We start from the raw sequence: 57671 nt of genomic DNA on the forward strand, positions 1-57671 counted from the left end.
CGCAAGGCCAGTTCTATATGGGCGCGATCGCCGCTGCGTTCATGGCCGAACAGCTTAACGGCTCGCCAGCGCTGATCCTCATTCCGCTTTGCTTTCTTGCGGGCATGACGGGTGGTGCCCTCTGGGCTCTATGGCCGGGGCTCCTGCGTCTTAAATCAGGGGCAGATGAAGTAATAACCACGCTGATGGGAAATTTTATCGCTGGACTGTTTTTGCTCTATGTCACAGCAGGACCACTGAAAGATCCATCCGGCACTGGTCAGCAATCATCAAGTCGTCCATTGGCGAGCGCCTATCGCATCAGCGATTCTTTAGGTCTATCGCCCACAATTATCGCCATCGCTATTATCGTGGGCTTGGTCATGTGGTTCCTCGTTAATCGCACAGCCTTTGGTGTGCTGTCGGGCCTTGCGGGCCGCAATCCAACCATGGTGCGATGGCAAGGCGCACGCACATGGCGTATCGGACTTGCTAGCTTCCTTCTGAGCGGCGCACTCGCAGGTCTGGCCGGAACCATCGAGTTCATGGGCCCCAACGGTCGATTGACGGGTGGCTTCCTGCCGGGTCACGGATTTACGGCCATTTTGATCGCCCTTGTCGCAAACTTTTCAGTTGTGGGAACAGCTTTCGTATCGCTGTTCTTTGGTGGACTAGCATCGGCGGCGCTTTACTTGCCAATCATGGCTGGCCTGCCGTCGTCAGCAATCGATATTATCAACGCATCCATTGCTCTTTTCATCACGGCAAAATCCACTGTGGTGGACCGGATCGCAAAACTCGGAGGACGGATATGGAAGATTTCCTAATAGCAATCCTGCGTTCAGGCACCCCACTTATCTATGTTACCCTCGCGGGCGTGATCGCACAGCGGACCGGTATCTGGCATCTAGGCCTTGAAGGGCTAATGATCGTGGGGGCCTGCGCGACCATTCTGGGTATAGTGCTCACACAATCGATCTGGCTTGCACTTCTAAGCGCCATAATCGTCTGTGTAATCGGTTCAATTCTGTTTTGGTTTGTTGTCGAGAAACTAAAGGCCAATCAGATCATTGCTGGGCTTGGACTTACCGGCCTAGGGCTCGGCGGCACTGCGCTTGCGGTCCAATCCATTTTCGGAACGCAGGCCGCAATCAGTGCACCCTTTGGACTTCCACGTATCGGAACCGCCTTCGGGGCATTCGGATCCCTGTCGATCCTCGTTCTGTTCATGCCTTTTGCTGTACTCGCCGTCTGGCTCGTCCTCAGACGCACCCGCTTTGGATTACGGTTAGGTGCCGCTGGTGAACATCCATTCGCCGCACGCAGCGTCGGGGTGAACCCGGCTGCTATGCGCCTCGCAGCACTCATCATTGGCGGGGTGCTATGCGCATTGGCGGGGGCAGAGCTTGCAGCAGGAAGCCTGCAGATCTTTGCTCAAAACATGACGGCAGGCCGTGGCTTCATGGGTTTCGCGGCCGTCATTTTTGGAGCAGGCCATCCCATTGGAGCAAGTCTCGCGGCAGCATTCTTCGCAGTCGTTGGTGCCCTTGGTATCCGTGCACAGCTTGCCTTTGGCAATCGTGTCCCCCACGACCTGCTGCTCGCACTTCCGTATATCGCCACAGTTCTCGGTGTCTGGCTCAGCACGCACTTGCGAGGGGGCACGAAAGCCGCAAGCGGATTCAGCGAACTGCGAGATCAGTAAGAATACCGGGACAAGTCCATGACTATCAAACTCAAGCAGACATTAATCAGAAACGCCACCATCATCACGATGTGCGCGCAACATGGGAGCCGTCCTTTCGAAGGCGATATTCTGATCGAGAGGGGGAAAATTGCACGCATCGGTCAGAACCTGACAGTTGCACCCGATGCGTCCATCATTGAAGGCAAGAACCGCCTTGTCATGCCGGGACTTATCAACGCGCATACCCATTCCAGTGAAACCTTCTTCCGTGGACGCTACGAAGGCATGCCACTCGAAATCTGGTTGCTATATGCCTATCCGCTGCTAATGGGACCGGTCATTGATGAAAGACTGCTTTATCTTCGCAGTCTGCTTCTCGCGATAGAGTCATTACGCAACGGTGTGACCACGCTTTGCGACGATTTCTTCGACCCTCCAGCTCATGATCTATCAAGACTTTCAATTGTTTTCCAAGCCTACGAGCATGCAGGCATCCGCGCAAATATTTCGAGCGCTGCGATGAATATTCATACGCTTGACGCCCTTCCTTATGCGCGTGCAGTGATGTCACCTGCTCTGCAAAAGCAGCTAGATTTCGGCCCTTCCATGTCCGCCGATGCCTATATTGACTACTGCCACGCCGCCTTTTCAACTTTGCACGGAAAGGCAGGCCGCCTCAATTTTATGCTCGCACCTTCTGCACCGCAACGCTGTTCTGCAGACTTGCTTCAGGCGTGCCATGAGCTCTCGTTGAAGATGCACGTTCCCTTGCACACCCATGTGTTGGAAACCAAAACTCAAGCCGTCACCGGATACGAACTATATGGCAAAAGCCTCGTTGCATATATGTCCGAGTTAGGCGTGCTCACGCGCAACACAACTGTCGCACATTCAGTTTGGGTGAACCCTCACGACATCGAATTGATGGGCTCTGCGAAATGCTCAGTCGCCCATAATGCGATATCAAATCAGAAGCTAGGCGCTGGCATCGCCCCAATCCGTCAGCTTATGGATGCAGGTGTCACGATCGCACTGGGAACCGACGGCGTTTCTTCCAACGACACCGCGCGCATTTTCGATGTTATGCGGGTCGCGGGGCTCATACACAGCGTATCCGGCCCCGATTATCAACAGTGGATTTCTGCCGACGAGATACTTAAGATGGCGACAATCGACGGAGCCCGCAGCGCGATGCTTGAAGACGTTACAGGATCCCTAGCCGCCGGTAAGGCTGCGGACTTATTAATACTCGACCTCACGAAGTTAAGCTTTCTACCAATCAACGATATCGCAAAGCACCTTGTTTACGCTGAGAACGGCTCGTCGATAGAGACTGTGATGGTAGCGGGAGAAATCGTCGTTCAAAGAGGGAAGATGTGCTCAATTGATGAAGACGATATTCTGGCTGAAATTCGTGAACTCGTTCCTGCGCACCTTTCACAACATTCCGCGCTGGAACAACGCAACGCCGTATTTCATTCGACTATGGCCGAAATTCATCGCCGTGCGACTTCAAAGGACATTGGCATCAACCGTTACATAGGGGCGACCAACACGATGATGCCTTAGAATGCCAGGCAAACCTTCGTAGACTGACTTCTGCCACCTGCAATTCAAAGGAATATAAGTCATCTTCGCGCAGATTGACTGACCGCAAGACGGCGTCACATCGACACCTTGCGATTGATCACGTCATCTGCGAGGTCGAGTTTATCTTGAGAGCGAAAAGACCAGTGGATAGCGACTCTTTAAGATTGGGATCGATGCGGTCAGAACTGGCTTTAAGAAAGGCGATCTTTCGCCGATATGTTTGATCGAGACCACTCGGAAGTGAACACTGAATTTTCTGGGTTGATCGATGTAGGCCTCGGATGATCGAACGCCAAACGGTCGGCGGGCGCACCCCTTTTTCTCCAGACTGACGGACGACCTACAGTGCGTATGATTATTAATCTGATTTATAGTATTGCCTCAAGAATCTTGTAGAGCCATAAGAATGGGCAGAAGAAGCCGCCTGAAACTGCTAGGGGCTTTAAATGGCATAAGGAGATTTCATGCGCTCGATTATCATGGCAGCTATGATGCTAGCAGTAACAGGCGCCGCGAAAGCCGCCGAGAAGCCGATTGACACCTACTACGCCCGGCTGAGCGAGCGCGATCATTATAGCTCTTCCGGACAGCGCCTTACCAAAGTTGCCGGCATCATTAGACAGGACCGAGCAAACGTTCACCAATTTGGCAAAGTCGATGCGGAGGACGAAAAAGACAAGTTCTTCAGCAGCAAGGAGAACCGCGCCAAGCTTGAGAATATGTTAGCAAACGTCCGAATCTCGCCAATCGATCAGGCAACCATTATCAATGCAACGCCTGTGATTTTCGTTGAAGTCTATCCGACTTACGTTGTTGTAACAATGAAGTAGCAACGCGTTGCAGGGCGGGTATTGTCAACCCGCCCTAAGCAGGATTCGAGTTTTCGTCACCTTATCAATACGTTCTCTTGTATAAAGCATCGGAACCGGGCTGGCATCATGCCAGTGCGACAGAAGATCTTTATAATGCTCCGAGGTGGGTACGCCTGATTGACCGGGATTATTTACGAAGAGACTGTTGTCCCATTTTCCTACATCAATGATCATCCGGACAGACGGCCCCGCGACAACCGAGAAATCTTGCAAACGATAGGTCGCATAATTTAGCGTTGAACTGCTACCACCCAATGGTACCGGAGATATCGACCAGTCGCTGTCGGTCAATGACTGCAAGGGATGGTGGAGGTGCAACTTATGAATATCGCCCCATGCCCATTGCGAAACATCCCTCCCCATCAAAGATACGCATTCCGACCAAGCATCGCTCAGGCTTTGTTGAATGGCCGCAAGATGGCCAGATGTTGTTTTGGCATGTTCCAGCCATGCAACAATGCTCGGTGAATCAAATGGCATAAGCAGAGGCACAACATCCGCGGCTGCCCCCTCAGCTTCTGCAACCAGTGGACCAAGATACTTGCTCAACCATATTTCAAAAAGCGCTGCCGGTGCAGATTTTGCCGCGAGGTCCGCATCCCAATCGCGAAGAAGCAGTACAGCCTGATTATCACTCTCCGGGAAAAGTATCCTAAGGCTTTCTGATATCCGCGCTGCAATGGGCGAGAAAGTGGAGGCTTGCATGCGTGCGCAGTCTTCTAGTGATATCGGCGCATTGCTCAACAACGTTTCATGCAAGGTGTCGTGACGACTGCTGTCCAGCCATTCGTAACCGATGACCGGATTCGAGGCGGCCCACTTATCTGGTACATTCATGGCATTCGCAGTAGCAATAAAGCCGCGTTGCGGGTTGATTTCCACAGGACCAGACTGCGGTGCCAGATAGCTTTTCCATTCAAATCGCCCATCCCCTGGGACAGGTAAAAGCCCGTCCCAATTCTCACGAACAGGTGTGGCTCCCGAAGGCTTCCAGGCAATGGTGTTGGTTGTATCTGCATAGATGTGATTGACCGATGGGCAGCCCCATCCTTCTAACGCACCAGCATACTCGGAATAGGTCTTTGCCCGCATGACGGAAAGGCTGGCCATATAGGGTGCCATTCCTGCATCCATCCAAACCGTGCGAAGGCCAAAAGCGCGTTTATTTGCTTTATCCTCATAAAGAACTGGACCGTGCCGGGTGAATTTCATTTCGACCGTTTGATCGGAATATCCTTTGACAGGAATGTTCTCAGTGATCACCGTGAACCTCTCCCAACCGCCGCGATATGCATATTGGTCGGGATCGCTTTTATTGGTCTCATAGACGTAGATATCCTCCTGATCGGCACCAAATATGGTTAGACCAAAAGCTGCAGTACCGTTATGCCCCATGGAAATTCCGGGAACCATAGGCTCGCCTGCGCCTATCACATCAAGCCCCGGCATTGTCAGATGAATCAGGTAGCGGATTGATGGCAGACCATGTGTTCTATGGGGATCAAGCGCCAGTATGGGTCGACCTGTTGTAGTTTTATGCGCCGCGATTGCCCAATTATTCGAGCCCTCTTCAAACGAGGCGCGAGCGATTTCTCCGGACGCCGAGACCACAGTCCAAAGACTTGCTTCATCCAGTGTTGCAGCCAATCGCTCTTTTGAGAATGTGGCAGGACTGACGGCGAGCTGGAAGTCGCGCAAAACCCTGTCGGTCATGATGCTTGGGTCAAAGCCATCAACAGGCCTTGGCAGCACGTCGTGCGACAATTTCTTGCGCAGTTGATCGAGCTTTGCACCCAGTTCCACGCCGGCCTTTGCCATGACTTTTGAGCGCAAAAGCTCTGATGATGCATTGCGCGTCAGCGAATGGGTGCGGACGCGCACAACATCTTCTGCACACCAACGATCAGGCTTGTGACCGAGTAAAGCAAATTCGGGTGGAAGTGACGTCTCGCCTGCTTCGCAGGCATCGATATATGAATTAATGCCTTCAGCAAAGGCCCTGCATATCTGTTCGGAGTCTGAACCATAAGCCTTCCACTCCGCCACCATGTCACCACGATAGAGCAGCAGGCGTGCGGCCCTGTCTTGCTCAAGATAACCGGGGCCGAAATCACGAGCCATTAGGCCAAGCCCGCGCTTGCGTGCAATATCGATCTGCCAAAGTCGGTCACGCGCGGCATTAAAACCCTGCGCAAAAAACAAATCATGCAGGTTCTCGGCTCTGATGTGAGCGATCCCCCATCGATCCACATTGATCATGACGTCATCCAGCAGGCCCACAACGTGGGCTGCCGTTAATCTTGTAGTATCGGCCATGGCCGCACCTCTGGCTGTTATTCCAGTGAGAGAAATAGGCCTGCGTGAAGGCGGGCACGTTCGACCAGACTGTCTACGAAAATATGCTCACCCAAAGTATGCAGCCCCTCACCCCGCACACCGATGGAATCGAGCGTTGGCACACCGAGTGCACCGGTGAAATTGCCATCCGAGCCGCCACCGGAGCTTTGTGCGGTCATGGTGAACCCTATTTCCTTGGCGATATTATTTGCAAAATTAAAGAGCTTCATGTCCTGTGCCTGACCCGGCTCCCAGACTGGACGTGTGACGCCCCGAGTGACTATCAATTCAACTCCGTCTTTGTCTCCGCCAAGCGCCATGATCCGTGCAACGCCGTCTTCCAGATCCTTCTGCGTTTTAGCCATGCTAAGTGCTTCGGCTTTGCAGCCTGAGGAGACACAATTGACCCATTGCCCGGCGTGGATAACACCAACTGAGAACGTGCAATCATCTGTCGTCAGTGCTTCTACCTCGATAATTTTCTCGGCCATGCGCCGGATTGCCGATCGGCCTTCTTTGAGCAGCCAACCAGCATGACTTGGCTTGCCCACTGTCTCAAGATCGTATCGTGCAATTGCATAACGGCCGACAACTGCACCACCATCACGCAGTGCTGGCTCGGGCACCAACACATATTTGTTCTTGAGCGCTTCCTGCTCAATCAAATCCCGCGTCGAAGGCGTGCCCACTTCTTCATCGGGTGTTAGAAGAAACGTGACGGGGAGTTTCGTTGCAAGTCCGCTCCGCGCGATTTCACGCATGGCTTCAAGAGCGACGAAGTTTCCGCCCTTCATATCCTGAATGCCGGGGCCGAAAAGTTTCCCATCCTCGCGGCGATAAGGATTGACGTTAATCACCCCGAGTGGATGAACCGTATCAAGATGGCCAGAAACCAGAATTCCAGGTTTGCCTTGATCTTTATGCGCAAAGCGAGCACGCAGGGAGCCGCCAAATCCCATTCGCCCCGGAATGAATTCGATAGTCGCGCCTGCTGCTGCAAAATCATAAGCGGCAACCTCGACCATTCGGTTGACTGCGCTTGCATCGAAAGTCGGGCTTTCCGTCTCAATCCAGGGGCGCAGGCGCGCAATCATATCATCGAGGTTAAATGGCAACTGATGCATAGTCATGCTGCTAAGTCCTTGTTCACTGGCAGGCGGGTCTCTACGATCCGGGCATAAATCGAGGCTCCGATTGGCAGCGCTTCCGGTTCAAGCACGAAAGCAGGGTTATGTAACGCAGCTTTGCCGCCATGCATCACATTGATGTATGCGCCCGGAACACGAGCGAGCATGTCTGCAAAATCTTCACTGCCCATGAAAGCCGGGCAATCATCGCTCACATTATCTTCCCCCAGGACATCGCGCGCTGCCGCCATATAAGCATCGGATAGTTCAGGATCATTGCGAAGGACATCAAAGACATTGCGAAGATTGACATCGACTGTGATGCCGTACCCCGCAGCCACGCCTGCACAGATTTCCCGAATACGGCTTTCCGCCAGATCGCAGACATGCTGTTCAAAATAACGGATTGTGCCGGTAATTGTTGCCACTTCCGGTACGATATTATAGGCGCTGCCTGTATGAAACTGCGTACAGGATACAACGCAGGCGTCGGTTGCCGGAATGTTGCGCGATACAATTGTCTGTAGCTGCCCGACCAGATCCGCACCAATCACCAACACATCGCGGGCATTGTGCGGCTGCGCTGCATGGCTTCCCTTGCCGGTTAGCTTAATATCGAAGAAGCTCGCGCCCGCCATCGCGGCACCCTTGCGGATTAATGCCTTGCCAAGTGTGCCCATAGGCTGATTGTGCATTCCGTAGATTTCATCGCAGGGAAAACGTTCAAAAAGCCCTTCAGCGATCATGCCGCGTGCTCCACCCAACCCCTCCTCGGCGGGCTGGAAAACAAAGACCGCAGTTCCTTCGAAATTGCGTGTTTCTGCAAGATACTGGGCAGCACCAAGCAGCATGGTTGTATGCCCGTCATGCCCGCAAGCATGCATCCGTCCAGGATTTTGCGATGAATAAATCACACCAGAAATCTCATCGATCGGCAGCGCATCCATATCTGCGCGCAAACCCACACGCCGATTGCCCTTATTGCGTCCTTCCAAAATGCCAACGACGCCGGTTTTGGCAATTCCGGTGTGAACTTCGTCAAAACCCCACTTCTCCAGAAGTCCTGCCACGACACCTGAAGCGTGCTGTTCTTCAAAACCAATTTCGGGATGACGATGCAAATCTTCAAAAACCGCACGCATCTCGCCGGCTTTCTCTTCAATAAACGGTATGATGGGCATGATTTCATTCCTGTTTGAAACAATCAGTAAAATCGGGGCCGCGGACGGCGGCCCTCCGATCAGGCTGCGGATCGTCCCGCAGCAAAATCCCAGAAGCGACCTGGCGCCGCCTCTATTAATGAACGTGTATATTCATGCGAGGGGTTGCCAAGCACATCGGACGCAATCCCCTGCTCAACAACCTGTCCGCGCTTCATCACCAGCACTTCATCGCAGATCTGTGCCGCGACACGCAGATCGTGCGTTATAAAAATGATGGCAATCCCTGTATCGCGCTGCAACACTGACAGTAATGCGAGGACCTGAGCCTGTACCGAAACGTCAAGTGCGGACACAGCCTCATCAGCTACAAGAATATCCGGCTTCAGAGCAACCGCCCGCGCAATGGCAATGCGTTGGCGCTGGCCACCGGAAAACTGATGCGGATAGCGTTTGAGTGAATCCTCGGGAAGCGACACGATCCTCAAGAGACGCTTGGCTTCCGCAATAGCCTCTTCATATTGAACACCGTAATTGACTGGCCCTTCTGTTAGGCTTTGCTCAATTGTCCAACGTGGGTTCAATGAGCGAAAGGGGTCTTGAAACACGACCTGAAGCTTTTTGCGGAACGGCTTCATTTCACGTTTTCCCAGATGGGCTATATCGCGTCCATCCACGACGATTTCCCCTTCGGTCGGCTCGATAAGACGCATGATTGATCGAGCAACAGTGGTTTTACCAGAACCCGACTCACCAACAATTCCAAGCGTCCTTCCAGGCTGAAGGGCGAAATTCACTTCATAAGAGGCTTTAACTCCCGGCTTTGTGCTAAACAGTCCGCCGCTTTTGTAGGTCATCCCGAGGTCACGCACGCGGATCACCGCTTGCTGCTCTTGCGGTACACGCGCCGATCGCGGAATGAGGCTCGGAACCGAGCTAAGCAAGTCCTTGGTATATTGTTGCTTTGGCGATGTCAGAACCTCACGGATGCTCCCTCGCTCCATGATCTCACCGCCGCGCATGACACAGACACGGTCAGCGATTTCGGCGACTACACCCATATCATGTGTGATGAACAACACCGCCGTGCCGTGCTTTTCCTGCAATTCTGCGATCAGAGACAGGATTTGTTTTTGCGTGGTTACATCGAGTGCAGTGGTTGGCTCATCGGCAATCAGTACGATTGGCTCCAGAATGAGTGCCATAGCAATCATGATGCGTTGCCGCTGACCACCTGAAAGCTGGTGTGGGTAACTTTGGTAAATCCGCTCAACGTCCGGCAGATGCACTTGCTCCATGATGTTGATGACTTTGGCACGCTTGGCCTCAGCTGAAAGATTGGTATGTATGTCCAGAACTTCCGTGATCTGCGCGCCCACCCGCATGACCGGATTAAGCGCTGTCATCGGCTCCTGGAAGATCATCGAGATTCGCGTCGCACGCATCTTCTTCATGTCAGAAGCTGGGAGTGTCAGCAAATCAGTACCATCGAGCAGGATTTTTCCGTCTCTAACCAGTAGGGCATCTTTAGGCAAAAGCCCCATCGCGGTCAGGGAAGTCACCGATTTTCCTGATCCGGATTCGCCCACGAGACAGACGGTTTCGCCTTTGCGAATGTCAAAGTTTACACCGCGTAATACTGGTGTACCACCGGGAAGCGCCACTACAAGATTTTCGACATTGAGAACGACCGGTGCGTGTGTGAAATCACGATTGCGCAGTTCCATATCAGCCCTCCCGCTTTTTCAGTCGTGGATCGAGCGTATCGCGCGCTGCGTCACCCAAAAGATTGATCGACAAAACACAGAGTGTCAGTAGAACACCCGGCCAAAGCACGATCGATGGTTTGATGCGGAAGAATTGTCGCCCTTCAGCCATGATATTGCCCCAGGTGGGAATCTCGGTGCTGATGCCAGCCCCAAGAAACGAGAGGATTGCTTCAGTAAGGATTGCGGAAGCCACAATATATGTGCCCTGCACAATCAATGGCGCCATTGTATTTGGCAGAAGATGCCGGAACAGAATTTTTGGTGTGCTCGAGCCAAGAGCAAGCGCCGCTTCGACATATGGTTCTTCACGCGCTGTCAGAATGACAGATCGTACCAGACGTACAACGCGGGGAATTTCTGGAATAGTGATCGCTATGATGACAGAACCAATGGATGGACCGTTGAGCGCTACCAGAGCAATCGCAATCAGGATCGATGGCATGGCCATCAGGGCATCCATCATTCGCATGATGATTGCGTCCGCCGTACGGAAGAAGCCGGCAATAAGGCCGATAATAACTCCGATCCCAATGGAACTTGCAGCTGCGAGAAGGCCAATTAGCAGTGAAATACGCCCGCCGAGAATCATGCGTGAAAACAGATCGCGACCATAATTGTCAGTCCCAAGCAAATATTCATCAGAAGGCGGCTTAAGCCGCATCATGGGGTTCATAGCAAGCGGATCGTGTGGGGCGATCCATGGAGAAATGAGAGTGAGAAGGATGATTGCGGCGAGAAGAAACGCAGCAATAAGTGGCCCGATACCTACGCGTGTAACGCGCGGCAACGAGAACAGGCGGAGTAGCCAGTACATGCCTGCCGATGTCTGTTCTGAGCGCATTAGTAACGGATCCTTGGGTCGAACAGCGTATAGGAAAGGTCGATCAAAAGGTTGACGAAGACATAGAGTGCGCTTGTGAGCAGAATCATCGCCTGAATAACCGGATAATCGCGCGCCAGTACTGCATCGACAGTCAGGCGACCAATACCCGGAATGTTGAAGATGCTCTCCGTCACGACCACTCCAGAAATCAGCAACGCAAAGCCTGTGCCAACAATTGTCACGACTGGAACGGCTGCATTTTTGAGTGCATGTACAAACAGTAAGCGACGGTCACTTACGCCTTTTGCACGTGCGGTGCGTATGTAGTCTTCGCCAAGCACATCAAGCATCGCCGCGCGGGTCATGCGCGCAATCAGCGCTATATAAATTGAAGCAAGAGTGAGAGCAGGCAGGATTGCGCGCTCCAGAAAGCCCCCCAAACCTGAAGAAATCGGCCTGAAACCTTGAACTGGAAGCCAACCAAGATTGACCGAGAAAATCAACAGAAGCACATATCCGACAAGGAAGACCGGAACGGAAAAGCCAAGAACGGAAAAGCTCATGACAAGATAATCTGCCCATGAGCGATGACGCCAAGCAGCGACCACACCCATTGGAATAGCCACTAGAACTGCAATGATGATAGTCAGTATCGCAATCGATATGGTGGGGCCGATGCGCTGCGAAACCATATCAAGAACGGGCACGCCGGAAATCAACGAAACGCCGAGATCACCTTGCATAATGTTACCCATCCACGTGAAATACTGGGTGAGAATGGGCTCATTGAGGCCCATTGCCTCGCGGATGCGTTCAAGCTGTTCGGTAGTGGCTGCGTCACCAGCCAGAATTGCCGCCGGATCGCCCGGTGTCAGTCGAAGTAGAAGGAAGACAAACACTGATACCAGCAACAGTACCGGCACGAGTGCAAAAATACGTTTTAATAGATAGACAGCCATGTGCGCGTCCCGCTTGAGGTGGAACCGACACAGAGCCGGCCCCACGTTGAACTGGGAGCTACCGCGCCAAACGCGATAGCTGCGGGCGGATTATTCTTCAGTCTTCTTCACGTTCCAGAAGACCGGAACGGGCGAACCGAGCATATCAACGACATTGCTTCTGCGGGCTTGAGGAGGATTATATTCTCCGAGCGGGATGTACAGCACCGTGTCATAGGTATGAGCTTGGATCTTCTCGACCACCGCCTTCTGTTCTTCAGGCGTTTTGGCTGCAATATACTCCTTCTTCAGCGCTTCGATCTGGTCGTCCTGCGGCCAGCCGAACCAACCTTGTTCGCCACGACCGTTAAGCATCACAGAATTGATCGGCGTTGCAATCTCGGGGATTTGCCAGTTGGTAAAGAAGATATTCCAGCCACCCTTCGCAGGTTCGTCCTTGGATGCACGGCGCCCGACGAGCGTCTGCCAATCCATCGGCTGCATGTCCACTGTGAAACCCGCTGCGCGCAACTGCTGAGCGGCAACCACCGGCTGCGGTGATAGACTGGTAACGTCAGTTGGCTGCATCAGAACAACCGGTTTGCCGTCATAGCCTGCTTTCTTGAGCAACTCTTTTGCTTCTTCGACATTGCCTTTCGCGACGAGACTCTCAGAGCCTACATCAGTGGCGTTTGGCGTGCCGCACCCAAAAATGGCGCCGCAAACCTTGTAATAATTGGGGTCTGCCATCAGGGCAGCCAGTACTGGTTCTTGCGACATGGCTAGAAAGGCCGCACGACGAACATCCGGATTGTCAAACGGCGGATGCTTGAAATTGAGACGGCCCATAGTCTGATAGCCAAGCGGATCGCGCTGTTCCAGCACGACAGTGTCGTCGCCTTCAAACAGCGGCACTAGATCGACTGGAACCTGTTCGATATAATCGATTTCGCCACTCGTCAGCGCATTCACAGCGGTCTGGGCATCAGTCATCGTGACCCAGCGCACCTTGTCGACATTGACGACTTTGCCACCCGCCATCCAGCTCGCCGGTTCGCCGCGTGGTACATAATCTTCATTCTTGATATAGCTCACGCCCACACCCGGCTGGAACTCAGCGGGCACAAACTTGAATGGACCCGAACCGATATGTTCGGTGATGGCTGTATCAGCGGGGGTTGCGGCAATCCGGGCAGGCATAATGAAAGGCGGCAACGCTGCCTGCTTGGCGAGTGTGTCTAGAAAGGGGGGGAACGGTTCTTTGAGTGCCCAGACAATCGTCTTGTCGTCGTCTGCCTTCAACGAATCCGTGATGTCCATAATAAGTTGGCCACCTGCATCACGCTTCGCCCAGCGCTCAAGGGAAGCCACCGCATCAGCAGCAGTTACAGCCGCACCATCATGGAATTTGAGGCCATCGCGCAACTTGAAAGTGTAAGTCTTGCCGTCGTCCGACACAGTCCAGTCCGCCATCTGCGGCTGCGGCTTGAAGTTCTCATCGACGGCAATCAGCACGTCATAAATCATGTAAGCATGATCGCGTGTGATATGAGCAGTTGTTATGATCGGGTCTAGGATACGAAGATCCGAATGCATTACGGCAGTCAGCGTTGTTTCTGCCCAGGCATTTCCCGCACTCAGGGAAATCAACGAAGCTGCTATGCCATATTTCAATTTACGGAGGATAGGCCCAGGTTGTGGTGATTTGAAAAACTGCATCTACTTGGTTCCTCTGAAGGTTGTTTTATTGTTTTATTTGAATGTATCTCCCAGTGGTTCAAGCCGGATGCCTGAACGTAAATTCTTCCATGTCAATTGTGCTGGGCTAAGCGGCATTGCGCCGGGAGCGGTGCAGACAAGAAGTTTTTCGGCAATTGGCGCGAAATCTGCCCTGAAATGCACAGAGCTTTTATTCACGAGAATAGCTTCCTGCTCAGGCTCAATGCCAACCATGCGATAAAGCGCACGATCTGCCATCTGCGCCAGATTTGTGGTTACAACGACACGTGTTCCACCGAGCCGCAGGCAGGCGGATGGCCCCATATCAAGCCAGGTTCCGCCATAATAGGGACCTGTTGCATGAGCCTTGCCATCAGACAGCCTTTCAACGAAGAACTTTGCTTTATAAGGTTCATCGCCCGCGATACCAGACTTGCCGCCAAGTGCGATCTCAACTTCCACGCCTTCGCCAGCCTGATGCGCAATTTTTGCGGCTTCTGCGTCATGCATACAACCGATGGCAGCTCGTTTCGCACCACTGGACACCAGTGCACGCAACATTCCGGTCGTATCTGAACTGCCACCTGCGCCAGGGTTATCCTGTGTATCAGCAATTATGATCGGGCGGCTTGCATCGCGAGAAAGTTCAATGGCTTTCGCAACGCCTTCTTCGGGCTGGTAGGCAGTGCCTGCAAAGGCAGGCTCTGCCGCAGTGAGCGCTGCCAAGATATTATCGGCGCAGGCTTCCACCGCGCGGCTGTTCCAACCATAAGCAAAAACAGAAGGACCGCATTCAGCAAAATCGGCGGCAGGAAAACCCATGAAAAGTGAGGCCGTGAGCACATCTTCTGGTATATCGACCGTCATACCATAAAGGCCCTTGGCGGGTTGTTCATCGGTACATTGCCATGCAATCGGAATAAGGTAGTCACCTTGCCGCATCGCCTTGTGCCAGCCGTCAGGCCGGTCCATGAGCTCCTGCAGAGCTTCTGCCGCGCGGTATCCGGTTTCTGCCATATCAATATGCGGATAGGTTCGGAAACCCACCATAACATCCGCGTGATCGAACATGCGCTTCGTAATATTTCCATGCAAATCAAGGGCTACCGATAGCGGCGCCTCATGGCGGACGGTCCGAACGCGCTGCAAGAGCTCGCCTTCTCCATCATCGATATGTTCAGCGACCATCGCACCATGCAAGTCGATAAAAATGCCATCAAGCGGACCGCAATCCCTTAATCCCGTAACAATTTCGGAAACGATTGTTTCATAGGCCTCCTGTGTAACAGGCGCAGAAGGAATAGCGCCTGCCCACAGGATCGGCACAACCTCCCAGCCCGCTTGTTGAGCAAATTTCAGCGCGCCTGCTATCCCAAGATTGACGTTTTGCGCATTTGTAAAGATCGCGTCACCGCGCGAAAGCGGGATATATCCGCCGCCCTGAACGAACGCCCCCAATGTTGCCGGAGTGGCAGCAAAAGTGTTCGTTTCATGCAAAAAGCCAGCTACAGCCACGCGTTTTGACACGAGCGTACTCCCATTTCCTGATTTGCCCCCTCGGGCTGAACTGTGTATCTGTGAGCGATACATCTATATTGATTTTTTATGATAGGGATCAATTTTGATCCTTGTCAATGCTTGAATCTGGATTAAAGCTTTTTCTCATGAACACATATCGAGACCTGCGTGGCATATCCACTTTCGATCCTGATGAAGCCGACGCTTTTTCGGATGATCCATTATTCTTGCGTTCCGTCGCACGCACGGTCGCGGTAATGTCGGCGTTTCAAACGGCTCGACATCCCCTCTCGCTCACCCAGGTGGCCAATGCTGCAGGGATTGATCGCAGCGCCGCCCAACGTATTGTCCATACTCTTTTGAAGCTCAACATGCTGGCGCGAGATCCCGACGACCGCGGATATCTACCGGGGTTGCGCGTACTTGATATGACCCATGATCTCTTGCGGCTCAACCCAATGTTGCAGCGTGCAAATCCTGTCATGCTCGAACTCCGGCGACGAGTGAGTGAGCGTGTTGACCTCTCGTTATTCGATGACGTCCGCGTCATCTACGCCTTGCGCATGCCTTCCAAACACGAGGTGTTCAGCGCGACAATTGTTGGAAACGCTGTGCCGACTTACTGTACAGCAGGTGGCGTGGCCATTCTCTCGCGACTGCCAGACGAAACCATTGCCGATATCGTCAGCCGCTCTGATCTTACTCCGTTCACACCGCATACCGTTCGTGACCTGGAAGGAGTGATGAACCATGTTCGCGCCACGCGAGAACGAGGGCATTCTCTGCTTTGCAGCCAACTCCTGAATAATGAGGTGGTAATCGGCGCCCCGATAATGGACTGGCGAGGCACACCAGTGGGGGCAATTCACGTAGCAGGCAGCTTACAGGAATGGACTGCCCAGGGCTTCAGCGACAGTTTTGGACCTTTGATCCAGAACGCGGCCCAAACAGTTTCGGAAAGATCCTCTCCCTCCGGCAATAGAAAGATTGACACCGTTTAACAAATCTATCCAACAAAAATGCCGGGCTTTTAACCCGGCACTTCAATCAATTCGTCTTCTTCTAGTCTTCTTTAATCATGCTATCTTTGCTGGTATCACGCATCCGCAGATAAACAACCAACGAAATACCAATCATGACGGTGACATACCAGTAAAAGCCGCGTTCCCATCCCCCATTCTTAAAGCTCAGCGCGACGTATTCAGCAGTACCGCCAAATAATGTGTTAGCAAGAGCATAAGGCAGTGCCACGCCAAGTGCACGGATATGAGCCGGAAACAGCTCCGCTTTTACCACCGCATTGATAGAGGTATAGCCCGTCACAATTATCAGAGCACCCATGACCAGCAAACCGGCAATGATCGGATCGCGCGTCTGCTCGAGTGTCGAGAAGATAGGGTAGGTGAACAACACTCCGGCCGCACCAAATCCAACCATGAGCGGCTTACGGCCAATCTTGTCGGAGAGAGCACCTGCTACCGGCTGCAGACACATAAAGATGAACAGCGTGATTGCGTTTATCTGACTGGCAACTTCGCGGCTGAAACCAGAAGTATTGACGAGAAACTTCTGCATGTAAATCGAGTACGCATAAAAGGCGAGCGTACCGCCGGCAGTCAAAAGCATGACCAGTGCGGTTTCCTTCGGATGATGCTTGATCAGCGTCCAGAACCCCGACTTTGGGACATCCTTTGTCTTTGCATTCTTGAAGCTTTCCGTTTCAGCAAGGCCACGACGCAGCCAGAATACCACCACGGCAAGCAGCGCACCGATGAAGAATGGAATTCGCCAGCCCCAGGATTCAAGAGCGGGAGTTTCCATCGTGCTCTGAAGCACGATCAACAACAAAATTGCCAGAAGCTGGCCAGAAATCAGTGTGACATATTGGAAAGAAGAGAAGAAACCGCGACGGCTTTTACCAGCCATTTCTGACAGATAAGTCGCGCTCGCTCCATACTCACCGCCAACGGACAGGCCCTGCATCAAACGTGCAAGCACCAGAAGAGCTGGAGCGAAGAGTCCAATGGTTTCATAGCCAGGGGTCACTGCAATAATGAGAGAACCCGCACACATCAGTGTGACTGATAGAGCCAAGCCTGCCTTACGACCCTTGCGGTCTGCATAAATTCCCATGATCCACGCACCAATTGGGCGCATGATAAATCCGACGGCAAAAACGGCTGCAGCACTCAGAAGTTGCGCCGTCTGGCTATCCGATGGAAAGAAATGAGGGGCAAAATACAGAGTAAAAGCTGCATAAACATACCAGTCGAACCATTCGACAAGATTACCGGTCGACCCACCGATTATGGATTTCAGTCGACTGTTGGTGCTTGGCGCATCGCTCCGTTCGGAGGTGATTGAGACCATGCGGTTACTCCTTCAAATCTTTATTTTTAAGCTTCACCCGAGGCTTGAGCGCGAGGCCGCGCTTGCTACGGATGACTTGACCACGTTCAGGGTTATCGGCCGCCTCACATCCTTGATGCGCCTTGCAACGGAAGCTCCCCCTGAAAACCTGTGCCGAAGGGTGGGCGTCTAATGCCGTGAACCATGATCTGCCTCGCCATCACTTGGTCGCGCAAACCAAAAAATGCGCATCTGAGTTTTCAGAAAACTTCGCGTTGAAAAGATCATATTCTTGGCACTGCACGGATTAGCTCCTCCCTACGAAACTCCCAATTTCGAAGTAGCGCTAAAATGCGGGACAAGATTTGTAACTTCCATAGCCACTGACTAAAAAGTTTAGTTTATTGAATTAACTCAATGAATCGCAATTCTGACACAATTCGACAATTGCTTCTGTGCAAATTTTTGCGTGACTTTATTAGGATTAGTGCATAATCCTGCACAAATGAGGATATCGTTGAACGCGACCAGAATCCTTCTCGTTGCTTTAGCAGTGCTTTTGGCAACGATATTCTGGACAGCAGCAAAATTTTGGACCGAGACGGATGCGCTTGATCGTTTGAGCGAGGATGCGACCCTTGTTGCGCGGCAACAGACGAGACTGATCGACAGCGAACTTGCCAAGTTTCGCCTGCTGCCAGTGGTGCTCAAAGAATATAGCGATTTGCACGATGTTTTGGATGGCGGCTCATCGGACGCAACAGCACGATTGAACGATAAGCTCGAGTTCCTAGCAGAACAGATCGGCTCGCCGATCATCTATGTGATCACGCGCGACGGCATGGTAATAGCCTCCTCCAACGCAAACACACCTGAAAGCTTCGTTGGTCGAAATTACGGATATAGACCATATTTTCAGGGTGCACTGTCGGCGGGTGCAGCGGAATACTATGCGATTGGTGATCTTAGCGGACGTTTCGGCCTGTTTCTCGCCAGACGGATCGGCGACGAAGCTAATCCAGTCGGCGTTGTGGTCGTTAAGTTTGAATTCCATCGGCTGGTGAAAACCTGGTCTAACGATCCGGGTCAGACATTCGTTATCGATCCGCGCGGCATCATTCTCGCCTCGACCGATAAGGCAGAGGATTTGCGCTCGTTCCAGCCTATCTCAACCGAAGAACGCACCAAAATCAGCCAGAGCGGACAGTTTAGCGTCGCAGACCTTCAGCCAAGTCACTACGCATTCGAACCTGAAAACATGATACGTGGTCCATCTGGTTCAAAGTTCATCACCGTTGATGAACCAATAGCTGAGACCGAACTGAAACTCATGCATATCGAAGCAGTCGCGCCATCCCTGCGCGCTGCCCACGATCATGCGCGCCTTATCACCGTTTCAGCGCTTCTGATTGCCATGACGCTCTTTGGCGCAATCTACTGGCGCATCACCCGTGCGGCGCGCTTGGCTGCGGATCGGGCGGCGCTGGAAACAGCTGTTAGTGAGCGCACTTTAGAACTCAGCGCGGAAATGGTTCGGCGCGAACGCGCTGATAAGCGCTTTCGTGAAGCGCGCGAAGAACTTGCGCAAGCCAACAGGCTCGCATCGCTGGGTTCGATTACCGCAGGTCTCGTCCATGAGATCAACCAGCCAGTGGCTACCATTCAGACACTTGCAGAAAACGCACAGCATCATCTTGGCAAAGGCAAACTCGAGAAAGTCGCAGCCAATCTTTCTACAACCGTTGAGCTGACGGCGCGCATCGGCTCCATCACGCAAGAAATGCGGCGCTTTGCGCGAAGCGGACATCGTGAGCTCGCCCCTACTGGGCTAGATGAGTTGTTGGAAGGCACGCTGCTCATCATGGGAGATCGGTTTCGAAATGCAGGCGTGACACTTGAAACGCCGAATGGATGCGATTTCCAAGTCTTTGCAAATCGCGTTCGTCTCGAACAGGTTCTAGTCAATTTGTTTCAGAACGCTCTTGATGCGGTAGCAATGCAACCAAAACCGCGCATTGCCTTGTTCATCTTCGGGGAAGACCAGCAAGTAACACTTACTGTCGCCGATAACGGCCCGGGCATCGATCCGGCATTGGGCGATGAAGTGTTCAGTCCGTTTGTGACCGGCAAGCCTGAAGGGTTGGGACTTGGTCTGGGCATTGCACGCGATATTATGACAGAACTTGAAGGCACGCTGCGTATTGTGCCTTCACCATTAGGAGGTGCCGCCTTCGCAGCTACTGTAAAGCGGGCAAAGCAAGCATGACAGACATAGAACCACTCCGCGTAATTCTGATCGATGATGACATGGCCTTTCGCACCGCATTGGCGGATTCCTTTGAAATAGCCGGGATGGACATCCAAACCTTTGCTGATGGCCAATCGGCCCTCGCCAATTTGAACGCCGATTTTCCGGGCATTGTCATCACCGATATCAGGATGCCGAAAATAGATGGCCATGCGGTGCTGGAAGCGCTGTTGGCGCGTGATCCCGAGCTACCGGTCATTTTGATGACCGGGCACGGAGACATCGGCACGGCCGTGGCTGCCCTCAAAAAAGGGGCATTTGATTTCATCGCCAAACCTTTTGCCGCCGATCACATGATCTCGAGCGTCCGGCGTGCCCTTGAAATGCGTCGACTCGCCCTGGAAAACCGACGACTGCGAAAGGCTGCGGCAGAAGCCGAACAAGACTTCCCGCTTTTCGGCGAAACCCCGGTAATGGTTAGGCTACGCGAGACAATCCGCCAGCTTGCGAGTGTTGATGTCGATGTATTGATTGAGGGTGAAACAGGAACCGGTAAAGAACTTGTAGCACGCCTCCTCCACCGCTGGAGTTCACGTCACGCACGCGGCTTCGTTGCGATCGACTGCGCGGCGCTGCCAGACGCCATCGCAGATGACGTACTATTTGGTAATCGCATTCAGCGCGGGAGGATCGTTGACGCTGATCGTGGCACACTGTTCCTCGATGAAATCGACAGCATGTCCGCATCCGTGCAGGGCAAGCTTCTGCGTGTGGTTGAGGAACGGGAACTGCCCAGTGCAACGGGTGAACCCAGAGCTGTCAATCTGCGGATAGTTGCGGCTGCAAAGAGCGACCTGGAAGTTTCGGTTAGAGCTGGCCTTTTCCGGTCGGACCTTCTTTACCGCCTGGAAACAGTTAGGCTGCGTATTCCGCCCTTGCGAGAACGCCGTAAGGATATAGGTCTGCTTTTCTCCTATTTTCTTGATGAGGCTGCAGCCCAATTCGGCCAGCCTCGCCCAATTATAGACGCAACAATTGAAACGCGACTGAATTCAGATGATTGGCCAGGTAATGTGCGTGAGCTGCGCAATTTTGCCAAACAAGTTGTTCTTGGATTGGGAAAAAGTCCGCTAAAAGAAGCGGGCCAAGTGCCGCTTTCTGAACAGATGGATGAATTTGAAGCGAAGGTACTGCGCGAAACACTAGAGCGGTTGAACGGTGATGTTAGTGGGGCTGCAAATATCCTACAGCTCCCGCGCCGCAGTCTTTATGCCCGTTTGCAGAAGTTGGGTATCGATGCATCATCATTCAGAAAGAAGGACGCTCTTTAGGCACGTTCTTACTTCAAAATTGCCCAACTCATCGCTTTACCTGGCAAATCGAGCACCGTCGCGCTCTTCCGTCTGAACTTTGTCGAGAATTTCAATTGACGCACCTGGAACCTGGAGGCCAGGATGATCGATCAACGTCCGAAAGTGTCGCGAGCTCGTCTTCTGCGACACTTTCGATTTCAATAGGAAATCTTTTCCATTTCCGGCAGGATCGTAAAGAGATCGCCCACAAGGCCATAATCAGCCACCTGGAAGATCGGTGCTTCTTCATCCTTGTTGATCGCAACAATCACGCGGCTGTCTTTCATACCAGCCAGATGCTGGATCGCGCCGGAAATACCGACTGCGATGTAAAGTTCCGGTGCAACCACCTTACCGGTCTGGCCAACCTGCCAGTCGTTTGGTGCATAACCCGCATCAACTGCTGCACGGCTGGCGCCAACGGCAGCACCAAGCTTGTCGGCAACAGGAAGGATCACTTCCTCAAACTTCTCCGACGAACCAAGCGCACGACCGCCCGAGATGATGATCTTGGCAGAAGTCAGTTCCGGACGATCACCACCCGAAAGCTTGTTTTCAACAAAGCTCGACAGTGCCGGATCAGCAGCCGCATTGATGCTTTCAACTAGAGCCGAACCGCCCTCACCCGTTGCCGAGAAAGAAGCCGTACGAACCGTGATGACCTTCTTGGCATCGGTCGACTGCACGGTCTGGATCGCATTGCCCGCATAGATCGGACGCTTGAAGGTGTCAGCGGACACAACTTCCATGATTTCCGACAGCTGCATCACATCAAGAAGTGCTGCAACGCGCGGCAGCACGTTCTTGGCCGAAGTGGTGGCTGGTGCAATGATCGTGTCGTAGTTTCCTGCGAGTTCAACGATGGCTGCAGCCAGTGGCTCGGCCAGACGGTTTTCCAGCGCATCGCTTTCAGCCAACAGAACTTTGCGAACGCCAGAAAGCTTGGCAGCTGCATCGGCGGCTGCTTTCGCGCCCTTGCCAGCAACCAGAATATCGACATCGCCACCGATCTGGGCAGCTGCTGTCAGTGCCTTTGCAGTCTGATCGGAAAGGCTTGCATTGTCGTGTTCGGCAATAAGAAGAATAGCCATGTGTTTGTCCCTTCCGATCTCTTACAATACGCCGTCGGCTTTAAGCTTCTCGACCAGCTCGGAAACCGAACCAACCTTCACGCCAGCCTTGCGGCCACCCGGCTCTTCGGTCTTCAGAACCTTGAGGCGCGACGCAATATCAGCACCGAAATCAGCAGGCGACTTCTCATCAAGCGGCTTCTTCTTGGCCTTCATGATGTTTGGCAGCGATGCATAGCGCGGCTGGTTCAAACGAAGATCAACTGTGACAATGGCTGGAAGCTTCACATCAATGGTCTGCAGACCGCCATCGACTTCGCGCGTTACCTTGGCCGAGCCGTCAGCAAGCTCCACCTTCGAGGCAAAAGTTGCCTGGCTCCAGTTGAGCAGTGCCGAAAGCATCTGGCCGGTCTGATTGGCATCGTCGTCAATCGCCTGCTTGCCGAGGAACACGAGGTCAGGCTGTTCAGCATCGACCACGCCCTTCAGAACCTTGGCAACACCAAGCGGCTCGACGGTTTCGTCAGTCTTCACCAGAATTGCCCGGTCAGCACCCATGGCAAGTGCGGTGCGCAACGTTTCCTGCGCCTGTGCCGGACCCACCGAAACCACGACGATTTCCGTGACCTTGCCTGCTTCCTTCAAACGGATCGCTTCTTCAACCGCGATCTCGTCAAAAGGGTTCATCGACATCTTGACGTTTGCAAGCTCAACGCCCGAACCATCTCCCTTTACACGGATCTTTACGTTGTAATCTACAACCCGCTTTACTGCGACAACTGCCTTCATATGGCAAACCTTTCATTCGTTTTAAGAAGCGGCACGTGCAGCGTTTCCAAATCAAACACGCGCGCGCCTGGCTTCCGGATCGTAAGGAGATTCTTCAATCACACAGGCTTTTCGCATTTCACCCAAAACGGGGATTTCAAGTTCCGTTCCCGGAACGCCAAGTTCGACTGGCAGCAGCGCCAGCGCGATATCATGTTTGAAAGTATAAGAATAACCACCTGATGTGACACGACCGACCAGCTTTCCGTTGTGATAGACACCCTCGCAAGACAGCGTGCTCGCACCATCAGTTTGAATCGAGAGTGTTACGGAGCGCTGTTTGATGCCATGTTCCTTCTGTGTGACCAGCGCTTGCTTGCCGATGAAGTCGTCCTTTTCAAGACGTATGAAACGCTCCAATCCGCTTTCCCAAGCGCTCAATTCAGGGTTCATATCGCGATACATAGCGCGGTAGGATTTATCAAGGCGCAGCGATTCCAGCGCATGCAGCCCGACAAGACGCAGACCATGTTCTTGGCCGGCCGCAAGCAAAGCTTCCAGAAGATTCCGCTGATATGCTAGTGGATGATAGAGCTCCCAACCCAGTTCGCCTTCATAGTTTACGCGCAACAAGCGGACATCACTTGCAAGGCCGACCGTACCATTCTTGATACCAAACCACGGGAAGGCTTCGTTTGAAAGATCGATCTCGGTCAATGTCTGCAATACTTCCCGCGCTTTCGGACCCACGATCGTAAAGCAACCACGATCATTGGTCACATTACGCAGGCTCACGCTGCCATCTTTCGGCAGAAGCTTGGACAGATCATCGAAATTCCAGCGCTCGGCACGGGGTGTCGAGATCATGTAAAAGCTGTCGTCTGCCAAACGTGCGACAACATATTCCGCCTGAACACCGCCGTTTTTCGTCAAATGGTGAGCAAGATTAACGCGCCCGATTTTCGGCAGCCGGTTGGCAAGAATGCGATCGAGCCACGCTTCAGCACCCGGACCGCTGACTTCAAATTTAGTCATTGGCGTCATTTCGACAAGGCCAACCGCGTTGCGTACAGCCTCGACTTCCTCGCCAACATAATTGCCTTTTTCAGTCCAGCGCCAGCTATACTGATCCTTGGCTTCCACTCCCTTCGGAGCAAACCAGTTAGGCATTTCCCAACCGTTGAGACAGCCCCATACCGCACCAAGTTCAGTTAAACGGTCATAGGATGGAGCAGTTTTCTGTGGGCGTGCTGCAGGCATATCCTGTCCAGGATAGTGCTGATCCGCATGGGTGCCCCATGCTTCACGAACCTTCTCACGCGTCCAGTTCTTGTTCGCGTAATCTCCAAAACGACGCGGATCAAGTTCACTTGTGTCGATGCTGTTGCTGCCTTCGACAATTCGTTCAGACAAGTAATATCCTATTGCGCCGCCCCACAGAATTCCACCTGGCACGCCCTCAGCGAGCCACACATTATCCAGCCCCCACGCCGGGCCCACCAGTGGCAACTCGTCGGCTGTCATCTGAAATGGCCCGCGTACATTTGCTTTGATACCAACACGACCAAGCGTTGGAACGAGTTCCATCGCTCGCTCCCAATTCCATGAGACTGAATCGAAGTCTTCTTCCAGAAGATCTGCACCAAACCACTCAGGTACACCGTTTTCAGCAAAAAGCTTCAGGTGCTCGGTCTTTTCATAAGGACCGAACATCAGTCCATCGCCCTCTTCACGCAAATAGCCTTCAAAGCCTTCATCGCGAAGTATTGGCATCTCAGGCAAACCCTTACGCTTACGCTCGATCACTTCCGGCACGGAGTCGGTGATCCAATACTGGTGAACAATCGGAATTGCGGGGATGTCTAGTCCCAGCATAGCACCGGTCTGCCTTGCATAATTTCCGGTAGCTGAGATTACATGCTCGCAGATGATCTCACCATTATTGGTCTTCACCTTCCACTCGCCGCTCGGCAGACGCTCGAATCCATTGACTTGCGTATTGAGGTAAATCTTGGCGCCGTTGTCACGCGCTCCCTTGGCAAGCGCCATGGTGACATCAGCAGGAGCGATGTGTCCGTCATCTGGATGATAGAGCGCACCAAGCATATCATGGTTGTTTTCTAGCAATGGCCATAACTCTCGGGCGCGAGCAGGAGAAACGAGTTCGGCTCGCACACCCTGCACGTCAGCGACACTCATATAGCTCTTGTACTCATCGAGCCGGTCACGGGTGTTAGCAATGCGAAGCTGGCCGCATTTATGCCAGCCAACGTGCTGACCAGTTTCCGCTTCCAGACCTTCATAAATCTCAATCGACTTGTTGATCATACGGCCAATATTGATATTGCGCGCGTAGGAAGGAATTAGACCTGCGGCATGCCACGTTGAACCGGCGGTGAGTTGGGTTCGTTCCAAAAGAACAACATCCGACCAGCCCCTCTTTGCGAGGCCATAAAGAATTGATGCGCCAACGCACCCTCCGCCAATGACAACTGCACGTGCATGAGTCTGCATTTCAAGTTCCCTTCCATGACATGTTTTTTGAGGAACTCCGACACCCGAACGAATTGGCGTGGTCGTTCCGTTTGTGCGTCACATTACAGAGGGATTTTGGCGCTGTGAGCTTGATAAAAAATCCGGCTAGGTATAACTTCAGATTATGCACAGACTTAGATCGCTCATTCCATCTGCCAACTATCTCTTCGTGTTTGAAGCAGCTGCTCGGCGTCTAAGTTTCACAGCTGCAGCTGATGAGTTGAATGTTAGTCAACCTGCGGTTAGCAAGACGATCAAACTGTTGGAGGAAGCGACAGGGTTGAAGCTCTTTAGGCGAGATCGTAGCCGTTTGGAGCTGACAGCTGAAGGACAACGGCTCTATCGTGAAACACAGGAAGCATTCGACCATTTGCATATGGTCATTTCATCCATGCGCAAGAAGCACTCACGCGACATCATTCGCGTTTCATTTTCGGCATCCTTTGTACAACACTGGTTGCTGCCGCGTTTGAAAGACTTCAAGGAAAAGCATCCCGATGTGGCTCTACGCATTGAAGAAAGCAGCCGCGACAATCAGGATTTGCTTGAGGAAGACATCGATATCTCGGCGCGTCTTGGTAAAGGCAAGTGGCCGGGTATTCTTGCATGGCCTCTCGTTACTGAAGAAGTCTGGCCGGTCTGCAGTCCTTCATATCTGAAAGAACACGGTCCAATTCACCAAGCGGCAGACTTGCTCAAACACACTTTATTGCACTTTGAAGAGCGCCATCGTTCGCGTCTGGGTTGGCGTGAATGGATGGAACGTTCTGGCGTGCAGAATGCGCGCATCGAGCAGGATTTTGTCTTTACCGATGCACTCAGCTCAATCGAAGCGGCAGTGCTTGGACAAGGTGTGGCACTCGGCTGGAAACATCTCGTGCGTGATAACATTGTGGCCGGCCGGTTGGTTTGTGCTGCCAATATATCCCACCGCTCTGGTGACACAGTTTATCTCATCATGCCTGCACAGCGGCCGCCAAAACGAGGTGCAGAATTGTTCCGCGACTGGTTACTGGAACAGGGCGCAGACGCGGAGCTCGAGCTTTAACGAGCGCTCTATTGAGCAAAAACGACCGTTTTGTGCCCATTAAGCATAACGCGGTTTTCGATATGCATCTTTACCGCGCGGGCGAGAACACGACTTTCTATATCGCGACCCGTTGCAACGAAATCTTCAGCACTCATCGAATGGGTAACACGCTCTGTTTCCTGCTCAATGATTGGACCTTCATCAAGGTCAGGTGTCACGTAGTGGGCGGTCGCACCGATCAGTTTCACACCACGCTCAAATGCCTGATGATATGGCTTTGCACCTTTGAACGACGGCAAAAAAGAATGGTGAATGTTAATAATCTTCCCGAACAGACGATTTGACAATTGATCAGAAAGCACCTGCATATAACGAGCAAGCACAACCAGATCGGCTTGTGTCTCGCGAACCAGATCAATTAAACGCGCTTCCTGCTCGGCTTTATTGCCTTTATCTACGGCCCAGCAATAGTAAGGAATTCCCGCACTCTCAGCGGTCAGCCGGCTGTCTTCATGATTGGATACCACAGCGACGATCTCGGCATTCAACCAACCTACGCGGATTTGATAAAGCAGATGTAGCATTGCATGATCGAACTTCGAAACCATCAGTACAATCTTCGGCCTGCGGCTTGCATCTGCGACGTTAAACTTCATACCGAAACGTTCACCGGCGGGTTTTAAAGCATGCACTATCGCTTCACGCGGCATATCAAAGGCAGCGCTGAAGGCGATGCGCATGAAGAAGCGGTTGGTGAGCTTGTCGCGAAACTGGTTGCTTTCCACAATGTTGCCACCGATTGCGGCAAGTTCTGTGGTGATCGTTGCAACGATGCCAGGCTTGTCGTCACAATCAAGTGTCAAAACAAAGAGCGCAGGTTCGATGCTGGCGACAGGCTGCACTTTGGCGGGCATATCGTTCATGATGTTCCTTTGAAAGTCTTAGGAATTGCTGGAGGACTTACCGAAAGTATAGTCACCGATCTTTGGAATGAATTTCGTAGGCCAATAACCCTGTGGCTTATCCCCGACCGAAGTACCTGTGTTTAGGATCCCCGCTTGATAATCCCGAGTGAACAGAGAATATGGATAGGGCGGTGGTAGCTTGCTCGCTTCATCCAGTTTGAAGCGAAGTTCCTCGGAGATCATAAAATCAAGTGATCTGAGATTGTCATCAAGCTGCGACAGCTTGCTTGCACCGATTATGGCAGCACCAATACCCTGCTGTGTGACCACCCAGTTCAGCGCTACTTGCGCCATAGACTTACCAAGGGCTTCAGACACTTCGGCAAGAGCCGACACGACATGCATATTACGCTCGGTGAAAAGGCCGAGCCCATCCGCGTTGTCTCGATTGAGACGCCCCTCCCCACCACCAAGATATTTTCCGGATAAAAGCCCCATGGCGAGCGGACTCCATGCAGTTATTCCTAATCCAAGATTCTGCCCTAACGGTACGAATTCATGCTCTATGTTACGTTCGACCAGCGAATACGGCAATTGCAGGCTAATCGGTGGCGACAATGCATGCGCTTCTGCCCAAGTCTGGGCACGAGCAGCATACCAGGCCGGAACATCTGAAAGCCCGCAATAGCGAATTTTTCCAGCACGGATCAGGTCATCAAAGCACCGCATGACCTCTTCAACAGGTGTCATTCCATCCCAAGTATGCACCATGTAGAGATCAATATAGTCTGTTTTCAAACGCCTCAGCGATTGATCAACTGCACGCATCATATTCTTGCGGCTGTTACCTCCCGTATTGGGATTACCAGCGTGAATATTATTCGAATATTTGGTTGCGATCACCACTTGGTCACGACAAGTAGTCTCCTCAATGAACTTGCCAACGAGCATTTCGCTCAGACCTGCGCCATAAGAGTCTGCTGTATCAATGAAGTTACCCCCAAGCTCCAAATAGCGATCAAAGATCGCACGCGCATCAGCCTCATTCGTACCCCACGAGCCACTGATCCCCCTAATTCCACCATTGCCGAATGTCATTGTGCCAAGCGCAAGACGACTGACACGCAGACCCGATCGGCCAAGCAGGAAATAATGATCAAGCGACATCGGTAACTCCTATTCACACGTTTACATGAGGCCCTGATAGGGGCGGCAAGCTACGGTCTGCTGGACATAATTGATCATTGAGATGAAGTCGAAAACTGGCCTTCCCGTGATTTTTTGAACTGCATGGGCGTAAGGCGGGAGATCGCTACATTCGAGCAGAATAGAGCGAACGTCAGGGTTATCGCGAACCAGTTTTTTGGCCACTTCGCACACTTCGCGTTCAATGGCTGCGGAATCGAGCGTTCCTTTTTCTTCAAGCACCGCCTCACGAAACTCCGTTTGTTCCTCCATCCCTGCCAACACAATCGGGATGGTCTCCGGAATGCCGCTCGCAGCAAAATGGCGCGGTGTCATTCGCTGCGCATTTGCGGTAATTACTCCTACCGTTCCACGTGCCACTGCATGCATGAATGGTATCTGCATCAGACTAGACAAAAACACCGGGATATCCACAGCGTCCGCAACCTCTTTCTGAAAGTAGGCCATGAACCCGCAGGCACCAGTTATGGCTTTCACACCACGACCCTGCAGTTCAAGCGCAGCCTCCACGAACGCTTCCCGCAGTGCCGGATCACGCTGGTTCAGCAACCTATCAATCGAAGCACCACGCACTTCTTGATAGCGAACCGGATATTTATAAGTAGTCGCATTGCCGACATTACCAGGCACGCAGGGATAGGCGGCATCCAAAATAAGGATGCCGACCTGTTCCCCATACCACGACTGGCTGTTCCGGCTGACCGCGTAAACAGTCATCGTTACAGTCTCCGATATGAAATGTGGTTGAAGTGAATGTCAGCGACTATTCGAGGAGCTTTGGTGCGCCGGTATCTCCCGCACTTTCCTCCAGGCCGTAGGACTGCAGAATTTTCGCAATTGTGCCATCTTTGTGCATTTCCTCGATATTTGCGTCTAACGCAGCGCCGAAATCCGTAGCGTTCTTCGCATATGGTAAGCTTGCCTGGGCCGCTTCCTTGGTAGCTCGAATACGATCGTCTGGTAACGCGACTTCGACCTTAATATCTTTAAGGTTGCCATTCTTGGCTGCATAAGCACCTGTCGAATAGCCGTCGATACCAACGTCAATACGACCTGATGCGAGATCCTGATGCATGTTCACCGAATTCGGATAAAGGCGCAGCTTCGCGCCGAGTAACTTTTTGGCATCCGTTACCCATAGATAGCCTTGTACAGTGCCAACATTTTTCCCCACAAGTTCCTCGACGGTCTTTATACCATCTTTGGAGTAAAGCCCCATCTGATCCTTATAGAGAGGATAGGAAAGATTCATTACCTTGGCGCGCTCGGCGGTCCGATACCAGTCACCGGTGGTGATATCGGCTTGGCCAGATAGGACATATTGAATGGCTGCGGCCGGGTCGACTGCAACGGGTTTTACAGTCAGGCATTCTCGCTTGGCAAATTCTGTGGCAATGTCACCGTCGAGACCTTTCATCATCCCGCTTTCATCCATAAAGGAATGTGGTGCATAAGTTGTAACTGCGACTGTCAATGTGCCCGGTGTGATGGTCTTGAATTCGTGCTTCGGCTTGCAATCCTGTGCCAAGGCCGTGGCGGACATCCCTAATAGAATGGCAAAACCGATAATGCCCTTGTGAATGATCCCGTTCTTCATATGCAACTCCCCTTTTTTTGTTGTGAATTTATCGCGCGGCATAGGCGGATGACCGCCTTTCAACGTATGAAACGATCCATGCAGCCGGTACGCAGATGGTTGCATAGAGCAGACCCGCTAACATCAACGCGGGCATATAGCGGAAGGTGTTGGCGCCGATCTCGTAGGCATTGCTCACCAGTTCTGGCAACGCAATTGTAAAACAAAGCGACGTGCTCTGAAAAATCAGAATGGCAAAGCCGAGCAGCGCTGGCAGCGCGACCCTCAATGCCTGAGGCAACAACACAAATCGCAGCTCATCAATCATACTGAAACCCATTGCCTCAGCAGCCTCTCGTTGACCTTGGTGGATCGATTGCAGGCTGGCGCGAATGATTTCACTCGTGTAAGCGCCGGTATTCCAGGCAAGGGCAATTACGGCCGCAGAGAAAGATGTCATCGTCAATCCCGTGGATGGCAAGCCAAAATACATGAATTGCAACAGCACGAGCGCCGGTGCCCCTCGCCCGATTTCGACGAGAAACAAGCTGACATATCGAGCCGCGCGTGACCTCGCACCGACACCTAGCGCCAGGCCCAGGCCAAGCGGAATGCCGATTGCGAGGCTTAAAGCTGAAACCTGCAGGCTGATCTTAAGTCCGCCTAAAAGGGCTGGCATCCATTCGTAAAATTCGTCAAGGGTGGGAAACATTACCGCGCCACCTTTGCTCTCAGATAGCTATCCGCAGAGCGTGACAGCCACGCAACCGGAAGGCTCAGGAAGATATAAAACAACCCGACCAGCGCAAATACTTCAATTCCCTTGAACGTGAGCTGTGAAACTTGATTGCCGCGGAAAGCCAAATCGGCAACGCCAATCGTCGAAGCAACGGCTGTTTCCTTCATAAGCCCTATGAGATAGCTCGCAGCCGAAGGAAGTGCGACGCGAAACGCTTGCGGGGCAACCACATCGATCAACGTATATCTGGAACCAAAATTAAGAGCGGTCGCCGCTTCCCACTGTCCGTGATGCAACGAGGCCAGAGCGCCACGATAGATCTCCGCCATATTTGCGGATGCAATCAACCCAAGACCAATCATTGCCGCAACAAAAGGATTGATCGGCATAATGCCCATACCAATACCAAAGAATATAATGAACAGCCACAGGATTGGTGGAAGCGCGCGAACGATTTGAATGATGAAAGCTGCAATCCAACGTGTTGGTGCGAAGCGCGCGCTGCGTGCTGCCAACAACGGCACGCCAAGTATGCATCCTATTGTGAACGAACCCAGCGTCAGGGCAATGGTCCACGGCAGGCCACTCAGGATGAGAAGAACGTTGTCTGCTGTCATCTGTCGTGCACCGCACGAAGAAACCGCTTCGTGCGCTCCTCTTGCGGATTGCGCATCACTTCCTTTGACGCACCCTTTTCGATGATTTTGCCATCAGCCATAATCATTACTGTGTCTGACACGTTTTCTGCGAAACCCATCTCGTGCGTTACGACCAGCATTGTCATGCCGGTTTCCGCCAGTTCACGCATCACAGCGAGTACTTCAAGACCAAGTTCCGGATCCAGCGCGGATGTTGGCTCATCAAAAAGCATCACCTGCGGATCAAGTGCAAGAGAACGCGCAATAGCGATGCGCTGTTGCTGCCCTCCGGAACATCTACTTGGATATTGCGTGGCCTTATCTGCAAGCCCGACCCGCTCCAGTAATTGAAGCGCTCTCTGCTCTGCTTCAGCTCGGCTACGGCCCAGAACACGCTCTTGCGGCAGGCTGACGTTCCGTAGAACGCTCATATGTGGAAATAAATTAAACGACTGAAAGACCATGCCAACAGTGTTGCGCAATTCTTTCAATTGTGCCTTTCGCGGTTCCTGAGTTGCGTCGAGCTTGAGATTGCCAACAGTGAGCAAACCTCCATCGGGTCTTTCAAGGTAATTGATACAACGTAGCAGCGTGCTTTTGCCGGAGCCACTAGGTCCGATGATAGCCAGCACCTCTCCCTGCGCGACATCCAAATCGATATTCTCCAGTACACGATGCGCGCCAAAATGCTTGCTAAGGCCTTCGAGGCGAATGAGTTTTGGCGTGGCGGCAGGAATACCCACCGTTTCAGATACCAGTGTCGGGCGCATCGCGTTCAATAAGCAGACTCCCCATTTTTATCGTTCATCACGATCATTCCCATCATTCCGCGACATGCAGTTCTGATCGCCTGCAGAAGGCAGCGGATCGCGATTGTTCAGACAGCTCTTTGATATTGTTTATGCTGTCAGTGTTCCCTTGATTGATTACGATAGTTCCGGACCGATAGATTACAAATACAAAAAATATCTGCTCGTCCATAACCTGAAGTAATACCTCGGCGGGAATGGTTAAAGTGCACTTCCAAGACGCAGGCCGTCATAAATTGCTGCGTGGGTGTTACGCGTGGAAACTGCGTCACCGATGCGATAAAGCTCAAACGAACTGGCGGCGTTTCTGACCAAATTCTGAGAACGACCATCAATCAGTGCTTCATAATCCACAGCGCCCAGGTTTCGGGACAAAGGCTTGAGCTCAAAATAGAGATCATCCAATGGTCGGATGCCATCATTGACGATGATCTGATCATATTCTCGCTCAAAGCTGACCCCGCCATAGTCACTGCCAATCTGCGCGATCAGCCTGTTTCCATCGCGACGGATCGCTTCTAATCGATAGGTCACAGTAAACGTCACATCCTTCTTTTGCAGGCTTCGCATGTAAGGCACGAGGTTCATACCCATAACTTCTGGCGCAAAAGTGCGATCAGCTGTCATCATCTCAACCTTCCCGCCATTATCCGCTACAAATTCAGCGGCCTGCAGTCCGGAATGATCGCCCGCCTCGTCAAACAACAGCACATTTGAGCCAACTCGCAGATCACCTGAGATTATATCCCACGGCGAAGTCGCGTGTTCATTCCCTTCGCGTAGGATATGCACATCTGGCATCCCGCCGGTAGCGACAATCACAACATCAGGCACCTCACCCAGCACCGCATCTGCCTCAGCCCAAGTATTGAAGCGGAAATCGACACCAAGCTTCTCACACTGCGCCATACGCCAATCGATAATGCCCATCATCTCGCGCCGGCGCGGGCTTTGAGCCGTCAACCGAACTTGCCCTCCGGCCTGGTTTGCTGCCTCAAATACGGTCACTCTATGGCCACGCTCCGCGCTGATGCGGGATGCTTCCAGTCCTGCCGGGCCTGCACCGACGACTACAATCTGGCGGCTTTGCTCTGCTCGCTTCACCAGATGCGGCATCGTCAGTTCACGTCCTGTGGAAGGATTGTGAATGCAATACGCGGCGCCACCTTGATAAATCCGATCCAAACAATAGTTTGCACCCACACAGGGGCGAATGTCGACTTCTCGCTTCTCCATAATTTTGCGTACAATATGTGGGTCAGTCATATGCGCCCGCGTCATACCCACCATATCAAGCTTACCCGATGCAATCGCATGGCGCGCTGTGGCAACATCCTGAATTCTAGCCGCGTGGAACGTCGCCATGTTGGTGTCAGCGCGAATTTCTCCGGCGAAATCAAGATGGGGCGCACTGGGCATCCCTTGGATGGGGATAACATCAGTCAATCCGGCATCTGTTTCAATATTTCCTCGAATGACATTGAGAAAATCGACAAGACCGCTTTCCTTGAGTTTCCGTGAAATCTCGAGACCATCGGTGCGCGTCAACCCACCGGCAAGAACTTCATCGGCGACATAGCGGATGCCGACAAGAAAATCGGAACCAACACGCTCGCGGATTGCAGCCAATACCTGCAACGAAAAGCGCATGCGATTTTCAAGCGAGCCTCCATAATCGCCGTCGAGCTCATTGGTTCGTGGCGACCAGAATTGATCCAGCAGATGACCATAGGCTTCAACCTCCAACCCATCGAGTCCTGCAGCCTTCATGCGTTCCGCAGCATCGGCATAGTTGCCAATTATACGCTCGATATCCCAATCCTCGGCTTTTTTGGGATAAGCTCGATGTGCAGGTTCGTGCTTGCCAGATGCAGAGACCGAAGGCAACCAGTCGCCCTTGTCCCACCGGGTTCGACGACCAAGATGTGTAAGCTGGATCATCACCGCGGCCCCATGTTCGTGACACTCGTCGGTAAGGTCTCGTAACCAAGGCACCACCTCATCCTTATAGGCAAGTACGTTGTTAAATGCCGGCGGACTGTCTTTTGAGACGGAAGCTGAGCCAGCTGTCATCGTCAATGCGACACCAGCTTTGGCACGTTCAACATGATAGGCCCGGTAAGCTGCCTTCGGCATGCCGTCTTCGGCGTATGCGGGTTCGTGCGAGGTAAGCATAATGCGATTGCGAAGCGTCAGATGCTTAATCTGAAGCGGCAAGAGCAGCGGATCGACCGACATAGCGTTTGTTCCCGTGTATGATTTTTTTACTGAGCTAAATCTAAATGTACACAGCTGTCAATTTAATATTCATCAATGTACAGAACCCTTGCCAAACTGCAGCGGTCTGTTAAAAATTCAACAATGGAACAAGCTAAATTAAATGAGACTGGCTGGCGCGGTTCGCCGGATTTATGGCTGCGGGCAGCTTATGACGCGTTGATCGAAAGTGGCGTCGATGCGGTTAGAATTCTACCGCTTGCAAAGACACTCGATATTTCACGGACGAGTTTTTATTGGTTTTTTAAAGATCGAGAAGAATTGCTGGATGCCCTCATTGTACGCTGGCGCGACAAAAATACCGGCGCGCTCTTGCACCGAGCAAATGCTTATGCCGAAACAATACAAGAAGCCGTATTGAATGTCTTTGATTGCTGGTTAAGCCCCGATCTCTTTGACCCCGAATTTGAATTCGCGATCCGCAGTTGGGCTCTTCAATCCGTTCAGGTTGAAGAGGAAGTGCATGCCGCGGATCGAATACGCCTCGATGGGCTCTCGCGTATGTTTGAGCGTTTCGGGTGTGACAGGGCCTCGGCTGATGTACGCGCCCGTACCGTTTACCTCGTTCAGATCGGTTACATCTCGATGCGGACCAAGGAGGAGAAGCTGTTGCGCCTCGCGCGTATTCCGCACTATGTCGAAACCTTCACCGGTCAACCACCACAGCAAAAAGAGCTTGACCGTTTTGTCTCAAGACATGGGCCGATGCGCAACGAGCCCTGAGCGCAAGCGCCAATTTCGTAGCTAACAGCAAACACAAATTGAACCGGCAACGATCATAGGGGAAATCTTTGATCGACCGCCCGTTGACACACGCACGGTGAAGGACTAACAATTGTTCATCACCTGAACTTTATTACACGAGGCGACTTTGGTGGCAGTGTTTGACAGTGAGGACGATCTCGCGATCCGGGCAGCATGGCTGCATTACGCAGGCGGCATGACGCAGTCTGAAGTCGCGGATCGGCTTAATTTGCCCCGTGTCAAAACCCACCGCCTGATTGCCCGGGCAGTTCAGGCGGGCGCCGTAAACATCTCGATCGAAGGCGAGATCGGCGAGTGCATTCGCCTCGAAAATAGTCTCAAGGATACATACGGACTTGACGTCTGCGAGGTTGCGCCTGATCTCAACGAAGAAGGGATGCCATTAAAGGCGCTTGGCATCCGCGGAGCAGACTTTCTCTATCGACTGATTGGATCACAACAATATCGGCTTCTGGGCATCGGTCATGGTCGCACTTTGGCAGCTGCAGCGTCCCATTTGCGACGACTGGAAACAACCGGCATCCGGTTTGTATCGCTGATCGGGGGGCTTGCGCGCAATTATGCAGCCAATCCGCACGACGTCATTCATAAACTCGCCGAGAAAACATCGGCACCAGCATACATGCTGCCTGTACCTTTTGCGGCCAACACACCCGAAGACCGCGAAGTTCTGCTGTCTCAGCGTGGCGTCGCTGGTGTCTTTGAACTTTCGGCGGCATCTGAAGTTAAGATCGTCGGTATAGGCAACGTAGAGGCTGACGCACAGCTCGTTGCGGCCGACATGATCGACCGCGAGGAAATCTCCAGTATCAAAGCCATGGGAGCAAGGGCCGAGGTGCTGGGATACTTCTTCGACACAGAGGGCAGCCACGTCGAAACACCGCTCACAGCGCGTTCGATCACGCTCGACCTAGATGTGCTGAGGAAAAGCCGCCTGATCGCAATCGCAGGGGGGCGGGAGAAGGTCAGCGCGATCCGCGCTGTATTAAAATCCGGCCTGCTTTCAGGCCTGATCGTTGACGAAGTAACTGCAAGGAATCTTTTGTCATTCGCCCCTTGAGGAGGGGGCTTTTTGGGAGGAACGAAATTGTACGATAAAGAAAAAGACCTGATCGCAGCGTTTCAACGTGGGCAGATGAGCCGTCGCAGCCTGATCAAAGGGCTCGGCATTCTGGGGATGAGTGTTTCGTCCGCATCGGTTCTTCTGAACTTGAGTGCGACACGCGCCCTCGCCGCTGACTTCGACTGGAAAAAGCACCAAGGCAAGACCGTAAAGCTCCTGCTGAACAAGCATCCCTATACGGATGCGATGATCGCCAATCTCAAGGCGTTCAAAGAGTTGACCGGCATGGAAGTCAAATACGACGTCTTTCCGGAAGATGTTTATTTCGACAAAGTGACTGCCGCCCTTTCATCAGGCTCCTCCGAATATGATGCGTTCATGTCGGGTGCCTACATGACATGGACCTATGGTCCTGCTGGCTGGATCGAAGATCTCAAACCCTATATCGCAGACGCAAGCCAGACCAATCCGAACTATAACTGGGACGATTTCCTGAAGCCCGTCGTTGACAGTTGCGCATGGAACGGCCAACCGGGCGGAAAGCTCGGATCGGAAGACGCCAAACAATGGTGTATTCCAATGGCCTACGAAATGAATAACCTCACTTACAATAAGCGAATTTTCGACGCCAACAAATTAACAGTTCCGACCACGCTGGACGAGTTGATCGAAACTGGCAAGAAAGCCAAAGGTGCACTCTCCGGTGGATATGGTGTCGGCGTTCGCGGCTCGCGAAGCTGGGCAACAATCCACGCAGGCTTCCTTTCCGGTTATGCGAATTTCGGTCAGAAAGACTTGACCGTAGCCGATGACGGCATGCTGTCGGCAGCCATGAACACTGACGTTTCCAAGGATTACCACAAGAAGTGGGTACAGATGATCCAGGAAGCCGGCGCGCCTGACTGGTCGACACATACATGGTATCAGGTAGGCACCGATCTGGGCGCGGGCAAGTCGGCCCTTATCTATGATGCAGACTGCCTAGGTTACTTCATGAACGGTCCCGGCAATGCCGAAATGGGCAACCTTGCCTATGCAGCCTTCAAACCTAATCCAGAAGCCTCTGGTCCAACGCCGAATGTCTGGATCTGGTCGCTCTGCATGTCGAGTTTTTCCAAGCAGAAGGATGCAACCTGGTTCTTCTTGCAGTGGGCAACCGGTCCTGAACATGACCTGTTCGGTGCACGTGAGATGGATCTGACTAACCCAGTCCGAAAGTCAGTCTGGGCAGATCAGACCTATCGCGACAAAATTGCCGCAAAGTATCCGGGCTATGTCGAAATGTTCGACGCCTCAGCAGACGGTGCATCCATCAAGTTCACGGCGCAGCCCCTGTTCTTTGACCTGACCACAGAATGGGCCGCGATGTTGCAAAAGATGGTGGCGAAGGAAGTGCCGGTAGATGAAGGCCTCGATCAATTGGCGGAAAGCGTGAACCGCCAGCTGAAAGAAGCCGGCCTGGGCTGACAATGATGCAACGAGGGCGGTGATTAATGTCGCTGCCCTCATCATTCCCATTCGTATTCCGCCTGCCTGTGAGGTAACGGGAGATTTATCCCGCGGGCGGAGCTTTGCCGAGGATACCGCCTCATGAGTGATATGACCCGTGCACCCGTGGTTCGCCGCCGTCGTGTCAGCCGCCGCATGCTCCCCTATCTGCTGAGCCTGCCGGCACTGCTGACATGTATTGGCATTCTCATCCCCTTTCTGACGGCGGTAGCATATTCGCTTCAGCGATACCGACTTTCACAGCCATGGGCACGCAAATGGAACTGGGGCGAGAATTATCTCAACTTCATGACCGATGCCGCTTTCTGGAACACCCTGAAAGTCTCAGCTACCTATGCCTTCTCGACCGTGATCTGCGAACTTCTGCTGGGCCTTGGCATCGCACTTTTGCTCCAACGGCGCACAATGATCAACAATGCCATATCAATCATGCTTTTGATGCCGTTGATGACGGCGCCTGCGCTTGCTGCGTTGATGTGGAAACTGATGACCAATCCCGGTTTCGGTATTATGTCATGGCTAGCTTCGCAGGTCGGACTTGAGAATTTCCGCTGGGCGTCTGATCCCGCAACGGCGATGTTGACCGTCGTGATTGTGGACATCTGGGTTTATACGCCCTTCATCATGATCCTCTTGCTGGCAGGTCTCCGCTCACTGCCACAACAACCCTTTGAAGCCGCCACGCTCGATGGAGTTCCTCGGCTGTTCGTTTTCTGGCGTATCACGCTGCCAATGCTGACGCCATTTTTGCTCACTGCGACGCTGTTCCGCGTCATCGAAAGCATCCAGCAATTCGATATCATCTACGCCATGACCCAGGGCGGACCGGGCAACCGGCTGACCGTCTTCCAGGTCGAGGCCTATCTCAATTTCTTCCAATCCACCAATGTCGGGCGTTCTGCAGCGCTCATGATTATCCTTTGGGCAATCACCTATACGCTGTCGAACATCTTCATCAAGCAATGGCTGCGCCTGCGCGAAAAAGCCCATGCCGAAGCGTAAGAGGATATGACGATGCAACATGTTCACCCTCTCGAACGCATCCTGCGTGTCATTGCTTTGACCCTGGTGGTGCTGTTCTTCATGTTCCCGATTGTCTGGATATTCCTGATGAGTTTTCAGACCAACGAAACCATTTTGCGCGTGCCGCCATCCGTGGTGTTTTCGCCCACACTTGAAAACTACACGGCACTTATTTCCGGCAAACTGCAAACATCGGCAGGCGTTCTCGAAATCAGTTTCATGAAGAACCTGTTCAACTCGTTTTTCTTATCGGTGACGTCAGTCGCGATAGGTCTTTTGCTTGGTGTTCCTGCGGCCTATGCATTCGCGCGCCTTAAATTTCGTGGTTCGGAAGACATCGCTTTCACACTTCTTTCGTTCCGCTTTGCTCCACCACTACTGGTTCTGCTGCCGCTTACAATCTATTTCCAGCAAATCGGTTTGAGCGACACTTATCTTGGTCTTATCTGGGTTTATCAGCTAATCGTACTGCCGCTGATCCTCTGGATCGTGCGTGGATATTTTGAAGACATGCCTGCCGATATTGAATATGCCTATCGTATCGCTGGCCATAGCTGGGGAGCGACATTTCGCAGGATCGCGCTTCCGCTTGCAGGCCCCGGCATTGCAGCCGCAGCGCTGCTGGCTTTCATCTTCGCCTGGAACAACTTCGTCTTTGCCTTGGTGCTTGCATCGGCTGACAAACAGCCGGTGACAGTTGGTGCCCTCGCTTTCGTGACCGCGTCCGGCATCCAGTATGGGCAGGTTGCAGCAGCAATCGTTCTCTCGATCGCGCCTACTTTCGCCATTGCACTTTATGCCCAACGCTACCTCGTTGAGGGTCTATCGCTCGGCGCGGTGAAAGGGTAAGATATGTCAATATCGCTTAAGAACATCCATAAATCATTCAAGACCCATAAAGTCCTCGAAAACATCTCCTTCGACGTCGGGACTGGCGAAACGGTAGTTCTTTTTGGTCCTTCGGGGGCAGGAAAGACCGTTCTTCTTCGCCTGATTGCCGGCGTCGTCGACCCCGATGAGGGCAGCATATTTCTTAATGGCCAAGACATGGCAGGGGTCGAGCCGGAAGATCGCGGGCTCGGCATGGCGTTTCAAAATTTTGCGCTCTTCCCACATATGGACGCGGCAGAAAATATTGCGGCTCCACTGACTGCACGACGTTATGGCAAAGACAAGATCAGGGAAGCAGTCGGCAATCTCGCTCGCCTCCTGAAAATCGACCATGTCACAAGTCACAAGCCCAAAGAGCTCTCCAACGGTCAAAAACAGCGTACCGCACTTGCCCGTGCGCTTGCCGGCGATCCCTCCATCTTATTGCTCGATGATCCGCTGCGAAATGTCGATGCCAAGCTGCGCTTCGAAATGCGGCTTGAATTGCCACGGCTCTTACGCGAACGCAATGCGACTGTCATTTACGTCACGCAGGACTATAAGGAAGCAATGGCTCTGGGTGATAGAATTGCCGTTCTTGATGCAAAGGGCATAACTCAGATTGGCACGCCAGAGGACATTTATTGTCGCCCGGCCACCATTGAAATTGCGCGCCTCTTTGGTGATCCGGTTATCAATCTTCTCGAAATAACACCTGAGAGAATGTCCTCAGGTGCCGTCGAAGCGCGTCTTTCCGGTGGCCGCCTCATTTTACCGCAAGGCCTTGCAGCGCATGTCGGTCAATCTTTGATGCTGGGTCTGCGTCCTGAATCAATTCGGTTTGTTACGTCCGAAACGCCCGGGGCAATCCCCATTACAGTCGAGGCAGAAACGCCACTTAATGAAAAGACAGTTTCGCTTGCCCTCACTGAACGTGGTCGCGAAATCATGCTTTCGCGACCGGCCGGAACACCTGCACCGGATCGCGGTCCTGCACACGTCGCTGTCGATGCAAATGCCGTTCTGCTGTTTGATCCTCAAAACGGTCGCCGTATTGAACTGGAGGGCGGACAATGACCAAGACTATGCTCAAACTGACCAACCTCGACAAATTTTACGGACCGGCTGGTAAAGGTTTCCATGCGGTCAAAAACCTCAATATGGACATCAACGCCGGCGAAATCATCGCATTGCTTGGCTCATCTGGTTGTGGAAAAACCTCTACTCTGCGGATGATAGCAGGCTTTGAACCTGTCTCTCGCGGAACGATCATCATGGCCGACCGAGAAGTGCACCAGCTGCCACCCGTCCGCAGGCATGTTGCCATGGCCTTCGAGGGATACTCTCTTTACCCCACGGTAAATGTTCGCGACAATATCGCCTTCGCACTCAAAGCCGCAAAGCTTGCCGAAGCGGACGTTACCCGCCGCGTCAATGAGGTGGCATCGATGCTGGAAATCACGGATATTTTGCATCGTATGCCCGGTACTATTTCCGGTGGACAGCAGCAGCGTGCTTCTCTCGCGCGGGCGCTCGTACGAGAGGCCGACCTCTATCTTCTCGATGAACCAATGGGGCAACTTGAACCACAGCTGCGCACATTGCTACGCGGGCGCATCAAGCATTATATCAAAGAACACGGACTGACCGCGATTCTTGTAACCCACGATCAGACGGAAGCCAACGCTCTCGCCGACCGGATCGCGGTGATGGAGGGAGGCGTTCTGCAACAATTTGCAAGTCCGCAGGAGATTAAATTTAAACCGGCCAACCTGTTCACCGGCACTTTCGTCGGCGAACCACCAATGAACACATTTCCTGCAAAAGCTGCGGCGGAGACCAATGGCAGCTTGAGCTTCGATCTCGGCAATGGTCAAAAACTTGTCTATAAGCCTGAAGCTTTTAAAGCTGGTACACGCGAATTGGTAGCATCACTGGGAGATGTCGTGATTGGCATCAGACCATATGCTGTGCAGCGTGCAGAACAGGGTGTAACGGCAAATGTCAATGTCAATCAATGGCTCGGTGATCAAAGCCATATTGGCGCTACACTCAGTAACAGACCGCTCGTTCTCGTAGAACATGAGCGCAGCGCAGTTCGGGTGGGCGAGAGCATTGGCGTGCATTTCCCGGCCAATGATCTGCACGTGTTTGATGCGATCAGCGGACAGGCAATCACACATGGCCAGGAGATCGCATGATGGCAAAGCAGGATATCCTTATCGGCATCGATGCGGGAACTTCTGTGATCAAGACAGTTGCCTTTGATTTGTCAGGCGAGCAGATAGCGGTTGCGGCAGTTCCAAATCGATATGTGACGCGACCGGACGGCGCCGCAGTGCAGGACATGAATGAAACCTGGCAAGATACAGCCCTCGCATTGCGGCAACTTGTCGATAAAGTGCCTGGGATTGCCGATCGTGTCGCCGCAATCGGTGTCACCGGCCAAGGCGACGGTACATGGCTAATCGACAAGAACGGTGAACCCGTAACCGAAGCATGGCTTTGGCTTGATGCCCGCGCAGCGGACCGGGCAGAAAAGCTTAAACGTAAGCCGTGCGATCAGGCGCGCTATCTTTCGACGGGCGCAGGTTTAAACTCCTGCCAGATGGGAACGCAACTTGGACTGATGCGGCAAATCATGCCAGAGGTTTTCGACAAGGCGACAACCTCACTTCACTGCAAGGACTGGCTTTACTTCCGTATGACGGGCGAACGAGTTGTGGATCCCTCGGAAGCGAGTTTCACTTTTGGGGATTTTCGTACACGGGAGTACTCGCCCGACGTTATTGACGCACTGGAACTCACCGAGCTGAAATATCTTCTGCCGCCGATAATCGACGGTACGCAAAAAACGCACAAACTCACACAGGATGCCGCACGCGAAACAGGTTTACGTTCAGGCACTCCTGTCGCGTTGGCTTATGTCGATGTTACCTGCACAGCAATCGGCGGCGGTCTTTTTGCTCAAGACGACATCAATGCCTGCACAATCATCGGTTCGACAGGCATGCATATGGTGGCAAAACCCGCAGATGATTTCGTACCAGTCGACGCACGATCCGGATATGTAATGCCGCTTCCGATACCGGGCTGGGTCGCACAAATTCAAAGCAATATGGCGGCAACGCTCAATCTTGACTGGGTGTTCGCATTAGCGGGCGAAATAGCTCGTGAATTCGGACATCAGCCAGATAGGGCCGAACTTATTGCCCGTCTCAATGGATGGCTCATCAAAGCGCAACCTGGGCAACTTCTCTATCATCCATATATCTCCGAGGCGGGCGAGCGCGGCCCATTTATTGATGTGAAGGCGCGGGCAAGCCTGATCGGCCTCAATTCGGGCCATCGTTTCCCAGACATCGTCAGATCTGTAGTCGAAGGCCTTGGACTTTCGGCCCGCCATTGTTATTCAGCAATGGGAGAAATCCCGCGCGAAATTGTTGTCACAGGCGGCGCAGCACGCGCCGATGAACTCCGTCGAATTCTGGGGGCCTGTCTCGGTGCAGATCTCCGCCGTGCTACCCGTGAAGAAGCAGGAGCGACAGGTGCGGCAATGATCGCCGCTGTTGGCGTTGGTCTCGCGCCAGATATGCGAACCATCATCAAGGACTGGGTCAGCCCTACCCTCTCCAAAAGCGAGGCTCCAGACACCGTACTAGTTCAAAAATATGATCAGATTTTCCCCAGCTACACCGCTTCGGTTGCCGCCCTGGCACCGATCTGGAAGCAATTGTAAATAAAGGAGATGCGTGCATGAGCCGCAAACTCGTGGTCATCGGGGACCATTTCATGTTGCCCGAAATATTCGAAGAAAAACTCCGCGAGGCCTGCGGTGACGGTCTGGACATCCGGAGTTTCACACAGGATTGGCCGGATCGTCCGATGGAGCACGGCTATGCCGTCGCCGGCATGGATGGCCTGAAAGAATATATGGGTTCGGCTGACGAAGTCGTCAGCATGATTGGCGATGCGGAAATACTTGTCACTCAACTCGCTCCCATGTCACGGACGATGCTTGACCGATTGCCAGGGCTCAAAATGATCGCCGTTACCCGCGGTGGGCCCGTCAATATCGATATGAAAGCGGCACGCGACCGCGGTATTCGGGTAGTTAACGCACCCGGACGCAATGCTTCGGCAGTCGCTGAATTCACTCTCGGCGCCATTCTGGCTGAAACCCGAAAAATTCGGGTCGGTCATGAAGCTCTGAGGCAAGGTGTCTGGCGTGGGGATCTCTATCGTGCCGACACGACTGGGCGTGAGCTCTCCGAAATGACTGTCGGCGTTGTAGGTTATGGTCAGATCGGTAGCCGCGTCGTCCGCCTGCTCCGAGCCTTCGGCGCAAAGGTAATTGTGCACGATCCCTATGTGCAGCTCAACCCAGCCGACGCCGCAGACGGTGTCGAACTTGTCAATTTTGACCGCCTGTTAGCTGATGCCGATCTCGTTACAATGCATCCGCGCGTAACGGAAGAAACCACCGGCATGATGAACGCAACATCATTTGCCAAAATGAAAGCAGGAGCGATATTCGTGAATACCGCACGCGGTCCGCTTTGCGATTATGATGCATTAACGGAAGCACTTATGTCAGGCCATCTTAGCGGAGCAATGCTTGAAACTTTTGGTGTTGAGCCGGTACCGGCCGATTGGCCTCTTCTTAAACTTGATAATGTTACGCTGACGCCGCATATCGCGGGTGCGTCGGTTCGCACCGTCACCTTTGCCGCTGAACAGGCCGCCGAAGAAGTGCGCCGATATATTGCAGGCGAACCCGCCTGGCACCTGTGCTGAGGAGAAAATTATGAACGAGAACCAATTGCGTCAATCCATTATCGACGGCTGTCTTGCCATGTCGCGCTCTGGGCTCAACCGTGGCTCATCTGGCAACATTTCACTGCGTGCCGGCGACCATATGCTCATAACACCATCGGCTATTCCCTACGAGCAGATGACAGTTGAGATGATCGCGAAAATGCGGATCGATGATGATAATGACGTATTTGAAGGCCCTAGGAAACCATCCGTCGAATGGCCATTTCATCGCGACATTTTGCGTGCACGCCCCGAAATGAATGCGGTGGTTCACACGCACTCCCGCTTTGCGACTATTCTTTCAGTTGCAGGCAAACAGATCCCGGCGGTGCATTATATGATTGCGGCCTTCGGTGGACCAACCATCCGCCTCGCAGACTATGCGACCTATGGCACCGTTGAACTATCTCGCAACATCCTCACCGCTCTCGACGGACGCCAAGGCTGCCTAATGGCCAATCACGGCATGGTTGTTTGCGCCGATACCCTGACACGCGCCCTATGGCTCGCTCATGAACTCGAAGCTCTGGCTGATCAATATTACCATGCAGAACTGATTGGAGGAGCCCAGATTCTCTCGGATGAAGAGATTGAACGCACGGCGCGCGGCTTTGCAAGCTATGGTGTTCAAGATCGCGCACCTGACGCTGCCTGATTGAAAGGAGCCCTAAGTGGTCGACACAACATCCCGTTCAAATCCTTCAATACCGGCTGAGTATCAAGCGGAATTCGATGCGCTTGTCCAGCTTTCGGCAAGGGTAGGACAAGACCCGCTATTGGTTCAGTCCGCGGGTGGAAACACCTCATTGAAAATTGGTGACGTGATGTGGATCAAAGCATCCGGCACCAATCTGGGTGATGCCCTTGAACGGGATATTTTTGTGCCGACTGCATGGCGTGACATCGCTCATTCGCTAAAAGGCGGGTCACCAAAGGCAGACCAACCTGCGGCTTATCTACTTGGTGACGGAACGCTGCGACCTTCGATCGAAACCTGTCTTCACGCAATTTTTGATGCGGCAGTTGTTCTCCACGTCCACTGTGTTTCGACCATCGCACTCGCAGTCTTGAGCGACGGGGCGCAGCGCATCAAACAACGGATGCCAAATATCGAATGGGTGTGGGTGCCTTATCGCAGGCCGGGCGCGGAACTTGGGCGAATTCTCCTTGAAAAGCGAACGACAGAGAATGTTGCGATCCTCGGCAATCACGGCCTGCTGGTCGCGGCCGATAGTGTGGCACAAGCTGAAATCTTACTTGACGAGGTTTGCTGCAAGCTCAACCTTATAGCAACCTTTGGTGCGGGAAAGACTCCCGGCCCCGCACCGGTGGGATACAAGCCGCTCGCAAAGGATCATGTTCTAACGCAAGCAATGACAATTCCACGTCTCCGCACAATTGCATTGAACGGCAACCTGTATCCTGATCATGTCATTTTTTGTGGGCCAACCATAGGGCGAGCCGAAAAACTGTCAGGCGAAACTCTGATCATTGAGGCAGATGGAGGGGTATACATTAAGGTCGAAGCAAGTCCCGGGGCGGAAGCACTGGCTCAATGCCTTGGTAACGTTCTGTTGCGTGTGCCCGAAGATGCAGAGGTCAATTATCTCACACTCGAAGATGTCGCTTCTCTGCTTGATTGGGATGCCGAGAAATACAGGCAGAGCCTGAATGCCTGAAAAACTCTATTTAGGCATTGATCTCGGCACATCGGGTGCCCGTGCCGTCGTCATCGACGTAAGAGAAAAGCTGGTTTCATCGGGAAAAGCTGCAATTGCGGGTAATCACCGCAGCCCTGCAAACTGGCGTCGGGCAATGGAAGGCGCATTGGATGAAGCCCTCTCAGCTGTGTGCGCCCAAGACATCCACGCTCTGGCCGTTGACGGTACCTCTGGGACTGTTTTAGCCGTCGATAAGTTCGGCTCACCGCTCGCCGATGCTTTGATGTATAATGATCCGCCTTCCGACATCAATGCAGAAGCAAAGATCGGGGCGGTTTCAGGGCCCCAAATTATTGCTGGCCTGCCAGCCTTGCTTCGAGCCCAGTCATTCTTGTCGCTTCGGCCTGCCCGCATATTGCATCAAGCCGATTGGCTTGCCTTTCTGTTTTCGGGCCGCTTCGTTTCAGATGACAATAACGCTCTTAAAACCGGCTACTCGTCTCTTACGCGAAGCTGGCCTGAATGGATGGCTAAACTCGACGTTTGCAATTTGCTTCCAGAGGTTACCGAGCCCGGCACAATTGTTGGCATGACCACTCAAGAAGCTGCTAACCGTTTCGGGCTAGCACGTGAAACCCTTGTTATTGCGGGTACCACAGACGGGTGTGCCTCCTTTCTCGCGGCAGGCGCGACTGAGCCCGGCGATGCGGTTTCAGTTTTGGGAACGACACTCACGTTGAAACTGCTCTCCAACAGGCGCATAGATGCACCGGAATTTGGTATCTACAGCCATAGGCTATTGGGAAACTGGTTGGCAGGTGGCGCATCGAACACCGGTGGAGCAGCCTTACTCAATCACTTCAGCACTGATGAAATAGGCGCCCTGAGCGCAAAGATCGACCCATGCAGGCCAACGGGCCTCAACTACTACCCCTTGCCCAAAAAGGGAGAACGCTTTCCGGTCAATGATCCGGACTTCAACCCACGATTGACTCCGCGCCCAGCCGATCCTGCAACTTTTCTTCATGGCCTGTTTGAGGGAATAGCGAATATCGAAACACAGGGTTACGCTTTGCTCGAGAAATTGGGAGCTCCCTCATTGAAAACTGTTCGTTCCATGGGTGGGGGTGCCAAGAATATGCAATGGACCGCTATTCGCGCGAGAAGCCTTCACGTGCCCTTGCTTGACGCCACCTCTGAAGAAGCCGCGTACGGAACAGCCCGACTTGCCCGATTGGGAGCCCAAAATGTCTGAAATAGCTTGTCTGTCGGAAATAGCGCCGCAGTTTGATGCATTTTTTGTTGATCAATTTGGCGTTCTGCTGGACGGCAGAGAGCCATATTCGGGTGCGCCGGAAGCATTGCAAGCGCTCAACGATTTGGGGAAACCCATCATTCTGCTTTCCAACTCAGGCAAGCGCGGCGAAGCGAATGCGCGCCGTCTGGTTCAGCTTGGGTTTGCACGTAACTCGTTTCAGGAAGTGCTCAGTTCCGGCGAAGTCGCTTATGCACAATTGATCATGGCAATGGGCGATGACCTCCCCCAAATGCCAAAAATCTGGCTGCACGCGCGTGACAACGACTTGTCCGCCATTGAGGGCCTCCCGGTTGAACTCGTTGAAAAGCCCGAAACCGCTGATCTGCTTTTACTCGCAGCCAGCAATGCCGATACGATTGAGCTCAGTGACTATGTCCGTCTTCTGAAACCGGCGGCCCAACGAAAAATTCCGTGCTGGTGCACCAACCCGGACATCGCCATGTTAACTGGGCAGGGTGTAAAACCGGGTGCCGGTCGGATAGCACAGGAATACAAGGCAATGGGTGGAGCAGTTACATTCATCGGCAAACCCTACCCCGCAATCTACCAGGAAGCAGCGTGCAGATTAGAACTGGAAAATCCCCGCATCCTTTGCATAGGGGACAGTGTTGAGCACGATATTGCGGGCGGAGCGTCTGCTGGACATCAGACCTGTCTTGTCGGCACAGGTGTCCATGCAGGGGTCGGTTACAACGAAATGACCGACCAAGCTAGGAAAGCCGGAATAATGTTTGATTACTATCTTCCGGCTTTTCGCTTCTAAGACGATGCATCAGTTTTTAACGGATTGAGCCATAGCCTGCAGGATAGTCACCGTCGATGCCGCGCCGGGGTCCACGTGGCCGAGCGAGCGTTCACGGAGACGGGCAGCACGACCCTTCGTTGCGATCATGGAGCGGGTCGTATTGGCACCAGACTCAGCTGCGGCCACCACATTTTCCCAGAATTTGACAGAGCTTAGGCCGTCAATTGCTGCTGCTTGCGCGGCTTCTGCAGCAGGCAGCCATGCATCAAGCATCGTTTTGTCACCGCGTTGACCGTGTCCGCGCTCGCGAATACCAAGCCCAATTGCCTCGATAATTGTTGCACAAGTGGCGAGATTGAGATCATTACGCCCCGCAGTCGCTTGCGCCGCACGACGGAAACCAGTCGCGTAGAGCGGTCCAGTCGACGCACCGACTGCGTTGATGAAAGCGGTTGCAGCCGTATTGAGAACAGTCGCTATATCTGTTTCATCAAGGTTTAGCTTAGACAGCTCCCTGCGTACGGTCTGAAAGCCCAATGCCATGGTGGTGCCATGGTCGCCATCGCCGATTGCGCCGTCGAGTTCAGAAAGCCGGTCGCGGTCCGCTTCCAGCGCTTCAGAAACAGCGTCGAACATATGAGCAAGACTTCGAGCAGCGGTTTCAGACATGGGTGTTCTCCTCAAACCTTATAACTGCAAACCCAAGTCGGGCATCATAAGGCCTATGCTAGTTTACTTTAGGGCACTGTGAAACGGCAGAACTCAATTGGAGCATCTAGCCGATTCTGAGGGCCGCAGTTTCACATGGATGCAACAGTAAATCTGTTAGCTCCTGATCAAGATGCATGACCGAAATCGACGCTCCCACCATATCCAATGAGGTGCAATAATGACCGACCCAGTTCGCTTCGACATGGATATTTTTGGCTTCAAGTCGCTGCGCTACACGACGATAAAGAACATAAAGCTCCATCAGCGGTGTTGACCCGAATGAATTGACCAGAACGGCAACACGATCTCCTGGTACAGCTTTCATTTCATTGAAGATTCTGTCCATGATACCATCGACAATTTCGTCAGCCTGACGAATTCTGTCTCGCGATACACCCGGCTCGCCGTGAATTCCGACTCCTATCTCCATATCTTCCGGGCCAATTTCAAAGTTATGACGGCCTGTCTGGGGCAGCGAACCCGGCTCAAGGGCGACACCAATAGTATAGGTCCGCGAATTGGCCTTTCGTGTAACAGTTTCGCAAGCATCCAGTGAAAGGCCTTTGTCGCAAGCAGCACCTGCCACCTTAAAGACGAAAAAATTGCCTGCAACGCCGCGGCGCCCGTCCTTGTCATCAATCGGTGATGAGGCGATGTCATCTGTGGTCAGAACAGTTTTGATTTTGACGCCTTTTTCCTCGGCCATTTCAGCTGCCATCTCAAAGTTCATGACGTCGCCTGCATAATTGCCATACACGAAGAGAACACCTGCGCCGTTGGATGCAGCAAGCGCACATTCAACAATCGGGTCGGGAGGCGGAGACGAAAAGACGTTACCGACCGCAACAGCATCGGCCAACCCTCTGCCTACATAGCCAACGAAGCAAGGCTCGTGACCCGCGCCACCACCAATGACCAGTCCCACTTTTCCGGCGCGTGGACCATTCCGCGCGACCAGCGCTCGATTGGAGCCACCGATTGGCTGCAGGAATTTGCCATGAGCGCGCACAATTCCGTCCAGCATTTCCTCAACCACCTCGTTCGGATTGTTAAGGAGTTTTTTTACACGCACGCGGAAAGCTGCCGGGATTTGATTTGTCTTTGGCTTTTGTGAAAGACGTGCATCAAGATCAATGATCCCGTCAGCTCGCAGAATTCCCAGACCCGTCGCAGCATCGGTAACAAGAACATTGACGAACCCGCCGCGGAGGGCTGCCAGAAGCGCAGGCACCTTGTCGAAACCGCCAGCAACCGCGATACGGGTATTGATCTGGCGCAATTTATCGAGCGAAATGCCTATTGTACGCTCATCAAGCGGACCTGCGACTGGCTTCCCACGCTCATTGATGAAGCGGCCCGCCACAACACCCACCGCGCCAGCTGCGAGATATTGCTGCAGAGAGACTGATTCAAAAAAGCCGCTGGTGTGAATGGTCGAGTTGGAACGTAGCGACGAAACACCAAAAATAATACGATTGGCATTTTCAAGCGTCGCAAATTGCTCCTGAAGCAAAGGCTCTTCAAGCAATACGTCCCGTGTTTGCTGCGTACGCACCATAGCGGGCGCCATGATGTTGACGCAGCGTCCGGAAACGGCTTCTGCAAGCGTCGCAGCACAGCGTTCCGGCGTATATGAAAACGATGCTGTTGTTCCACCTGTCGCTTGCACCACAGTCATGTCCTGAAGGGTACCTATAGCGGTCTGTTCCCCGACTGAAAGTACCGTCCGTCCCCAGGCGACAGCAAGTGTATCACCGGATTTAAGAATCTTCTTGAGTGCATGGGCACCTGCGACCCCAAGCCGATCAATCAACGGTCGGGCATTGTCATCATGTGGAATGATGAAGCAGTCAGTCAGGCCAAAATGGCGTTTCAATTCCTGAGCAACAGACAGTGATTCCAGCCGCCCTGCCTCAAGGGAAATATTGACAATGCCCTTGTCCCGTGCATCGGCCAGATAGCTGTTCACGGTCGCGCGTGAAATGCCCATGACGTCGGCAATTTCACCTTGTGTTAGACCGTCTTCGTAATAAAGCCAGCATGCCCACACATAGGGGTCATCGCCATAACGCATGGGAATTGTGATCGAATTCTCACTCGCACCGGTCTTTGGTTTTCCGGGCTTGCGTGATGTTTGGGGTTTAGACGTCATGCGGTTTTCTGTTGCCTCTCTCCTGCGCAGCAAACATGAAAGCGTTCAAACGCAATTGCAACAAGATGAGACAAATTCGGCGCCTGAAACGTGCGGGCCCACACAGCTTTCAGACGACAAACTTCAAATCAGGGCCGAGATACTTATAGCAAGCGGCTCTTTGCCTGTGCCGCAAGTTCGGTTAGAATCAGCGCACAAGATGTCGCGCCCGCATCAAGAACGCCCAGCGAACGTTCACCAAGACGGCTCGCGCGACCGATTTTCGCCACGAGATTAAGCGTTGAATCGCGCCCGACCTCGGCTGCCGCTGACATTGCGTCGAGGCTTTCAGCAAAGGACTGACCATTAGCGTTTGCATCGTCAAAAGCACTGATTGCAGGGATCAAAGTGTCGAGCAACGTTTTGTCACCCAGCTTGGCTGAACCGATCGACTGAATGCCTTCGAGACCTGCATGCAGCATTGTGCTGAATACGTTTGCGTCGATGTTATCAACGCCTTCCAGTTTTTCTGCGAACTCGTTAAACATTACGCCATAAAGCGGCCCCATCGAGCCACCGATTTCGGTAAGCAAAACTGTTCCGAGTGTATCAAGACCTTCAGCAAGGCTTACGTCCTTGCCTCTCAGGCGGTCCGCTGCAAGGCCGAAGCCCTTGGCCATATTTACACCATGGTCGCCATCACCGATCTTGCCGTCGATTTCGCTGAGATACGCTTTATTCTCGAAGATACGGTCGGCAAGCGAAAGAACGATCTCACCCGATCCTGCATTCCTGAATGTGTGCATTATAGGTTTCTTTCTTACAACACTGCAGTTGAGGAGGCTTCTACGTCCAACAGTGCTTTGAGTTCATCATCCAAAGCCATGACGGTGAGCGTTGCACCAACCATTTCAAGCGATGTGAAATAGTTGCCAACATAGGTGCGATAAATCTTGAGACCTCGAGCGGTGATTTCCTGCTCTATCGTATCGTTGAGGATATAAAGCTCATTGATCGGCGTTGCGCCAAGGCCGGAAACCAGAACAGCAACTTCAGTGCCTTCAGGCAAATTGTGATCGTCAAGAACGATCTTGCTCATGTCGCTGGCAATTTCATCAGCACGCTTGAGTGGTTCGACGCGAACGCCCGGCTCACCATGATGGCCGATGCCGACCTCCATGGTGCCCGGCTCAATCTGAAAGTTTGGATGGCCAACGGCAGGCAGCGTGCACGGACCAAGGCCGACCCCGATTGAACGGCAATTGTCGATGGCCTTTTGTGCCGTCGCCTGAACTTCCTGAAGGCTTGCGCCCGATGCAGCCTTTGCACCGCCAACCTTCCACATGAAAATCTCGCCAGCAACACCGCGACGCTTTTCGCGTTCTTCGATAGGAGCAGAACATACATCGTCATTGGCAACGACGGTCAGAATTTCTATTCCAGCTTTGGAGGCAAGCTTTATGGCCATTTTGACGTTCATGTTGTCGCCAGCATAATTGCCGTAGAGGCAGACGACACCTTTGCCACCATTGGCTTCACGCGCCGCATCATAGAAGCTCTTAGCGGTCGGCGAGGAGAACAGCTCCCCAACCGCAACCGCGTCCAACAGGTTCTTGCCAGTATAGCCGATGAATGCAGGCTCATGGCCTGAGCCACCGCCGGTAATGACACCGACTTTTCCCTCGATAGGAGCTTCTTTGGCCACAACCACGCGAGGGTTTTCTGTCGAAAGCCGGACCAGGTCTCTATGCGCCTTGACAAACCCCTTGACGGTGTCTTCGACCACTTCATCCGGATTGTTGATAAATCTTTGCATTTTGCACCTATCGGAGGCGAGAGATTAGTTCCCGCTCTATAATCTAAAAGCCATAGTCCCGGCCTCGAACAAACGGAGAATTGTTCAGTTTTTTAATGAAGTGTGTAGCCACCATCGATCAGAAGGTTGGCAACCGAGAAGATTTCTTCACACAACGCCTTTGTGGAACAGAACTCGGCGCCCGCTCGAATCTCAATACCAGGTTGAAGCGCTTCCGTAGACGTCGGGCCCTGAACTTCTTCACCGCGCAGCGAGATTTTGGCGCCGTCGCGCTCAACACCTATTAATATAGAGAGAAACACGGATTTGCCTACGCAATTTCCGCCTACTTGGACCGAGCCTATTCGCAGGTCCGTCTGGCCATTGCGATGTATAGCAATGCTGCCGAATGATTTTTTCAGGGTCTCAGTTCTTAACAGCGTCTGCACGGCATCCTCCTTGACCACGCATGACAAAAATCACCAATTGATCGACAGATGTCAATACGAGTATTTTACATTTGATTATTTACAATCGGCTTTTGTCAAATCTAAACTGGAGCACTGGGTAAATCGACCACCATATAGCGCGGAAATCCTCATCAGGCTTCACCCTAACATTCGATAATCTATAGATGTTTCCCTGATGTTTTACAAACAACCGGTCGCCTGAAACCAACATAACGACTACTGCTGACTTGCAAATAGTCAAGAGGCAAACAACCCACCACTTGCCATACATTTGTGTCTTTGATGGATCTTCTGCATCTAAAGACTCATATCAAGCTTCGGCGTCATGACCTCAAACATGGGCAAAGACGCAGCTCCAAGCGCTGCCGTAAACTGACCAGTTTGCCCACGAAGCACACGCGGCAGAGCGCGTACGCTTCTATTCGCAACAGATATGGGCAGCATATCCATATGCGATATAAGTGCATCGATAACGGAATCTGGAAGCATGCCGCCCAGAACAATAGTTTCAGGGTCCACAATGTTTTCGATGATTGCGATCATCTGCGCGAGATGCCTTGCAGCATCTGCTACCCACTCCATAACCACTGCGTTTTCGTTACGGAGCAGTTCCTCCAACTTCTCGGTGCTGATATCGAAAAATCCCGCATGGGCTAGCTTCTCTTTGAGAACGTGCACAGACGAATAGGTTTCCAGGCAACCATGTTGACCGCAGGAACAAAGGCGCCCGCCAGGTACGATGGAGATATGTCCAATTTCACCCGCATTGCCAAATGCCCCTCGAAACGGCGCGCCATCTTGAATCATGCCGAGACCGATACCGGCTCCAAAATAGATCATTGCAAAATTCGAAACCGAACGCCCAGCGCCAAACAGCCGCTCACCAACAGCTGCAGCGTTCGCATCGTTTTCAACGATGACCGGCTCACCAAATGCATCACTCAAAACGGTTGCAGCATCAATTCCCGCCCACCCCGGCAGTGTCGTTGGACCAACCGATGTCATGCCTTCAATTCCAAACGGCCCCGGCATCACAACACCAATCCCCAGCAGACGCGCATCGAATTCGGACTTGATCTTGTCAATCTCAATGCGCAGCTGACGGCAAAGCGCCTCCGGCCGCGTATCCCCCATGAGATGAACCTGCTTCTTACGCGGCACGCCTGATAGATCAAGAACCGTTGCGACTATATGGGTCGAACCCATCTCAATGCCGATTGTCATTGCTCCTGACGGATTGACAGCAAACTGGATTGGTGGTTGGCCGCGCCCGGTCTTCAATCTTCCGAGTTGCATCAAAAAATTTTCTGCAACCAGCTCATCGACGATATTTGCGATTGCCTGCGCCGTCAAATGCGTCAAACGGGCGATATGCATACGCCCCACAGGACCATGCCGGCGGACGACATCAAGAACCACACGCCGGTTATGGTCTCGGATTCGTTCGGGATTTTTTCCCATAGTGACTGGTTGCGTGTCCGGTTGCGCCATAGCTGGTGCGTTCGCCGCCTTCGATTTCATGCCCACGTCCAATGCTTAAAATGAAATAGCGCAAGCAGGTTTTAACAGCAATATATTAATTCAACTAAATTATCTTATTGACAAATGAGCAGTAAAATTGAAGCCTAGTAGTGGGGCGTCGATCGCTCTGTCGGCGCTGATGGCACGTTGCTAATCTGTCGGCGGTGAGGATGCTGCGCAGAAAACGCGGCAATGGTGGAACCAGCAGGTCATCGACCTGCAAATACCTTGCTCGGGCACCAGAGGGGCTGAGCAATGGGGAGGTCTAATGCAAATGGGTAAATTGCTACTTGCGGGCCTTGTGGCCGGGTTGAGCTCGATCGCAATCAACGCTGCTCAAGCAGTTGAAATAGAGTATTGGCAGTACGTCTTTGAATCGCGCGTCAAGACGATGGATAAGCTGATCGAGAATTTCGAAAAAGCCAATCCTGATATCAAAGTCAAACAGGTCACATTTCCTTATGACGATTATCAGACCCGGGTAATTGCTGCGAAGATGGCTGGCAAAAGTCCCGATGTGATGCAGCTGTTCTATGGCTGGCTCGATAAATTTGCCGCAGGTGGCATCCTGCAGCCGCTTCCGCTGGACGCTTTCCCGCACGACAAAATTGAGAGTGAGTTCTTCCCCATCGTCGGCGCGATGAAGCGCGGTGATGAATATTACGGTTTGCCAACTGCAGTTCGCTCGCTCGCTCTGTTTTACAACAAAAAGCTTTTTGAAGAAGCCGGCCTCGACCCCAAGAACCCACCAAAAAATCTCGACGAGCTGCTCGCTTACGCCCAGAAAGCAACAAAACGCGATGCTTCCGGCAATCTACTGAGCGAAGGCATCACGCTCGATATGCCAGGGCAGGACTTGCATTGGTGGCGTGAAGTGCTGGTGCGCCAGTTCGGAGGCGCTCCATACAGCGATGACTACCGCAAGGTCGCCTACAACGACGCGGCCGGCGAGAAGGCTCTGCAGTTCTACACCGATCTCCAGACCAAGTATAAGGTTGGCGAAGTCAAGTTCATGGACGAAGGTCACGCCGCTTTCCGTTCTGGCAAAGCCGCAATGACGATTGATGGAACATTTCGTCTGGCAGCGTTCAACACAATCAAGGATTTCGAGTGGGGCGTGACCGAACTGCCTGCCAATTCTGAAGGCTTGCGATCAAATTACGCCAGCTATTTTGCCAATGGCATCAGCGCTTCAGCAAAAGGCGAAAAGCTGGAAGCTGCCTCAAAATTTCTCAATTACATCACCTCGCCAGAAGCAATGGAAATCTGGCTGAAGGGCGTTGGCGAATTGCCTGCACGTCGCTCCGCTGCACTGACAGAAAATAATCTTTCCGATCCGGTCTATGGGCCATTCCTTAAAGGTCTGGAGTATGCCCACACCACCATGTTCACCGATGAGTTGAAGCAGCGCCAGATCATTGTCGATATGTCGAACCGCGTGATCTTGCAAAATCAGCCGGTCAAGGAATCTCTTGAGGAAGCTGCCAAGGCTGAACAAGCCATTTTGGACACAGCGAAGTAACGATGACGAGAGTGGGCTGCCCTTGTGAGCCGCCCACTCTCTATATCTCAGTTATTACAAACCGATTTGCGGCATCAACAGTTGCATCTGTTGTTATCAACGCAACTGCTGATTTCCGACCATGGTTACCCTGCATGATGGGCTAGCCGAAGGATTTTGAGTATGACAATGACAGCTGAACCAGACCGCTCAGCGCGCGGCCCTAACAGATCGCGGCTGACAGATCGCCTGTCGATGAAAACCAGACGACTGATTTGGGTATGGAGCTTTTTGGCGCTACCAATCCTCTTTTACAGCGTCATTCGCTTTTATCCCACGATTGAAGCTTTCTGGCTCTCTTTCACCAATTGGGACTTGATGAGCCCACCGGAATTTATTGGGATTGCAAACTATCAGAAGCTGTTTGCCGATCCGGAATTCTGGAAAGTATTTAAAAACACCTTCGTCTATCTATTGGTTGGCACCCCCATCAGTCTGGTTCTGGCGTTTGTCATCGCATACTATCTGGACCGCATAAGATTTTTGCACGGCTTCATTCGAGCCTTGTACTTCCTGCCTTACCTTACCACTGCAGCCGCAATGGCTTGGGTCTGGCGTTGGTTCTATCAGCCTGCTCCCATTGGATTCATCAATAATATTCTGAGTTCTATAGGTCTGCCTCAGCAAGGCTTCCTGCGCTCTGTCGATCAAGGTCTCTATGCCATCATGGCAACATCAATCTGGGCAGG

49 protein-coding genes (2 of these 49 running past the window's edge) are annotated in these 57671 nt (G+C 52.7%); 23 read left to right on the forward strand and 26 right to left on the reverse strand.

Going from position 1 to position 57671, the window contains the following annotated elements:
• From KMS41_17220 to KMS41_17235, 4 genes are all read left to right on the forward strand, one after another.
• Positions 1-806, forward strand: the 3' portion of a protein-coding gene (locus KMS41_17220) for an ABC transporter permease (protein QWK79230.1). 241 nt of this gene lie to the left of the window's left edge; 806 of the gene's 1047 nt are visible here — the last part of the coding sequence; its start codon lies beyond the left edge, outside the window; its stop codon occupies positions 804-806.
• On the forward strand, positions 791-1684 hold the full coding sequence (locus KMS41_17225; GenBank protein QWK79231.1) for an ABC transporter permease: 894 nt from the start codon (positions 791-793) through the stop codon (positions 1682-1684). The genes KMS41_17220 and KMS41_17225 overlap by 16 nt, the downstream gene beginning before the upstream one ends.
• An 18-nt stretch (positions 1685-1702) precedes the next feature.
• Positions 1703-3235, forward strand: a complete 1533-nt coding sequence (locus tag KMS41_17230; GenBank protein QWK79232.1) for an amidohydrolase — start codon at positions 1703-1705, stop codon at positions 3233-3235.
• Between the two features lie 485 nt (positions 3236-3720).
• Positions 3721-4086 (forward strand): hypothetical protein, encoded by a 366-nt coding sequence (locus tag KMS41_17235; protein QWK79233.1) that lies wholly within the window; start codon positions 3721-3723, stop codon positions 4084-4086.
• 24 nt (positions 4087-4110) lie between these two features.
• On the opposite strand, the gene KMS41_17240 is transcribed toward KMS41_17235, so the two are convergent.
• From KMS41_17240 to KMS41_17275, 8 genes are all read right to left on the reverse strand, one after another.
• Entirely contained in the window at positions 4111-6444 is a 2334-nt protein-coding gene (locus KMS41_17240) for a penicillin acylase family protein (protein ID QWK79234.1), read from the reverse strand.
• Positions 6445-6461: 17 nt separating this feature from the next.
• A complete protein-coding gene (locus tag KMS41_17245; GenBank protein QWK79235.1) occupies positions 6462-7595 on the reverse strand; it encodes a M20/M25/M40 family metallo-hydrolase in 1134 nt (377 codons plus the stop codon).
• The gene (locus KMS41_17250; GenBank protein ID QWK79236.1) at positions 7592-8773 is read right to left on the reverse strand and encodes an amidohydrolase; all 1182 of its coding nucleotides are present in this window, start codon (positions 8771-8773) and stop codon (positions 7592-7594) included. Before KMS41_17250 ends, KMS41_17245 begins: the two co-directional genes overlap by 4 nt.
• 59 nt (positions 8774-8832) lie before the next feature.
• Positions 8833-10479 (reverse strand): ABC transporter ATP-binding protein, encoded by a 1647-nt coding sequence (locus tag KMS41_17255; protein ID QWK79237.1) that lies wholly within the window; start codon positions 10477-10479, stop codon positions 8833-8835.
• Between the two features lies 1 nt (position 10480).
• Positions 10481-11362, reverse strand: coding sequence for an ABC transporter permease (locus KMS41_17260; GenBank protein ID QWK79238.1), 882 nt, complete (start codon positions 11360-11362; stop codon positions 10481-10483).
• The gene (locus KMS41_17265) at positions 11362-12303 is read right to left on the reverse strand and encodes an ABC transporter permease (GenBank protein QWK79239.1); all 942 of its coding nucleotides are present in this window, start codon (positions 12301-12303) and stop codon (positions 11362-11364) included. The genes KMS41_17260 and KMS41_17265 overlap by 1 nt, the downstream gene beginning before the upstream one ends.
• Before the next feature lie 90 nt (positions 12304-12393).
• Complete coding sequence (locus tag KMS41_17270; protein ID QWK79240.1) at positions 12394-14001, reverse strand: ABC transporter substrate-binding protein; 1608 nt, start codon at positions 13999-14001, stop codon at positions 12394-12396.
• Positions 14002-14034: 33 nt separating this feature from the next.
• Positions 14035-15528, reverse strand: a complete 1494-nt coding sequence (locus tag KMS41_17275; protein QWK79241.1) for a M81 family metallopeptidase — start codon at positions 15526-15528, stop codon at positions 14035-14037.
• 137 nt (positions 15529-15665) lie between these two features.
• On the opposite strand from KMS41_17275, the gene KMS41_17280 reads away from it, so the two are divergent.
• Complete coding sequence (locus KMS41_17280; GenBank protein ID QWK79242.1) at positions 15666-16520, forward strand: IclR family transcriptional regulator; 855 nt, start codon at positions 15666-15668, stop codon at positions 16518-16520.
• Between the two features lie 61 nt (positions 16521-16581).
• On the opposite strand, the gene KMS41_17285 is transcribed toward KMS41_17280, so the two are convergent.
• Entirely contained in the window at positions 16582-17889 is a 1308-nt protein-coding gene (locus KMS41_17285) for an MFS transporter (GenBank protein QWK79243.1), read from the reverse strand.
• Between the two features lie 484 nt (positions 17890-18373).
• On the opposite strand from KMS41_17285, the gene KMS41_17290 reads away from it, so the two are divergent.
• Both KMS41_17290 and KMS41_17295 read left to right on the forward strand, forming a co-directional pair.
• On the forward strand, positions 18374-20134 hold the full coding sequence (locus KMS41_17290; GenBank protein QWK79244.1) for a sensor histidine kinase: 1761 nt from the start codon (positions 18374-18376) through the stop codon (positions 20132-20134).
• The gene (locus tag KMS41_17295; GenBank protein QWK79245.1) at positions 20131-21447 is read left to right on the forward strand and encodes a sigma-54 dependent transcriptional regulator; all 1317 of its coding nucleotides are present in this window, start codon (positions 20131-20133) and stop codon (positions 21445-21447) included. The genes KMS41_17290 and KMS41_17295 overlap by 4 nt, the downstream gene beginning before the upstream one ends.
• 179 nt (positions 21448-21626) lie before the next feature.
• Here the strand turns inward: KMS41_17295 and KMS41_17300 are convergent, their stop codons facing one another.
• The 3 genes from KMS41_17300 to KMS41_17310 are packed head-to-tail and all read right to left on the reverse strand — an operon-like array spanning position 21627 to position 25820.
• On the reverse strand, positions 21627-22559 hold the full coding sequence (locus KMS41_17300) for an electron transfer flavoprotein subunit alpha/FixB family protein (protein ID QWK79246.1): 933 nt from the start codon (positions 22557-22559) through the stop codon (positions 21627-21629).
• 21 nt (positions 22560-22580) lie between these two features.
• The gene (locus KMS41_17305; protein ID QWK79247.1) at positions 22581-23327 is read right to left on the reverse strand and encodes an electron transfer flavoprotein subunit beta/FixA family protein; all 747 of its coding nucleotides are present in this window, start codon (positions 23325-23327) and stop codon (positions 22581-22583) included.
• A 51-nt stretch (positions 23328-23378) separates the two neighbouring features.
• Positions 23379-25820 (reverse strand): FAD-dependent oxidoreductase, encoded by a 2442-nt coding sequence (locus KMS41_17310; GenBank protein ID QWK79248.1) that lies wholly within the window; start codon positions 25818-25820, stop codon positions 23379-23381.
• 145 nt (positions 25821-25965) lie between these two features.
• Here KMS41_17310 and KMS41_17315 point away from each other — a divergent pair, with 145 nt between their 5' ends.
• Positions 25966-26889, forward strand: coding sequence for a LysR family transcriptional regulator (locus tag KMS41_17315; GenBank protein QWK79249.1), 924 nt, complete (start codon positions 25966-25968; stop codon positions 26887-26889).
• Between the two features lie 8 nt (positions 26890-26897).
• Here the strand turns inward: KMS41_17315 and purU are convergent, their stop codons facing one another.
• The 8 genes from purU to KMS41_17355 all read right to left on the reverse strand — a co-directional run bounded on the left by purU (position 26898) and on the right by KMS41_17355 (position 34982).
• Positions 26898-27794 (reverse strand): formyltetrahydrofolate deformylase, encoded by an 897-nt coding sequence (gene purU, locus KMS41_17320; GenBank protein QWK79250.1) that lies wholly within the window; start codon positions 27792-27794, stop codon positions 26898-26900.
• Positions 27795-27812: 18 nt separating this feature from the next.
• On the reverse strand, positions 27813-28943 hold the full coding sequence (locus tag KMS41_17325; protein ID QWK79251.1) for an aldo/keto reductase: 1131 nt from the start codon (positions 28941-28943) through the stop codon (positions 27813-27815).
• Between the two features lie 21 nt (positions 28944-28964).
• Positions 28965-29699 carry an aspartate/glutamate racemase family protein gene (locus KMS41_17330; protein ID QWK79252.1) on the reverse strand — a complete coding sequence of 245 codons (735 nt, stop codon included), beginning with the start codon at positions 29697-29699 and terminating at the stop codon, positions 28965-28967.
• Between the two features lie 46 nt (positions 29700-29745).
• Positions 29746-30579, reverse strand: a complete 834-nt coding sequence (locus tag KMS41_17335; GenBank protein ID QWK79253.1) for a transporter substrate-binding domain-containing protein — start codon at positions 30577-30579, stop codon at positions 29746-29748.
• A 28-nt stretch (positions 30580-30607) separates the two neighbouring features.
• Positions 30608-31270: an amino acid ABC transporter permease gene (locus tag KMS41_17340; protein ID QWK79254.1), complete on the reverse strand. Its 663-nt coding sequence runs from the start codon at positions 31268-31270 to the stop codon at positions 30608-30610.
• The gene (locus KMS41_17345; protein QWK79255.1) at positions 31270-31914 is read right to left on the reverse strand and encodes an amino acid ABC transporter permease; all 645 of its coding nucleotides are present in this window, start codon (positions 31912-31914) and stop codon (positions 31270-31272) included. The genes KMS41_17340 and KMS41_17345 overlap by 1 nt, the downstream gene beginning before the upstream one ends.
• On the reverse strand, positions 31911-32705 hold the full coding sequence (locus KMS41_17350; protein ID QWK80294.1) for an amino acid ABC transporter ATP-binding protein: 795 nt from the start codon (positions 32703-32705) through the stop codon (positions 31911-31913). The genes KMS41_17345 and KMS41_17350 overlap by 4 nt, the downstream gene beginning before the upstream one ends.
• A gap of 240 nt (positions 32706-32945) precedes the next feature.
• The gene (locus tag KMS41_17355) at positions 32946-34982 is read right to left on the reverse strand and encodes an NADH:flavin oxidoreductase (protein QWK79256.1); all 2037 of its coding nucleotides are present in this window, start codon (positions 34980-34982) and stop codon (positions 32946-32948) included.
• A gap of 123 nt (positions 34983-35105) precedes the next feature.
• On the opposite strand from KMS41_17355, the gene KMS41_17360 reads away from it, so the two are divergent.
• The 13 genes from KMS41_17360 (at position 35106) to KMS41_17420 (ending at position 48811) form a co-directional block, all read left to right on the forward strand.
• Complete coding sequence (locus tag KMS41_17360; protein QWK79257.1) at positions 35106-35744, forward strand: TetR/AcrR family transcriptional regulator; 639 nt, start codon at positions 35106-35108, stop codon at positions 35742-35744.
• Between the two features lie 157 nt (positions 35745-35901).
• Positions 35902-36846 (forward strand): sugar-binding transcriptional regulator, encoded by a 945-nt coding sequence (locus tag KMS41_17365; protein ID QWK80295.1) that lies wholly within the window; start codon positions 35902-35904, stop codon positions 36844-36846.
• 27 nt (positions 36847-36873) lie between these two features.
• Positions 36874-38316, forward strand: coding sequence for an extracellular solute-binding protein (locus KMS41_17370; protein ID QWK79258.1), 1443 nt, complete (start codon positions 36874-36876; stop codon positions 38314-38316).
• Positions 38317-38439: 123 nt separating this feature from the next.
• On the forward strand, positions 38440-39360 hold the full coding sequence (locus KMS41_17375) for a sugar ABC transporter permease (protein QWK79259.1): 921 nt from the start codon (positions 38440-38442) through the stop codon (positions 39358-39360).
• 12 nt (positions 39361-39372) lie between these two features.
• Entirely contained in the window at positions 39373-40230 is an 858-nt protein-coding gene (locus KMS41_17380) for a carbohydrate ABC transporter permease (GenBank protein QWK79260.1), read from the forward strand.
• A 3-nt stretch (positions 40231-40233) separates the two neighbouring features.
• Positions 40234-41328, forward strand: a complete 1095-nt coding sequence (locus KMS41_17385) for an ABC transporter ATP-binding protein (GenBank protein ID QWK79261.1) — start codon at positions 40234-40236, stop codon at positions 41326-41328.
• The gene (locus KMS41_17390) at positions 41325-42452 is read left to right on the forward strand and encodes an ABC transporter ATP-binding protein (protein QWK79262.1); all 1128 of its coding nucleotides are present in this window, start codon (positions 41325-41327) and stop codon (positions 42450-42452) included. The genes KMS41_17385 and KMS41_17390 overlap by 4 nt, the downstream gene beginning before the upstream one ends.
• Positions 42452-43990 (forward strand): carbohydrate kinase, encoded by a 1539-nt coding sequence (locus KMS41_17395; protein QWK80296.1) that lies wholly within the window; start codon positions 42452-42454, stop codon positions 43988-43990. The genes KMS41_17390 and KMS41_17395 overlap by 1 nt, the downstream gene beginning before the upstream one ends.
• Positions 43991-44007: 17 nt before the next feature.
• Positions 44008-45048 carry a 2-hydroxyacid dehydrogenase gene (locus KMS41_17400; GenBank protein ID QWK79263.1) on the forward strand — a complete coding sequence of 347 codons (1041 nt, stop codon included), beginning with the start codon at positions 44008-44010 and terminating at the stop codon, positions 45046-45048.
• Between the two features lie 10 nt (positions 45049-45058).
• Complete coding sequence (locus KMS41_17405) at positions 45059-45724, forward strand: class II aldolase/adducin family protein (protein QWK79264.1); 666 nt, start codon at positions 45059-45061, stop codon at positions 45722-45724.
• 16 nt (positions 45725-45740) lie between these two features.
• Positions 45741-46748, forward strand: coding sequence for a class II aldolase/adducin family protein (locus KMS41_17410; GenBank protein ID QWK79265.1), 1008 nt, complete (start codon positions 45741-45743; stop codon positions 46746-46748).
• Complete coding sequence (locus KMS41_17415; GenBank protein ID QWK79266.1) at positions 46741-47985, forward strand: FGGY-family carbohydrate kinase; 1245 nt, start codon at positions 46741-46743, stop codon at positions 47983-47985. Before KMS41_17410 ends, KMS41_17415 begins: the two co-directional genes overlap by 8 nt.
• A complete protein-coding gene (locus KMS41_17420; GenBank protein QWK79267.1) occupies positions 47978-48811 on the forward strand; it encodes a TIGR01459 family HAD-type hydrolase in 834 nt (277 codons plus the stop codon). The genes KMS41_17415 and KMS41_17420 overlap by 8 nt, the downstream gene beginning before the upstream one ends.
• A 9-nt stretch (positions 48812-48820) precedes the next feature.
• Here KMS41_17420 and dhaL (KMS41_17425) read toward each other — a convergent pair whose 3' ends face one another.
• The 6 genes from dhaL (KMS41_17425) to KMS41_17450 form a co-directional block, all read right to left on the reverse strand.
• The gene (dhaL, locus tag KMS41_17425; GenBank protein ID QWK79268.1) at positions 48821-49462 is read right to left on the reverse strand and encodes a dihydroxyacetone kinase subunit L; all 642 of its coding nucleotides are present in this window, start codon (positions 49460-49462) and stop codon (positions 48821-48823) included.
• Positions 49463-49568: 106 nt separating this feature from the next.
• On the reverse strand, positions 49569-51656 hold the full coding sequence (gene dhaK / locus KMS41_17430) for a dihydroxyacetone kinase subunit DhaK (GenBank protein ID QWK79269.1): 2088 nt from the start codon (positions 51654-51656) through the stop codon (positions 49569-49571).
• Positions 51657-51799: 143 nt separating this feature from the next.
• Entirely contained in the window at positions 51800-52441 is a 642-nt protein-coding gene (dhaL, locus tag KMS41_17435) for a dihydroxyacetone kinase subunit L (GenBank protein ID QWK79270.1), read from the reverse strand.
• A 14-nt stretch (positions 52442-52455) separates the two neighbouring features.
• Complete coding sequence (locus KMS41_17440; protein ID QWK79271.1) at positions 52456-53451, reverse strand: dihydroxyacetone kinase subunit DhaK; 996 nt, start codon at positions 53449-53451, stop codon at positions 52456-52458.
• Positions 53452-53543: 92 nt separating this feature from the next.
• Positions 53544-53879, reverse strand: a complete 336-nt coding sequence (locus KMS41_17445; GenBank protein ID QWK79272.1) for a hypothetical protein — start codon at positions 53877-53879, stop codon at positions 53544-53546.
• Between the two features lie 318 nt (positions 53880-54197).
• The gene (locus KMS41_17450) at positions 54198-55421 is read right to left on the reverse strand and encodes an ROK family protein (protein ID QWK79273.1); all 1224 of its coding nucleotides are present in this window, start codon (positions 55419-55421) and stop codon (positions 54198-54200) included.
• A gap of 274 nt (positions 55422-55695) precedes the next feature.
• Here KMS41_17450 and KMS41_17455 point away from each other — a divergent pair, with 274 nt between their 5' ends.
• Entirely contained in the window at positions 55696-56943 is a 1248-nt protein-coding gene (locus tag KMS41_17455; GenBank protein ID QWK79274.1) for an extracellular solute-binding protein, read from the forward strand.
• Between the two features lie 162 nt (positions 56944-57105).
• Positions 57106-57671: the 5' portion of a sugar ABC transporter permease gene (locus KMS41_17460; protein QWK79275.1), read on the forward strand. It continues 379 nt past the right edge of the window; the window shows 566 of its 945 coding nt (coding positions 1-566); its start codon is at positions 57106-57108; its stop codon lies off the right edge, out of view.

This window comes from Ochrobactrum sp. BTU1, assembly GCA_018798825.1.
In the GTDB taxonomy this organism is placed as follows: domain Bacteria; phylum Pseudomonadota; class Alphaproteobacteria; order Rhizobiales; family Rhizobiaceae; genus Brucella.

Excerpts from the sequence above, each read along its gene's own strand:
- purU (QWK79250.1), bottom strand. The coding sequence starts at position 27,794 with ATGAACGATATGCCCGCCAAAGTGCAGCCTGTCGCCAGCATCGAACCT.
- KMS41_17240 (QWK79234.1), bottom strand. The coding sequence starts at position 6,444 with ATGGCCGATACTACAAGATTAACGGCAGCCCACGTTGTGGGCCTGCTG.
- KMS41_17290 (QWK79244.1), top strand. The coding sequence starts at position 18,374 with ATGAGGATATCGTTGAACGCGACCAGAATCCTTCTCGTTGCTTTAGCA.
- KMS41_17245 (QWK79235.1), bottom strand. The coding sequence starts at position 7,595 with ATGACTATGCATCAGTTGCCATTTAACCTCGATGATATGATTGCGCGC.
- KMS41_17405 (QWK79264.1), top strand. The coding sequence starts at position 45,059 with ATGAACGAGAACCAATTGCGTCAATCCATTATCGACGGCTGTCTTGCC.
- KMS41_17385 (QWK79261.1), top strand. The coding sequence starts at position 40,234 with ATGTCAATATCGCTTAAGAACATCCATAAATCATTCAAGACCCATAAA.
- KMS41_17300 (QWK79246.1), bottom strand. The coding sequence starts at position 22,559 with ATGGCTATTCTTCTTATTGCCGAACACGACAATGCAAGCCTTTCCGAT.
- KMS41_17345 (QWK79255.1), bottom strand. The coding sequence starts at position 31,914 with ATGACAGCAGACAACGTTCTTCTCATCCTGAGTGGCCTGCCGTGGACC.
- KMS41_17235 (QWK79233.1), top strand. The coding sequence starts at position 3,721 with ATGCGCTCGATTATCATGGCAGCTATGATGCTAGCAGTAACAGGCGCC.
- dhaL (QWK79270.1), bottom strand. The coding sequence starts at position 52,441 with ATGCACACATTCAGGAATGCAGGATCGGGTGAGATCGTTCTTTCGCTT.
- KMS41_17350 (QWK80294.1), bottom strand. The coding sequence starts at position 32,705 with ATGCGCCCGACACTGGTATCTGAAACGGTGGGTATTCCTGCCGCCACG.
- KMS41_17225 (QWK79231.1), top strand. The coding sequence starts at position 791 with ATGGAAGATTTCCTAATAGCAATCCTGCGTTCAGGCACCCCACTTATC.
- KMS41_17230 (QWK79232.1), top strand. The coding sequence starts at position 1,703 with ATGACTATCAAACTCAAGCAGACATTAATCAGAAACGCCACCATCATC.
- KMS41_17450 (QWK79273.1), bottom strand. The coding sequence starts at position 55,421 with ATGAAATCGAAGGCGGCGAACGCACCAGCTATGGCGCAACCGGACACG.
- KMS41_17305 (QWK79247.1), bottom strand. The coding sequence starts at position 23,327 with ATGAAGGCAGTTGTCGCAGTAAAGCGGGTTGTAGATTACAACGTAAAG.
- KMS41_17285 (QWK79243.1), bottom strand. The coding sequence starts at position 17,889 with ATGGTCTCAATCACCTCCGAACGGAGCGATGCGCCAAGCACCAACAGT.
- KMS41_17255 (QWK79237.1), bottom strand. The coding sequence starts at position 10,479 with ATGGAACTGCGCAATCGTGATTTCACACACGCACCGGTCGTTCTCAAT.
- KMS41_17390 (QWK79262.1), top strand. The coding sequence starts at position 41,325 with ATGACCAAGACTATGCTCAAACTGACCAACCTCGACAAATTTTACGGA.
- KMS41_17250 (QWK79236.1), bottom strand. The coding sequence starts at position 8,773 with ATGCCCATCATACCGTTTATTGAAGAGAAAGCCGGCGAGATGCGTGCG.
- KMS41_17380 (QWK79260.1), top strand. The coding sequence starts at position 39,373 with ATGCAACATGTTCACCCTCTCGAACGCATCCTGCGTGTCATTGCTTTG.
- KMS41_17315 (QWK79249.1), top strand. The coding sequence starts at position 25,966 with ATGCACAGACTTAGATCGCTCATTCCATCTGCCAACTATCTCTTCGTG.
- KMS41_17375 (QWK79259.1), top strand. The coding sequence starts at position 38,440 with ATGAGTGATATGACCCGTGCACCCGTGGTTCGCCGCCGTCGTGTCAGC.
- dhaL (QWK79268.1), bottom strand. The coding sequence starts at position 49,462 with ATGTCTGAAACCGCTGCTCGAAGTCTTGCTCATATGTTCGACGCTGTT.
- KMS41_17455 (QWK79274.1), top strand. The coding sequence starts at position 55,696 with ATGGGTAAATTGCTACTTGCGGGCCTTGTGGCCGGGTTGAGCTCGATC.
- KMS41_17360 (QWK79257.1), top strand. The coding sequence starts at position 35,106 with ATGGAACAAGCTAAATTAAATGAGACTGGCTGGCGCGGTTCGCCGGAT.
- KMS41_17295 (QWK79245.1), top strand. The coding sequence starts at position 20,131 with ATGACAGACATAGAACCACTCCGCGTAATTCTGATCGATGATGACATG.
- KMS41_17415 (QWK79266.1), top strand. The coding sequence starts at position 46,741 with ATGCCTGAAAAACTCTATTTAGGCATTGATCTCGGCACATCGGGTGCC.
- KMS41_17270 (QWK79240.1), bottom strand. The coding sequence starts at position 14,001 with ATGCAGTTTTTCAAATCACCACAACCTGGGCCTATCCTCCGTAAATTG.
- KMS41_17440 (QWK79271.1), bottom strand. The coding sequence starts at position 53,451 with ATGCAAAGATTTATCAACAATCCGGATGAAGTGGTCGAAGACACCGTC.
- dhaK (QWK79269.1), bottom strand. The coding sequence starts at position 51,656 with ATGACGTCTAAACCCCAAACATCACGCAAGCCCGGAAAACCAAAGACC.
- KMS41_17265 (QWK79239.1), bottom strand. The coding sequence starts at position 12,303 with ATGGCTGTCTATCTATTAAAACGTATTTTTGCACTCGTGCCGGTACTG.
- KMS41_17340 (QWK79254.1), bottom strand. The coding sequence starts at position 31,270 with ATGTTTCCCACCCTTGACGAATTTTACGAATGGATGCCAGCCCTTTTA.
- KMS41_17400 (QWK79263.1), top strand. The coding sequence starts at position 44,008 with ATGAGCCGCAAACTCGTGGTCATCGGGGACCATTTCATGTTGCCCGAA.
- KMS41_17355 (QWK79256.1), bottom strand. The coding sequence starts at position 34,982 with ATGTCGGTCGATCCGCTGCTCTTGCCGCTTCAGATTAAGCATCTGACG.
- KMS41_17330 (QWK79252.1), bottom strand. The coding sequence starts at position 29,699 with ATGACTGTTTACGCGGTCAGCCGGAACAGCCAGTCGTGGTATGGGGAA.
- KMS41_17335 (QWK79253.1), bottom strand. The coding sequence starts at position 30,579 with ATGAAGAACGGGATCATTCACAAGGGCATTATCGGTTTTGCCATTCTA.
- KMS41_17325 (QWK79251.1), bottom strand. The coding sequence starts at position 28,943 with ATGTCGCTTGATCATTATTTCCTGCTTGGCCGATCGGGTCTGCGTGTC.
- KMS41_17395 (QWK80296.1), top strand. The coding sequence starts at position 42,452 with ATGGCAAAGCAGGATATCCTTATCGGCATCGATGCGGGAACTTCTGTG.
- KMS41_17280 (QWK79242.1), top strand. The coding sequence starts at position 15,666 with ATGAACACATATCGAGACCTGCGTGGCATATCCACTTTCGATCCTGAT.
- KMS41_17420 (QWK79267.1), top strand. The coding sequence starts at position 47,978 with ATGTCTGAAATAGCTTGTCTGTCGGAAATAGCGCCGCAGTTTGATGCA.
- KMS41_17260 (QWK79238.1), bottom strand. The coding sequence starts at position 11,362 with ATGCGCTCAGAACAGACATCGGCAGGCATGTACTGGCTACTCCGCCTG.
- KMS41_17310 (QWK79248.1), bottom strand. The coding sequence starts at position 25,820 with ATGCAGACTCATGCACGTGCAGTTGTCATTGGCGGAGGGTGCGTTGGC.